50 protein-coding genes and 2 riboswitches (2 of these 52 running past the window's edge) are annotated in these 55911 nt (G+C 66.5%); of the genes, 28 read left to right on the top strand and 22 right to left on the bottom strand.

Annotation, left to right across the window (positions count from 1 at the left end; genetic code table 11):
• Positions 1 to 651 carry the 5' end (the start) of a PKD domain-containing protein gene (locus AC4D6D_RS17640; protein WP_491328363.1) on the bottom strand. 1416 nt of this gene lie to the left of the window's left edge, so only the first 651 of its 2067 coding nucleotides appear in the window; it begins with the start codon at positions 649 to 651; its stop codon lies beyond the left edge, outside the window.
• Between the two features lie 220 nt (positions 652 to 871).
• Positions 872 to 3100 (bottom strand): TonB-dependent receptor, encoded by a 2229-nt coding sequence (locus tag AC4D6D_RS17635; protein ID WP_491328362.1) that lies wholly within the window; start codon positions 3098 to 3100, stop codon positions 872 to 874.
• A gap of 167 nt (positions 3101 to 3267) precedes the next feature.
• Here AC4D6D_RS17635 and AC4D6D_RS17630 point away from each other — a divergent pair, with 167 nt between their 5' ends.
• Positions 3268 to 4269, top strand: coding sequence for an MBL fold metallo-hydrolase (locus AC4D6D_RS17630; protein WP_491328361.1), 1002 nt, complete (start codon positions 3268 to 3270; stop codon positions 4267 to 4269).
• A gap of 194 nt (positions 4270 to 4463) precedes the next feature.
• On the opposite strand, the gene AC4D6D_RS17625 is transcribed toward AC4D6D_RS17630, so the two are convergent.
• The 3 genes from AC4D6D_RS17625 to AC4D6D_RS17615 form a co-directional block, all read right to left on the bottom strand.
• Entirely contained in the window at positions 4464 to 5990 is a 1527-nt protein-coding gene (locus tag AC4D6D_RS17625) for a PepSY domain-containing protein (protein ID WP_491328360.1), read from the bottom strand.
• Positions 5991 to 5994: 4 nt separating this feature from the next.
• Positions 5995 to 8016, bottom strand: coding sequence for a TonB-dependent receptor plug domain-containing protein (locus AC4D6D_RS17620; protein WP_491328359.1), 2022 nt, complete (start codon positions 8014 to 8016; stop codon positions 5995 to 5997).
• Between the two features lie 187 nt (positions 8017 to 8203).
• A riboswitch (cobalamin riboswitch) is annotated at positions 8204 to 8444 on the bottom strand.
• A 99-nt stretch (positions 8445 to 8543) separates the two neighbouring features.
• Entirely contained in the window at positions 8544 to 9206 is a 663-nt protein-coding gene (locus tag AC4D6D_RS17615) for a pentapeptide repeat-containing protein (RefSeq protein WP_491328358.1), read from the bottom strand.
• A 123-nt stretch (positions 9207 to 9329) separates the two neighbouring features.
• Here AC4D6D_RS17615 and AC4D6D_RS17610 point away from each other — a divergent pair, with 123 nt between their 5' ends.
• The 5 genes from AC4D6D_RS17610 to cobJ all read left to right on the top strand — a co-directional run bounded on the left by AC4D6D_RS17610 (position 9330) and on the right by cobJ (position 14456).
• Complete coding sequence (locus tag AC4D6D_RS17610) at positions 9330 to 10718, top strand: MFS transporter (protein ID WP_491328357.1); 1389 nt, start codon at positions 9330 to 9332, stop codon at positions 10716 to 10718.
• Between the two features lie 30 nt (positions 10719 to 10748).
• A riboswitch (cobalamin riboswitch) is annotated at positions 10749 to 10980 on the top strand.
• A gap of 77 nt (positions 10981 to 11057) precedes the next feature.
• Entirely contained in the window at positions 11058 to 12320 is a 1263-nt protein-coding gene (locus AC4D6D_RS17605; protein WP_491328356.1) for a ferredoxin-like domain-containing protein, read from the top strand.
• Positions 12320 to 12949, top strand: coding sequence for a precorrin-8X methylmutase (locus tag AC4D6D_RS17600; RefSeq protein ID WP_491328355.1), 630 nt, complete (start codon positions 12320 to 12322; stop codon positions 12947 to 12949). The genes AC4D6D_RS17605 and AC4D6D_RS17600 overlap by 1 nt, the downstream gene beginning before the upstream one ends.
• The gene (gene cobI / locus AC4D6D_RS17595; protein WP_491328354.1) at positions 12946 to 13683 is read left to right on the top strand and encodes a precorrin-2 C(20)-methyltransferase; all 738 of its coding nucleotides are present in this window, start codon (positions 12946 to 12948) and stop codon (positions 13681 to 13683) included. The genes AC4D6D_RS17600 and cobI overlap by 4 nt, the downstream gene beginning before the upstream one ends.
• The gene (gene cobJ / locus AC4D6D_RS17590; RefSeq protein ID WP_491328353.1) at positions 13680 to 14456 is read left to right on the top strand and encodes a precorrin-3B C(17)-methyltransferase; all 777 of its coding nucleotides are present in this window, start codon (positions 13680 to 13682) and stop codon (positions 14454 to 14456) included. The genes cobI and cobJ overlap by 4 nt, the downstream gene beginning before the upstream one ends.
• Here the strand turns inward: cobJ and AC4D6D_RS17585 are convergent.
• Positions 14432 to 15181: a cobalt-precorrin-6A reductase gene (locus tag AC4D6D_RS17585; RefSeq protein ID WP_491328352.1), complete on the bottom strand. Its 750-nt coding sequence runs from the start codon at positions 15179 to 15181 to the stop codon at positions 14432 to 14434. The genes cobJ and AC4D6D_RS17585 overlap by 25 nt on opposite strands.
• Between AC4D6D_RS17585 and cbiE the strand changes: the two genes are divergently transcribed.
• Genes cbiE through cobF form a run of 4 tightly spaced genes read left to right on the top strand, consistent with a single transcriptional unit; the run spans position 15180 to position 18304 of the window.
• Positions 15180 to 16385: a precorrin-6y C5,15-methyltransferase (decarboxylating) subunit CbiE gene (gene cbiE, locus AC4D6D_RS17580; protein WP_491328351.1), complete on the top strand. Its 1206-nt coding sequence runs from the start codon at positions 15180 to 15182 to the stop codon at positions 16383 to 16385. The genes AC4D6D_RS17585 and cbiE overlap by 2 nt on opposite strands.
• Positions 16367 to 16750 (top strand): cobalamin biosynthesis protein, encoded by a 384-nt coding sequence (locus AC4D6D_RS17575; protein WP_491328350.1) that lies wholly within the window; start codon positions 16367 to 16369, stop codon positions 16748 to 16750. The genes cbiE and AC4D6D_RS17575 overlap by 19 nt, the downstream gene beginning before the upstream one ends.
• A complete protein-coding gene (cobM, locus tag AC4D6D_RS17570) occupies positions 16747 to 17538 on the top strand; it encodes a precorrin-4 C(11)-methyltransferase (protein WP_491328349.1) in 792 nt (263 codons plus the stop codon). The genes AC4D6D_RS17575 and cobM overlap by 4 nt, the downstream gene beginning before the upstream one ends.
• A 10-nt stretch (positions 17539 to 17548) precedes the next feature.
• On the top strand, positions 17549 to 18304 hold the full coding sequence (cobF, locus tag AC4D6D_RS17565; protein ID WP_491328348.1) for a precorrin-6A synthase (deacetylating): 756 nt from the start codon (positions 17549 to 17551) through the stop codon (positions 18302 to 18304).
• 255 nt (positions 18305 to 18559) lie between these two features.
• On the opposite strand, the gene ftsH is transcribed toward cobF, so the two are convergent.
• Positions 18560 to 20491: an ATP-dependent zinc metalloprotease FtsH gene (gene ftsH / locus AC4D6D_RS17560; RefSeq protein WP_491328347.1), complete on the bottom strand. Its 1932-nt coding sequence runs from the start codon at positions 20489 to 20491 to the stop codon at positions 18560 to 18562.
• Positions 20492 to 20728: 237 nt separating this feature from the next.
• Here ftsH and AC4D6D_RS17555 point away from each other — a divergent pair, with 237 nt between their 5' ends.
• Both AC4D6D_RS17555 and AC4D6D_RS17550 read left to right on the top strand, forming a co-directional pair.
• A complete protein-coding gene (locus AC4D6D_RS17555) occupies positions 20729 to 22240 on the top strand; it encodes a replicative DNA helicase (RefSeq protein ID WP_147218001.1) in 1512 nt (503 codons plus the stop codon).
• Between the two features lie 22 nt (positions 22241 to 22262).
• On the top strand, positions 22263 to 23003 hold the full coding sequence (locus tag AC4D6D_RS17550; protein WP_491328346.1) for an SDR family NAD(P)-dependent oxidoreductase: 741 nt from the start codon (positions 22263 to 22265) through the stop codon (positions 23001 to 23003).
• A 178-nt stretch (positions 23004 to 23181) separates the two neighbouring features.
• Here AC4D6D_RS17550 and AC4D6D_RS17545 read toward each other — a convergent pair whose 3' ends face one another.
• Complete coding sequence (locus AC4D6D_RS17545) at positions 23182 to 24414, bottom strand: aminotransferase (protein ID WP_491328345.1); 1233 nt, start codon at positions 24412 to 24414, stop codon at positions 23182 to 23184.
• A gap of 157 nt (positions 24415 to 24571) precedes the next feature.
• Between AC4D6D_RS17545 and AC4D6D_RS17540 the strand changes: the two genes are divergently transcribed.
• The 5 genes from AC4D6D_RS17540 to AC4D6D_RS17520 all read left to right on the top strand — a co-directional run bounded on the left by AC4D6D_RS17540 (position 24572) and on the right by AC4D6D_RS17520 (position 28224).
• A complete protein-coding gene (locus AC4D6D_RS17540; RefSeq protein WP_491328344.1) occupies positions 24572 to 25645 on the top strand; it encodes a sensor histidine kinase in 1074 nt (357 codons plus the stop codon).
• A gap of 96 nt (positions 25646 to 25741) precedes the next feature.
• Positions 25742 to 26224, top strand: coding sequence for a UPF0262 family protein (locus AC4D6D_RS17535; protein WP_491328343.1), 483 nt, complete (start codon positions 25742 to 25744; stop codon positions 26222 to 26224).
• A 13-nt stretch (positions 26225 to 26237) separates the two neighbouring features.
• Positions 26238 to 26966 (top strand): glycoside hydrolase family 25 protein, encoded by a 729-nt coding sequence (locus tag AC4D6D_RS17530; RefSeq protein WP_491328342.1) that lies wholly within the window; start codon positions 26238 to 26240, stop codon positions 26964 to 26966.
• Positions 26963 to 27412 (top strand): cytidine deaminase, encoded by a 450-nt coding sequence (locus AC4D6D_RS17525; RefSeq protein ID WP_491328341.1) that lies wholly within the window; start codon positions 26963 to 26965, stop codon positions 27410 to 27412. The genes AC4D6D_RS17530 and AC4D6D_RS17525 overlap by 4 nt, the downstream gene beginning before the upstream one ends.
• 179 nt (positions 27413 to 27591) lie before the next feature.
• Complete coding sequence (locus tag AC4D6D_RS17520) at positions 27592 to 28224, top strand: RBBP9/YdeN family alpha/beta hydrolase (protein WP_491328340.1); 633 nt, start codon at positions 27592 to 27594, stop codon at positions 28222 to 28224.
• Between the two features lie 193 nt (positions 28225 to 28417).
• On the opposite strand, the gene AC4D6D_RS17515 is transcribed toward AC4D6D_RS17520, so the two are convergent.
• The 3 genes from AC4D6D_RS17515 to AC4D6D_RS17505 form a co-directional block, all read right to left on the bottom strand.
• Positions 28418 to 29575 carry a M14 family metallopeptidase gene (locus AC4D6D_RS17515; RefSeq protein ID WP_491328339.1) on the bottom strand — a complete coding sequence of 386 codons (1158 nt, stop codon included), beginning with the start codon at positions 29573 to 29575 and terminating at the stop codon, positions 28418 to 28420.
• Positions 29572 to 30195, bottom strand: a complete 624-nt coding sequence (locus AC4D6D_RS17510) for a DUF4136 domain-containing protein (protein ID WP_491328338.1) — start codon at positions 30193 to 30195, stop codon at positions 29572 to 29574. The genes AC4D6D_RS17515 and AC4D6D_RS17510 overlap by 4 nt, the downstream gene beginning before the upstream one ends.
• Positions 30196 to 30260: 65 nt before the next feature.
• Positions 30261 to 31013, bottom strand: a complete 753-nt coding sequence (locus AC4D6D_RS17505) for a DUF4136 domain-containing protein (protein ID WP_491328337.1) — start codon at positions 31011 to 31013, stop codon at positions 30261 to 30263.
• A 233-nt stretch (positions 31014 to 31246) separates the two neighbouring features.
• On the opposite strand from AC4D6D_RS17505, the gene ykgO reads away from it, so the two are divergent.
• The 6 genes from ykgO (at position 31247) to AC4D6D_RS17475 (ending at position 36368) form a co-directional block, all read left to right on the top strand.
• Positions 31247 to 31372 (top strand): type B 50S ribosomal protein L36, encoded by a 126-nt coding sequence (ykgO, locus tag AC4D6D_RS17500; RefSeq protein ID WP_004210176.1) that lies wholly within the window; start codon positions 31247 to 31249, stop codon positions 31370 to 31372.
• 97 nt (positions 31373 to 31469) lie between these two features.
• Positions 31470 to 32099, top strand: coding sequence for an HAD family hydrolase (locus tag AC4D6D_RS17495; RefSeq protein WP_491328336.1), 630 nt, complete (start codon positions 31470 to 31472; stop codon positions 32097 to 32099).
• 182 nt (positions 32100 to 32281) lie between these two features.
• Positions 32282 to 33718: a circularly permuted type 2 ATP-grasp protein gene (locus AC4D6D_RS17490; RefSeq protein WP_491328335.1), complete on the top strand. Its 1437-nt coding sequence runs from the start codon at positions 32282 to 32284 to the stop codon at positions 33716 to 33718.
• Between the two features lie 10 nt (positions 33719 to 33728).
• Positions 33729 to 34676: an alpha-E domain-containing protein gene (locus AC4D6D_RS17485; protein WP_491328334.1), complete on the top strand. Its 948-nt coding sequence runs from the start codon at positions 33729 to 33731 to the stop codon at positions 34674 to 34676.
• Positions 34677 to 34690: 14 nt separating this feature from the next.
• Entirely contained in the window at positions 34691 to 35557 is an 867-nt protein-coding gene (locus AC4D6D_RS17480; protein ID WP_491328333.1) for a transglutaminase family protein, read from the top strand.
• 61 nt (positions 35558 to 35618) lie between these two features.
• The gene (locus AC4D6D_RS17475; protein ID WP_491328332.1) at positions 35619 to 36368 is read left to right on the top strand and encodes a proteasome-type protease; all 750 of its coding nucleotides are present in this window, start codon (positions 35619 to 35621) and stop codon (positions 36366 to 36368) included.
• Between the two features lie 173 nt (positions 36369 to 36541).
• On the opposite strand, the gene AC4D6D_RS17470 is transcribed toward AC4D6D_RS17475, so the two are convergent.
• Genes AC4D6D_RS17470 through AC4D6D_RS17460 form a run of 3 tightly spaced genes read right to left on the bottom strand, consistent with a single transcriptional unit; the run spans position 36542 to position 42151 of the window.
• The gene (locus AC4D6D_RS17470; RefSeq protein WP_491328331.1) at positions 36542 to 38185 is read right to left on the bottom strand and encodes a family 43 glycosylhydrolase; all 1644 of its coding nucleotides are present in this window, start codon (positions 38183 to 38185) and stop codon (positions 36542 to 36544) included.
• 32 nt (positions 38186 to 38217) lie between these two features.
• Positions 38218 to 39219 (bottom strand): alpha/beta hydrolase, encoded by a 1002-nt coding sequence (locus AC4D6D_RS17465; RefSeq protein WP_491328330.1) that lies wholly within the window; start codon positions 39217 to 39219, stop codon positions 38218 to 38220.
• A 58-nt stretch (positions 39220 to 39277) separates the two neighbouring features.
• A complete protein-coding gene (locus tag AC4D6D_RS17460) occupies positions 39278 to 42151 on the bottom strand; it encodes a TonB-dependent receptor (protein WP_491328329.1) in 2874 nt (957 codons plus the stop codon).
• A 434-nt stretch (positions 42152 to 42585) separates the two neighbouring features.
• On the opposite strand from AC4D6D_RS17460, the gene AC4D6D_RS17455 reads away from it, so the two are divergent.
• Positions 42586 to 42972 carry a cupin domain-containing protein gene (locus tag AC4D6D_RS17455; protein WP_491328758.1) on the top strand — a complete coding sequence of 129 codons (387 nt, stop codon included), beginning with the start codon at positions 42586 to 42588 and terminating at the stop codon, positions 42970 to 42972.
• A 3-nt stretch (positions 42973 to 42975) separates the two neighbouring features.
• On the opposite strand, the gene AC4D6D_RS17450 is transcribed toward AC4D6D_RS17455, so the two are convergent.
• The 5 genes from AC4D6D_RS17450 to AC4D6D_RS17430 form a co-directional block, all read right to left on the bottom strand.
• Complete coding sequence (locus tag AC4D6D_RS17450; RefSeq protein WP_491328328.1) at positions 42976 to 43839, bottom strand: acyl-CoA thioesterase; 864 nt, start codon at positions 43837 to 43839, stop codon at positions 42976 to 42978.
• Positions 43840 to 43844: 5 nt separating this feature from the next.
• Entirely contained in the window at positions 43845 to 44222 is a 378-nt protein-coding gene (locus tag AC4D6D_RS17445) for a MerR family transcriptional regulator (protein WP_491328757.1), read from the bottom strand.
• Between the two features lie 65 nt (positions 44223 to 44287).
• Positions 44288 to 45997, bottom strand: coding sequence for a long-chain-fatty-acid--CoA ligase (locus AC4D6D_RS17440; protein WP_491328327.1), 1710 nt, complete (start codon positions 45995 to 45997; stop codon positions 44288 to 44290).
• On the bottom strand, positions 45997 to 47295 hold the full coding sequence (locus AC4D6D_RS17435) for an OmpP1/FadL family transporter (protein WP_491328326.1): 1299 nt from the start codon (positions 47293 to 47295) through the stop codon (positions 45997 to 45999). Before AC4D6D_RS17435 ends, AC4D6D_RS17440 begins: the two co-directional genes overlap by 1 nt.
• 58 nt (positions 47296 to 47353) lie before the next feature.
• A complete protein-coding gene (locus tag AC4D6D_RS17430) occupies positions 47354 to 47800 on the bottom strand; it encodes a DUF2147 domain-containing protein (RefSeq protein ID WP_491328325.1) in 447 nt (148 codons plus the stop codon).
• 187 nt (positions 47801 to 47987) lie between these two features.
• Here AC4D6D_RS17430 and AC4D6D_RS17425 point away from each other — a divergent pair, with 187 nt between their 5' ends.
• From AC4D6D_RS17425 to AC4D6D_RS17415, 3 genes are all read left to right on the top strand, one after another.
• On the top strand, positions 47988 to 49124 hold the full coding sequence (locus tag AC4D6D_RS17425) for a thiolase family protein (RefSeq protein WP_491328324.1): 1137 nt from the start codon (positions 47988 to 47990) through the stop codon (positions 49122 to 49124).
• Positions 49121 to 51451: a 3-hydroxyacyl-CoA dehydrogenase/enoyl-CoA hydratase family protein gene (locus AC4D6D_RS17420; protein WP_491328323.1), complete on the top strand. Its 2331-nt coding sequence runs from the start codon at positions 49121 to 49123 to the stop codon at positions 51449 to 51451. The genes AC4D6D_RS17425 and AC4D6D_RS17420 overlap by 4 nt, the downstream gene beginning before the upstream one ends.
• Before the next feature lie 69 nt (positions 51452 to 51520).
• The gene (locus AC4D6D_RS17415; RefSeq protein ID WP_491328322.1) at positions 51521 to 53311 is read left to right on the top strand and encodes an acyl-CoA dehydrogenase C-terminal domain-containing protein; all 1791 of its coding nucleotides are present in this window, start codon (positions 51521 to 51523) and stop codon (positions 53309 to 53311) included.
• Between the two features lie 62 nt (positions 53312 to 53373).
• Here AC4D6D_RS17415 and AC4D6D_RS17410 read toward each other — a convergent pair whose 3' ends face one another.
• The 3 genes from AC4D6D_RS17410 to AC4D6D_RS17400 form a co-directional block, all read right to left on the bottom strand.
• The gene (locus AC4D6D_RS17410; RefSeq protein ID WP_491328321.1) at positions 53374 to 54045 is read right to left on the bottom strand and encodes a cytochrome b/b6 domain-containing protein; all 672 of its coding nucleotides are present in this window, start codon (positions 54043 to 54045) and stop codon (positions 53374 to 53376) included.
• A complete protein-coding gene (locus AC4D6D_RS17405; RefSeq protein ID WP_491328320.1) occupies positions 54042 to 54551 on the bottom strand; it encodes a c-type cytochrome in 510 nt (169 codons plus the stop codon). Before AC4D6D_RS17405 ends, AC4D6D_RS17410 begins: the two co-directional genes overlap by 4 nt.
• Before the next feature lie 116 nt (positions 54552 to 54667).
• A complete protein-coding gene (locus AC4D6D_RS17400; RefSeq protein ID WP_491328319.1) occupies positions 54668 to 55741 on the bottom strand; it encodes a 4-oxalomesaconate tautomerase in 1074 nt (357 codons plus the stop codon).
• Between the two features lie 101 nt (positions 55742 to 55842).
• Here AC4D6D_RS17400 and AC4D6D_RS17395 point away from each other — a divergent pair, with 101 nt between their 5' ends.
• Positions 55843 to 55911: the 5' end (the start) of a LysR substrate-binding domain-containing protein gene (locus AC4D6D_RS17395; RefSeq protein ID WP_491328318.1), read on the top strand. It continues 1086 nt past the right edge of the window; the window shows 69 of its 1155 coding nt (coding positions 1–69); the start codon lies at positions 55843 to 55845; its stop codon lies off the right edge, out of view.

The raw sequence follows: 55911 nt of genomic DNA, 5'->3' as shown, positions 1-55911 counted from the left end.
CGCATCGACCACGCCGTCCAGCCGATCGCCCAGCACGCGCATGGCCTTGAGGCGGACGGTGAACATGTTCGGGATCGCCATGGGCGAGCCAAGCACATAGGGCACCGCGCCGTCCCACACGCCTTGGGTATTCTCCAGCGAACCCAGCGTGCGATAGGCGCCGCCGCTGCCGCCATAGGCATAGCCGTAGATGTGCTTCCTTGCGGGATAGACCTGCGCTGCCACGAAGCGGGAAAACCGCGCGGTGGCCGCATTCGCGCGGAAAGCGCCGATCGTCAGGTCGCCGCCGCCCATCGGGTCTGCCGCCTTGGGGCCACCGCCGTTGGTCTCGATGAAATAGGCGCCGCTCGCGATGGCCGCGCCGATGCGGTCTTCCTCGCCGGTTAACCCCTGGGAGAGGGTCTCGCTGTCCGGCACCGGGGTGATGTACTGGAAGAAGCGCCCCTGCCAGGCCCCGGCGAGCGGGAAATAGTACGAGAACCGCGTGTCCGTGCCCGCGAACCCGCCGTGGACGTAGCGATAGGCGGTGCCGTTATCGGTGCGCTGTTCGTCGCGGTCGATGAAGGGGCGCGCGAAGAGCGTGTCTTCTTCCCGATAGCCTTCTGCGGAGAGCGTGGTGGGGGCCGCCTTCGCGACGGGTTCATCGGCCATGACGGGCGCCCGAGCCGAAAGAATAGCCGCCGCGACTGCCAGGCTTGCTGCCCATTTTCCTGCTCCCGTCACCGTTCCCGTCCCCTGTCGCGATCCGCCTTTTGTGCTGGCGGTCGGGGATCTTTTGGCACGGTCTGGCGCGATATGCAGGGGCCTGCCTATCGCGCCGACGGTTTCTGCCGTCGCGGGCCGCCGAGGGATCGGCGGCCCGCGAACGGGATCAGAAGCGGAAGTTCACGCCCGCGCCGAGTACGCGGGGATCGTTCACGAAGGCCGTCAGGTTGTTGAAGTCGATCGCGCCGATCACGTTCGATTTGTTGGTGATGTTGCGGCCGAACAGGAAGACGTCCACCGCGTCGGAAGGCGAGCGCCAGCCGATGCGCGCGCCGCCTTCGAAGTTGGTGTCGACGTGGAATTCGGTCGCATCGTAGAGGAACAGGTTGAAGTCCTTCTGCGCGACCCAGTCGGTCTGGGCATAGAGCTTGCTGCCGCTCGCCATCTCATACGTGTACGAGGCGTTGAAGTTGAACAGCCAGCGCGGCGCCTGCGGGAACGGGTTGCCATTGATCGAGGCGCGGCGGGTGGTACCCACGTTGACGATCGGATCGCGCACGGTGCAGGCCGCGCCGCAGAAGGCGACCAGCAGGTCCGGATCGTCGATCTTGGTGAAGTTGTAGGAAACGCCACCGTTGAACTGGAGACCGCGCAGCGGGATGGCGGTGGCCTCGAACTCGACGCCGCGACCCTTGCCGCGCTTGGCGTTGATCAGCTGGTTGAAGTTGCCCTGACCGCCGATGGCGGTGAACTGCGGGTCCTTCAGGTCGTAGATGTAGCCGGTCAGGTCGACGCGGAAGCGGTTGTCGGGCGTGGCCGCCTTGATGCCCGCTTCATAGGACGTGATCGTTTCCGAATCCGCCGTCGTCAGGATGTTCGAGGTGGCGATGCGGCCCTGGATCGAGGGACCGCGATAGCCGTGGGCGATGCGGCCGAACAGGCTGACCTGCGGGCTGAAGCGGTAGAGCGCGCTGACATCCCAGCTCGGCTGCTTGTCGCCCACATGGCGCGAATCCGCGAAAGGCGCGCCCAGGGTACGAGCGGCGTCGAGATCGCGCTGGTCGCGGGTCCAGCGGGCGCCGCCGGTCAGGCGCAGGCGGTCGGTGAGGTCGTAGTGGACCTGGCCGAAAACCGACCAGCTGTCGCTTTTCTGGCGCAGCTCGGAGATCACCGTGGGGTCGATGCCGCCGGTGCCGTTCCACGAGGCCGAGATCAGCTCGAACTTCTCGCGCCAGTAGAACGCGCCGACCTGCCAGCCGAAGCGGGTGTCGCCGTTGCTGGCGAGGCGCACTTCGTAGGTCTGCTGGTCGAGGTCGCTGGAGAGCGTGCCGGTTTCCGAGTTGAACGGAATCGTGCCGCTGCCCGCCGTGGTGCCCAGGACGCCGCCGTCGATGTCGCCGCGGCCCGAGCTGCTGCCCTGATAGGCCGAGACGATGGCCGTGAGGGTGGCGCCGCCGAGGTCGTAATCGATATGCAGCGCTTCGGACGTTGTGTCCTGCGCCTGCGGGTTGTTGCGGCCGCCGTCGTAATAGACGGTGTCGCGGTCGTAGCGGTCGTTGAGCTTGTTCGAGCCCTTGGTGAGGACGTTCGCGCGGTTGAGCGTACCGGTGCCGCGATAGGAGCGGGCCTGGAGGGTCAGCAGCACCGAGAGGCGGTCGTCCGGCTTCCACAGGGCGTGGATGCGACCGGCGACGTCGTCGAAGCCGCCAAGGTCCTTGCCGGGCTTGGTGAACGAGGCGTCGTAGGCGTTGTTCACCCAGTTTTCACGATGGTTGGCGAGGCCCGCCACGCGCAGCGACAGCGTGCTGGAGACCGGGATGGTCGCGCCCACTTCGGCGCGGATCGTGCCGAGTTCACCGACGGTGAACTGCGCCTGACCCTCGGCATGGTCGCCGGGGCGGCGGGTGTCCATCTTGACGACACCGGCCGGGGTGTTGCGGCCGAACAGGGTGCCCTGCGGGCCCTTGAGCACTTCCACGCTGTCGAGGTCGAAGAGCGGGAAGCCCTTGAGGTAGACGTTTTCCAGCACCACGTCGTCGAGCACGACCGAGACCGGTTGCGAGGCGTTGAAGTCGAAGTCCACGTTGCCGAGGCCGCGGATGTAGAGGCGCGGGGCATAGCGCCCGTTCGAGCTTTCGACGTAGAGGCTGGGGGTGCGACCGGCCAGCGAAAGAATGTCGGCGCCGCCTTCGGAGATGGCAGCGATCTTGTCGCCGCTGAGGACCGAAACGGCGATCGGCACGTCGCGGATGTTCTCGGGGCGGCGCTGGGCGGTGACGACGATATCGGCGGCGGCGTCTCCGGCATCCGGTGCGGCGCTTTGGGCCAGGGCCGGCGTGGCACCGGCGATAAGCGCCGGCACGCCAGCCAGCAGACAGGTTTTCATCTTCATCATCGCACCCCTTGCGTGCAGCCGATACGTGAAATCCCGCTTCACCCGCGCAAATGGGTGAAGGCGGCGGTGCACCGGCATCTGTTCCGAAAGCCCGGCGCTTAGCCGCCGTTTGTGACATTTCCGATAAACGGCTTTTATCGATCCACAGGAAATCGTAACGCCGCCGCATGTTTACCGAGATGCTGACATTTTTGCGACAGTTCGGCGCCGTGGCGCTGGCCGGGCTTGCCCTGACAGTCCCGCTGGCGGCGACGGCGGCTCCTGCTGCCTTCAATGTGGTGCCGCTGGGTGTGGAAGGCGGCGTGGTCGAGGGATCGACTTCGGCCTGGTACATCGCGCGACAGGGGCGGGAGCAGGGCCTGGCCTGCGATGCCGGAACCCTGGTTCCGGGTATCCGCGCGGCGATCGCCAAGGGCGGCTTTCCGGGCGGAACCCAGGCCAGCGAGGTGCTGCACCGCCGGATCGGGGCCTATCTGATAACCCATCCGCACCTGGATCATGTCGCCGGTCTGGTGATGGTCTCGCCGGACGACAGCGCCAAGCCGATCCTGGCGCTTCCGGAAGTGAACGCCGCGCTGGCGGCGGACTACTTCAACTGGAGCGCCTGGCCCAACATGGGGGACCGCGGCAAGGCTCCGCTGCTGAAGCGCTATCGTTACGAAGACCTCGCGCCGGGGGGAGACGCGGTTCCGATCGCGGAGACGGGCCTGACCGTGACGGCCTATCCGCTCTCGCACGGCGGCGCGCTTTCGACCGCTTTCCTGATCCGCGCCGGGGACGAGGCCATGCTCTGCATGGGCGATACCGGGCCGGACGCGGTGGAGCATTCCACCCGGCTGGAAACGCTATGGCAGGCCGTCGCGCCGCTGGTCCGCGCCGGGCAGTTGCGGGCGATAGTGATCGAGACGTCCTATCCCGATCCCCGCAAGGACAGCGAACTGTTCGGGCACCTGACGCCTAGCTGGCTGCACAAGGAACTGAACCGCCTTGCCGTGCTGGCCGGGGGCAAGGACCGGTTGAAGGGGCTGCCGGTGGTCATCGGCCATATCAAGCCTGCGATCGACGGGGCCGGACCGGTCGTGGCGACGATCGCCCGCCAGCTTGCCGAAGGCGAAGGGCCGCCGGTGCGCTATGTCATCGCCGAGCAGGGCGTGGGGCTGCATTTCTGACCGGCCAACACGTGCCGTTACATTTCGCCGCGCCCCAGTACCAAGTCGTCGAATGCCCCTATTGTGCAAATTTGCACGCAGGCTAAGGGCGCCTTCGCGGCTCCGCTTCGCCCCAAATGAGCGGTGCCGTCCTCGAGGAAAGGACCGTCTCGGCCCCCCGGGCGGTCCTTTTTCCTTGCCTCCTTTCCAGTCCCTCAACGCCGCAGGCGCCGCGCCAGTTTTCGCCGGAACTTGCGCAGATCGCGGCCGGTCTTGTTCCACGCCATCCAGGTTCCCGTGGCGCAGACCAGCGTGACCGCGGCCAACAGCGGCAGGACGAGGAAATCCCACCAGGGTCGCTGGCGCAGCAGTGGAAAATCGAGGCTGTGGAGGCCGTCCTGTAACCAGCGGAATCCGCGTCCATTGCGGTCGAAGGCGCGCAGCAGGCGTCCGCTGGCCGGATCGATGTAGAGCCGCGTCGTCTCCGCATCGGCCAGTCTCGCCCGCCAGACAGGCAGCGGGGCCGGGGCGCGGTGGCTGTAATAGTAGGCGTCCTCGTCCTCCATCAGCTCCAGCGCCGCAAGCGTCGGCTTGCCGGAGAGCGCGGCGCGCAGTTCCCGTTCGGACAGCGGGGCGGGCCGTCCCTGGATGTCGAAGCGCTGCGCTCCGCCGTGGGCATCGGTGGCGAGCAGGAAAGTATGGCCGCCGAGCGGCGCGGTCTCGATGCGCAGGGTCTCGGCGGGGAGGTGGTTCAGGGCTATGAGGGCCTGCCGCACGTCGCTCCAGCGCATCGGTCCGGCCAGTCGTTCGCGTTCGGCAAGACCGGCCTGGGAATCGAGGAAACCCCAGGGGTTCATCGAGAACAGGCCGCTGGCCACCCAGGTCAGGGTCAGCAGGCCGAAGAACAGGCCGAAGACATGATGCCACCACCAGAGACCGCGATAGGGCGATCCCACCTTGCCGTCGCGCTTCCGGCGCAGACGGGCGAGTCCCGCCCAGATGCCGGTCGCGGTGAGGAAGCATCCGGCGAGCGATGTCCAGACGACGACGTCGTTCCACAAGGCGCCGTCCTGCCGCAGGATCGTCGGGTAGAGCCAGTGCGGCACCGCGCCCAACCAGTTCCAGAAGCGCTGGAAGCGGGTGGTCTTTTGCACGACTTCGCCGGACTTGCCAGAGATGTAGATTTCGGTGCCCGCCGCATCGTCGTAGTCGACGCGGTAGAGCGGGGCATTGCGCCGGTAGGTCTGGACGGTCCACTGGTCGATCTCGGTCTCGACCGGGGCGGCAGGGGTGCCCGCGACGGCGTGGCCCCGGGCGAAGTCGGCCGCGATCCGGCGAATCTGTGCCGGGCCGGGCGGGGCGAGCGGCTGCCCGGTCGCAAGGTCGATCGCATCGGGTATCGTGCGCATCTGTGGGATCGGGCGGTCAGGCGCTCTTGCGGGAACCATGCGCAGGACCGGCCTGCCGGCCAGCATCTCGACGCGGGCGGAGGAAATCGGCAGGTCTGGCGGCAAGTCTATCGTGTTCCAGGCCCCGACCGGCGGCAGTTGCAGGGGGGTGAGCCCCTGTACCTGCGCGGTGGGCTCCAGCCTCGGATAGTCCACGTAGATCATCACGAAGCCCGAAAGGCACCAGATCGTCATCAGCAGGCCGACGAAGACGCCGAGCCAGCGATGAAGGACAAGGATCGGGCGCGGCAAAAGGCTGCGAGAGCGGTTTGCCCGAGGCTGGAGCATGGTCATGGCCTCAGAAACTCAGCCCGTAGCTCATCCGCAATGTGCGCGGCACGCCCCGGTTGAAGTAGAGGAATCGGCTGTTGCTGCCGTCGAGCGCGCCCTGGTCGGTCACGGCGGAAGAATAGCCGCGCGTCGCGTATTCCTTGTTGAACAGGTTCTCGACATTGACGCCGAAGCGGTTCCGCCGCGCGGCGCCGTCGAGGTAGAGATAGGCGCCGAAATCGACGAGCGCGTAATTGCCGTAGTTGCTGCGGCCGAAGCCCGATGCGCTCGACCAGACATCGCCGATCCAGTTCAGGTTGAGGCTGGCGCCGAAGGGCCGGTCTTCCGGAGCGTAGGCAAGGCTGGCCTTGGCATACTGCTTCGGATTGCGGTTGAGCTGCGTCGATGTGCCCTTCTCACGCACGCGGGCGTAAGTGTAGCTGGTCGAGAGGTTCCAGCCGCCGGGCAGCTCCGCGCCCAGTTCCAGCTCCGCGCCCTGCGAGCGGACTTTGCCGTTGAGGTTCGCATACGTGCCGTTCGGGAAGGCGGGATCGTCGTACGTCGTATCGATCATGTCGCTGATGCGGCGGTTGAAATAAGTCGCCTTCCAGCGCAGCTGCGCCGCGCCCAGCGGCAGCACGCCGCCGCCGGAGAGGTTCAGGTTGAGGCTCTGTTCGGCCTTGAGGTTCGGATTGCCGGTCTCGCAGCAGGGATCGTTGCCGTAGAGTTGTGAGGCGTCGGGCAGCACGAACGACGTGCCGCCGTTCGCTTCCACATAGAAGGCATCGGCGAAGTCGTAGCGGCCCGAGACGTTCCAGATCGTCTTCTTCGCGCCGTCCGTGCGATTGTAGCGCAGGCCCGCGGCGAGGCGGCCCTTCGACGAAATCTCGTCGGTGGTGCGGACCTGGAAGATCCCGGCATGGACCTGCTCGCTGGTCGGCGCGATCAGCAGTACGTCGTCGCGGCCGCTGAAGTTCTGGAAGTCGTAGCCCAGCAGATATTCGAGGCCGGGATGCAGGTGCAGCTTCGCCACCGCGCTGCCGCCCCAGTCGCGATAGCCCCAGAACGTGCCCGCCGGGTAGATCACCTGGGGATCATGGTCGGGCAGCGAATTGCGGATCTGGACATAGGCGGTCTTCCAGTCGTGGAAATAGCCCTTGAGGAAGAACTGCACGGTGTCGCTGCCGGTATAGTCTAGCCGCAGGCTGGCGATCTCCTCGTTGCGGTCGTTGCGGCTCTCGCGGATGCGGGTGGGAGAGAGGTTGTCGAGCTTCGCCTCTGTATGCTGGTACTGGGCGTTGAGCGCGAGGTCGGGGGCGATCTCGTATTGGTACTTGAGACCCGCCGACCAGAGATTGTAGCCCAGGTGCCGGTCGGTCAGGCTCGGCTGGTAGGCGCTGAAGGGCAGGTAGCCCTCGGAGCGATTGTGCGAGGCATAGGCCACGAAGCGATGGTCGCCCACCGCGCCGCGCAGATAGCCGTCCAGAGTGGTGCCGCCCCAGGTGTCCACCGAGGCATTGAGCTGGCCGTTCAGATCGTCGGTGAAGCCGCGCGTCACCACGTTGATGACGCCCGCCGAAGCCTGGGTGCCGTAGAACAGGCTTTCGCCGCCGCGCAGCACCTCGATCCGCTCGATCATGCTGGCGGGCAGGGTATCGTTGGGCGAGGTGCCGCCGTAGAGGCGGTTGTTGAGGCGGATGCCGTCCATCGTCCAGAGCACGTCCTGCGTGCGCGATCCCTGAAGCGAGACGTCGACATAGGTGAACGGCCCGTTGCGACCCCGCACGTAGAGGCCGGGAACCTGTTCCAGCGCCTTGGTCACGTCCACCGCGCCGCTGTCCTTGACCTGCTTCTCGCTGACGGTGGCCACGTCGTTGCCGTAGCGGGAGAGTTCCTGCGGCAGCGTCTCCTCCAGGCTTTTCCCGGTGACGACGATCGAGGCGGCGTCATCGGCCTCCTCGGCGTGGGCCTGCGCGGTATGGACCTGCACGGTGCAGGCGAGCACCAGCGCCGCGGCAAGCGCCGCGTGCGAAACGGTTGCGATCTTCATTTCATTCCCCTGTCGGGCGCCAAGCGAGCTCTAGGCAGGGGACTGCCGTTCGAACGAACGACCGACGCACCGAACGACCGGGCGCCCGTGACTGGGACGACCGTTCGGCGCACCGTGCGGCCCCTGCCGCGGGTTCGTCGCTCAGACGGAGAAATCACCGTGCCCCGGCCATCCCCTGGACCAAAGCAAGAGCGACCGGACGCCGGCAGGTCTCCTGGCTCACGGGTCATCGCTTGATGCACGGCCTTCCCAGGCCTCGCAGGATTTAGCGTCCGGCCCAGTGGCTGCGGCATGGGCGTCTGGCCCGCCGCGTGATGTGCATCGCGCTCACCGCTTACAGTTGCAGGGACAGCCCCGGATTCGAGGGCAAGCCCTCTCACCGCGTTCCCTTTTAAGTTCCTTTCGGAACACCGGCGCGATCATTGTCCGCTGCGCCCTATCGAGTGCGGCGGACGCGGTTCGTTAGCGCCGGGCGGGACGCGGTGCAAGTCGGTTGAGGCGCTGCCGGGGCGATGCCCTTGCGCCTGTCAGCGCACTTCGAGGCCGAGCTGGGAAAGCAGTTCGGCGGCCTGGAGGCGGGAAATCACCGCGCCCCGGAACAGGCGGGCGTCGCGAAGTTCGATGCCGCCGAGGTCCGCACCGCGCAAGTCCGCCTGTTCGAAGCGGCAGCCCTCCAGCGTGGCGTTCCGCAGCGAGCAATCCTCGAACAGGGCACCGCGAAAGTCGGATTTCCTGAGATCCGCATCGGAGAAGTCGATCCGCACCAGCTTCGCCTTGCGCAGCGACAGGCCGGGCAGGCGGGCGAAGGCGAACAGGACTTCGGCGAACGTGGCGCCGAGCACCCCGGCGTCGGTCAGGTCCGCGCCGGTCAGCTTGGTTCCCTCGATCCGCGCGGAAGTCAGCCGGGCCCGGCGCAGCAACCCGTTGCTGAAATCGCATCCGGTCATGACCGCATCGCTGAGGTCGGTCTGGACGAAGCTCGCTTCCGGCCCCCGGCAGCGGCGGAAGCGGGCGCCGGTGAGATTGGCGCCGTCGAACCGGGCGCGGCGCAGCGAACAGCGCTCGAATGTCGTGTCGCCCAGATCGAGGCCGGAAAAATCGCCTTCGTCGAGCGTGCAGTCGGTCAGGGTGCGGGGACCGTCGGCGGCGGGTTCCAGCAGGGTTTCGCGGGTGACGGTGGCTGCGATCATGCGCGCCTTATGCCGCAAGGAGGCGATGCCGCAAGGGCGGGTCTGCGTTTCGGGTCATTTGATGCCGCCTGACAAGCCGCGACAGTCACGCGAATGTCATCGCGGCGCTCTAGGCGCCCCTGCGTGACCCTCGGCGATTCTCCGCGCGCGCAGCGCAAGTCCGGCAGCATCGGCCTGACCGGGGTGGCCGTGTTCTCGCTCCCGGTCCTGCTGTTCCAGGCCGTCGAACTGGCATGGCGGTCCTACCTGCCGGCTTTCCTGACCCAGACCGTCGGCATGACGCTGGCGCTGGTGGGGGCGCTCATGCTGGGTGTACGGGTGCTCGATGCCCTGGCGGATGTCGTGCTCGGCTGGGTCAGCGACATGGTCCCTACCCGTTTCGGTCGCCGCGCGCCGTGGATGGTCATGGGTGCCGTGCTCGTTCCCCTGGGCGCGCTGCTGCTGTTTCTGTCGCCGCCGGGAGCGGGACTGGGGCGGGTGATCGGCGCCAGTCTGCTGCTGCACATGGGCTATTCCTTCATCGTCACCCCGCACGGCGGCTGGGGTCTCGAACTCTCCAACGACAAGGGCGAGCGTACCCGGATCATGGGTGCCAAGGTCTGGTTCGGCGTGATCGGTGCCATCGGCATGCTCGCGCTGATCGGACTGCTGGAGGGGCGGTTCGGATTCGACATTCGCGCATTGGCGATGGTGCTGGGCACCGTCATTGCCGCAGCGGCGCCGGTGACGGTGCTCGCCGTGGTGGCGATGTTTCGAGAACCGGGCCCGGTCGGGACGGCGCGGCCGCGCGGCTCTCCCATCGCCCTGGCGCGGGATATGATGCGCGATCCGGACTTGCGGCGGATCCTGCTTCTCTATCTGCTGTGCGGCACGGCCGATGCAGCGACGGCGGGCACTTTCCTGTTTCTGGTTGGACCGGTTCTCGGGCTGACAGGTCAGGCAGCGCTGTTCATGCTGATCCAGCCGGTGATGACCCTGTTCATGCTGCCGATCTGGGCGAAAGTAGCGGATCGGATCGGGCGGCGCCGGGTTCTGGGCCTGGGCTTCGGCTGGCAGGCGCTGGTCATGCCGCTCGCCTTGACGGTCCCTTCGGGCAGTGCCGTGCTGTTCGGCCTGTTTCTGGCCTTGCGTGGCCTGACTTGCGGCGTCGACTACATGCTGCTGCGCGCCATGGTGGCGGATGTCGCCGAACGCGGGGGCGCACGAAGAGCCGAATTGGGGGCCAAATTGGGGGCAAGCCAGGGACCAAGGTCTTCCGCCAGCTATTATGCGCTGAGCAGCGTGACGCTCAAGCTCGCGCTCGGACTGGGCGGAGGGCTGGGTCTCTGGCTGATCGGTGCGGCGGGCTTTCAGGTCGGGGGGGCGCCCGATGCGGCGGCCGGTCTGGCCGTAAGGCTGGCCTTCGTGCTGCCTTCGGTTGCGGCGGGGCTGGGCGGACTGGTCCTCCTGGGCGGTGCTCGATTCTCCCCGGCCCGATCCCTCTTGCGGAGGGGCGCGCCAGCGGCTAGCTGAGCCGTTCCTGCGGCCGCTTCTATCGGCGGCCTGCGGGAAGATCGCGCCGGTGCCTCGAGCGAGGCTTAATAGGGAACGCGGTGAGGGAGGTTTCTCCCGAATCCGGGGCTGTCCCTGCAACTGTCAGCGGCGAGCAAGATGCCATGGCCTGCTTCGGCAGGCCGACCACTGGCCCCCGCGCGAAGCTTGCGCGAAAGCCGGGAAGGTTGCGCATCGCGCTTTGACCCGTGAGCCAGGAGACCTGCCGGCGTATCGGTCGCTCTTGCCCTGGTCCAGGGATAGGCCAAGGCTCGGTACTCCGCGTGAGCGACGAAGCCGTGCGGCTGGGGCTGCACCGGCGTGCAGAACGGGCGCTTGCCGCGCTGGCCCGTCGCTGCGCGCGGACCGGCCCTTGGCCGGCAAGCCCCGGTCTTCGTCGCCGTTGCGTGGCAGGATGCCGTGGTGCCCGCTTTCCAGAAGCCTGCCCCTTTCGCCGTGCGCGGCTGGTGCCCCGATGCCTGGCGTCCGATGATGGCGGGCGACGGGCTGATCCTGCGCGTGAAGCCGCGCCACGCGCGGCTCATGCGCGGCGAAGTGGCGCTGCTGTGCGACCTCGCGAACCGCTTCGGCAATGGCGCGATCGATCTCACCAACCGCGCCAATCTCCAGATCCGGGGCCTTCGCGAGGCGGATATGGCCGAGGCGCTGGCGCTGCTGGTGGAGCGGGGTCTGGTCGATGCCACCCCCGATAGCGAAAGGCGCCGCAACGTGCTGGTCGCGCCGGACTGGGCCGAGGGAGGCACGGCATGGCGGCTGGCCGACGAACTCATGGCGCGGCTGCACGAACTGCCGGAGCTGCCGGGCAAGATCGGTTTTGCGATAGACCTCGGCGCGGCACCGGTCCTGACCGAGGTTTCCGCCGATTTCCGGCTGGAGCGGGCGGCGGATGCGGCATTGCTGCTGCGTCTCGACGGTCGGGCGGCAGGCGTGCCCGTCTGCGCGGACGAAGCCGTTGATCGCATTCTGGAACTGGCGCGCTGGTTTGCCGAAAGCGGTGCCATCGCCGCCGGTCGTGCCCGGCGCTATGAAGGGCCGCTGCCGGACTGGGCGGACGGTACTTTGCGTCCCGCCGCTTCGCGTGTACCGCTCTTGCCTGGAACCTGTCTCTCCGGCGCAACCGGAGGACGGGTCTGGGGCCTGCCGTTCGGGCGGACCGATGCGGTGGCCCTGTCCCGGCTGATGGCGAAGACCGGCGCGGAGGCTCTCCGCGTGACGCCGTGGCGCGCCCTCGTGACCGAGGGGGGCAAGGCGGAAGACGTCGAAGGCTTCCTCACCGATCCTGCCGACCCCCGCCTCGCTGCCGATGCCTGTCCCGGCGCTCCCGCTTGCCCGCAATCCACCGTCGAGACCCGCGCGTTGGCCGAACGTCTGGCGCCGCATGCTTCCGGCCGTCTTCACGTCTCGGGCTGCGCCAAGGGCTGCGCGCGGGCGGGCGTCGCCGATGTCGCGATCACCGGGCGCGACGGCGCCTTCGACCTTGCATTCCAGGCGCGGGTCGGGGACCCGCCGGTCTTGTCCGGCCTGACCCCGGAGCGCCTGCTCGCCCATTTCGGAGCTTACTGATGGCCTATCTCTACGAAAAAGACGGCGCGGCGATCTACCGGGAGTCCTTCAGGACGATCCGGGCCGAAGCCGATCTCGCGCGCTTCGCGCCGGTGGAGGAGCGCATCGCCGTGCGCATGATCCATGCGGCGGGGCTGGTCGAACTCGCCGCCCATATCCGTTTCTCGCCGACCTTTGCCGAAGCGGCGGTCGCGGCGCTGGAGCGCGGCGCGCCGATCCTCTGCGACGCGCGCATGGTCAGCGAGGGGGTTACCCGCGCCCGCATGCCTGCCGGAAACGCGGTGATCTGCACGCTGAACGACCCACAAGTGCCGGATCTGGCGCGGGACATGGGCAATACCCGCTCCGCTGCCGCGCTGGAACTCTGGCGGCCGCATCTGGAGGGCGCGCTGGTGGCGATCGGCAATGCCCCGACCGCGCTGTTCCACTTGCTGAACATGCTGGAAGACCCGGCCTGTCCGCGTCCGGCGGCGATCATCGGCTGCCCGGTCGGCTTCGTCGGCGCCGCCGAGTCCAAGGCAGCCCTGTGGGAAGTGCAGCCGGTGCCGTGCTGCGTGGTCGAGGGCCGCCTCGGCGGCAGCGCGATCACCGTGGCGGCGGTCAATGCGATCGGGAGCGGCGCGGAATGAGCGTAGGCACCGCTCACGGCACCGTTCACGGCGTCGGGCTGGGGCCGGGCGCGCAGGACCTGCTCAGCGTGAGGGCGGACCGGCTGGTACGCGGCGCCCGCCACGTCGCCTATTTTCGCAAGGCGGGAAGGCCGGGGCAGGCGCGCCGGATCGTCGAGGGGATGCTGCGCGAGGACGTGGTCGAATTCGCGATGGAATATCCGGTGACGACGGAAATTCCCCTTTCCGATCCGCGCTACAACGACTGTCTGGCCGAATTCTACGCGCGCTGTACCGCCCATCTCGATGCGCTGGCCCGCGCGGGCGAGGACGTGGTGGTGCTCTGCGAGGGCGATCCGTTCTTCTACGGTTCGTTCATGCACCTCTACAGTCGTCTGGCCGGATCGGTGCCGGTCGGCGTCGTGCCGGGGATCACCGGCATGTCGGGCGCCTGGACCGCCTGCGGCACGCCGATGACCTGGGGCGACGACGTGCTCACTGTGCTTACCGCGACGTTGCCGGAGGAAGACCTCGCGCGCCGCATCCGCGATACCGATGCGCTGGTGGTGATGAAGATCGGCCGCAACCTCGCCAAGCTGCGCCGCGCGGTGGCGCTGGCCGGGCGCGAGGGTGAGGCCTGGCTGGTCGAACATGCGGCGATGGCCGAGCAGCGGGTCACGCCGCTTGCCGAAGCGAGCGAGGTGACGCCCTATTTCTCGATCCTGCTGATCCACGGCCAGGGGCGGCGGCCATGAGTGCGGCGGCGAACGGCGGCTGGGTGGCCGTGGTCGGTCTCGGGCCGGGAGGCGAAGCGCAAGTCACGCCCGAAGTCACCGCCCTGCTGGCCGAGGCGACCGATGTGATCGGCTACGCGCCCTATGTCGCCCGCGTGGCCGCGCGCGAGGGACTGGTGCGCCACGCCAGCGACAACCGCGTCGAACTGGAGCGTGCCGCCCATGCGTTGTCGCTCGCGGCGGCGGGGCGGCGGGCGGTCGTCGTGTCCTCGGGCGATCCCGGCGTCTTCGCGATGGCCTCCGCGCTGTTCGAGGCCTGGGAGCAGGGGCCGCCCGCGTGGCGGGACCTCGATATCCGCGTGCTGCCCGGCATCACCGCGATGCTGGCCGCCAGTGCGCGGGCGGGGGCGCCGCTCGGGCACGACTTCTGCGCCATCAACCTCTCGGACAACCTGAAGCCCTGGGCGTTGATCGAGCGGCGGCTGCGGCTGGCGGCGGAGGCGGATTTCGCGATGGCCTTCTACAACCCGCGCTCGAAAGCGCGCCCGGACGGTTTCGCGCGGGTTCTCGACATCCTGCGCGAGGCCTGCGGGCCGGAGCGGCTGATCCTCTTCGCCCGTGCCGTCTGCACGGCGGAAGAGCGCCTGGACGTCGTTACCCTGGCCGAAGCCCGTCCCGAAATGGCCGATATGCGGACGATGGTGATCGTCGGCTCCAGCACCACGCGGCTGGTCGAGCGCGGGTTCGGCAGCGCGCGACCTCCGGTGCTCTACACGCCGAGATGGGCGGGATGAGCGAGCCAGTCCATCACGTCGCCGACCTCATGGACCGTGGCGCGGGCGGGTATGAAGGGGCGGTCGATCATCAGCACCGGCAGGCTCAGCCGCCGCGCCGCGACGATCTTGGCCTCGGCACCCGTGCCGCCCGCGTTCTTGCAGACGATAAGGTCGATGCCGTGCTCCTGCAGAAGGTGTGTGTCGCCCTCCACCGTGAACGGCCCACGATCGACGACGAGCCGGTGGTCCGGCAGTGCGGGCGCCACCTCCGGCCTGTCCACGAAGCGCAGCAAATAGCGGTGCTGGGGCTGGGCGGCGAAGGCCTCGACATGCATCCGCCCGAGCGCGAGCATCACGCGGCGCGCCGGGCCGGAGAGGACGGCCACGGCGGCGGCGATGTCCGGCACAGTGTGCCAGCGGTCGCCGGGAACGGGCTGCCACGCCGGGCGCGTCAGGGCGAGGAGCGGCACCCCGGTCGCTTCGGCGGCGGCCACCGCATGGGCGCTCATCGTCGCGGCGAAAGGATGGGTCGCGTCGATCAGGCGGGTGACGCCCTCCTCGCGGATATGGCGTTCGAGGCCGCTCACCCCGCCGAACCCGCCGATGCGGATCGGGACCGGCTGGGCGCGCGGGTTTGCCGTCCGTCCCGCATAGCTCAGCGTGGCGTTGAGGCCGCGTTCCGCCACGGCGGCGGCCAGCGCGCTGGCTTCGCCGGTGCCGCCAAGGATCAGGATATGCTCCATGTCTGACCTTCTCCAGAAGCCGTGGCTCACGATCGTCGGGCTGGGTGAGGACGGGATTTCCGGCCTGTCCGAGGCTGCCCGCACCGCTCTTGCAGAGGCCGAAATCGTGACCGGGGCCGTGCGGCATCTCGGCCTGCTTTCGGGACTTAGTGCGGAATGCCGACCATGGCCAGTGCCCTTTGCCGAGGGGGTGGCGCCGCTGCTGGCCTTGCGGGGGCGGCGGGTGGTGCTGCTGGCTTCGGGCGATCCCTTCTTGTTCGGTGCGGGAACGGTGGTGACGCGCGAACTCGCCCCCGGCGAATGGAAGGCGCATCCGGGGCCTTCGACTTTCGCGCTCGCCGCTGCGCGGCTAGGCTGGGCGCTGGAGGGGACGCTCTGCATGGGCCTCCATGCCGCACCGCTCGCGCGGCTGCGGCCCCATCTGGCGCCGGGCCTGCGGGCGCTGGTGCTGCTGCGGGACGGCGCGGCGGTTCGCGCGCTGGCGGACTATCTGTGCGAGCAGGGCTTCGGGGAATCCGCGCTCGTCGTGCTGGAAGCGCTGGGCGGCCCGCGTGAACGGGTGCGGCAGGCCACGGCGGCGGGGTTCGATCTTGCCGATATCGCTCACCCCGTGGCGGTGGCGCTGGCTTGCGTCGGAGCGGGCCGTGTGATGCCGTGCGCTTCGGGGATCGACGACGACTGGTTCGCCCATGACGGCCAGATTACCAAGCGCCCGGTGCGCGCGCTGGCGCTCTCCGCCCTCGCGCCCCGGCCTGGCGAGACCTTGTGGGATATCGGCGCGGGATCGGGTTCGATAGCGATCGAATGGCTGCTGTCGGGGCGGGACCTGAAGGCTCTGGCCTTCGAACGCGACCCGCAACGCGCCTTGCGCGCGCGCGCCAATGCCGAGGCGCTCGGTATGGCCCATCTGGAGGTCGTCGAGGGACCGGCGCCCGACGTTCTTGACGGACAGCCGCAGCCCGATGCGGTGTTCATCGGCGGCGGCCTTTCGCTGCCGCTGGTCGAGCGGCTACGACGATTGCGGTCGGGGACCCGGCTGGTTGCCCATGCCGTCACGCTGGAATCGGAGGCGCTGCTGGCGCAGTGCCAGTCCGAAATGGGCGGCAGCCTGCTGCGCATCGAACTGGCGCAATCGGCGCCGCTTGGCAGCAGGCGCGGCTGGAAGGCGCATTATCCGGTGGTGCAGTGGAGCGTCACGCTGTGATCGTGGCGGGCTTTGGTTTTCGGACGGGCGCGGCGCCGTCCTCGCTGCGCGATGCTTTCGAGTTGGCTTGTGCCGATTGCGGCCTTGCAATCACGGCTTTGGCCGCTCCGGCCGACAAAGTGCATCCGCTTGCTCCGCTTGCCGCGGAACTGGGTGTCCCGGTCGTCGCCATACTGCCCGAGGCACTTGAACAGGCGCCTACCACCACCGTTTCGCCCGCCAGCCTCGCCGCCCGCCGCACTGGAAGCGTGGCCGAGGCTGCCGCTCTGGCGGCGGCAGTTCCCGGCGCCCGCTTGCTTACGACCCGCCACGTTTCGTCCGATCGCGTGGCGACTTGCGCCATCGCCCAGGGAATTTCGCCATGACCGTTCACTTCATCGGCGCCGGTCCCGGCGCGCCCGATCTCCTGACCCTGCGCGGGCGAGACCTGATCGCCGCCAGCCCGGTCTGCCTCTATGCCGGATCGCTGGTGCCTGCCGCCGTGCTCGACCATTGCCCGCCGGGTGCGCGCATCCTCAACACCGCGCCGATGGACCTCGACGCGATCATTGCCGCTATCGTCGAGGCCCACGGCGAGGGCCATGACATTGCCCGCCTCCATTCGGGCGACCTCTCGATCTGGTCGGCCATGGGCGAGCAGGTCCGCCGTCTGCGCGCGCTGGGCATTCCCTTCACCGTCACGCCGGGGGTTCCCGCCTTCGCCGCCGCCGCCGCCGCGCTGGAGGCCGAACTGACCGTGCCGACGATCGCCCAGTCGCTGGTGCTCACCCGCACTTCCGGCCGGGCCAGCGCCATGCCCGAAAGCGAGAGCCTGACCCGCTTCGCCGCGACCGGCAGCACGCTGGCGATCCATCTCTCGATTCATAACCTTGCGAAAGTCGTCGAGGACCTCTCGCCCGAATATGGACCGGATTGCCCGGTCGCGGTGATCTGGCGGGCGAGCTGGCCGGACGAGCGGGTCGTCCGCGCGACACTCGCCACGGTCGAGCAGGCGGTGGACGGCAGCATGGAGCGCACCGCGCTGATCCTGGTCGGGCCGGGATTGGCGACCGATGCGGGCGCGGAGGTGCGGAGCAGTCTCTATTCGCAGGACTACGACCGCCGCTTCAGGCCGCAATCGGCGGAATCGCGCTTTGCCGGAGAGCCGGGTTGAGGAACGGGGCATGATCGATCTCGACCTGATCGGTATCGGCACCGGCAATCCGGAGCACCTGACGCTCGCCGCAATCCGGGCGATGAACGAAGCCGACCTGATCCTCTTGCCCCGCAAGGGCGATGCCAAGTCCGACCTGCTCGACCTGCGGCGGACGATCTGCGACGCGGTGCTGACGGGCGCGACGCGGATTGTCGAATTCGATTTGCCCGAGCGCGATGCCGACGCGGCCTATCTGGAGGCCGTGGACGACTGGCACCAGGCGATTGCCGGGGTCTGGGCTAGGGAGATCGAGACGCATCTTCCGCAGGGCGGCAGGCTGGCGCTGCTCGTCTGGGGCGATCCCTCGCTCTACGACAGTTCCCTGCGCATTGCCGAGCGGTTGCTGGCGGCGGGTGTTGCACTGCACGTGCGGGTCGTGCCGGGGATCACCAGCATCCAGGCGCTGACCGCGGCGCATGGCATCACCCTCAACACACTGGCCGCGCCCGTCACTATCACGACCGGCCGCAGGCTGCGCCGGGAAGGGTGGCCCGAGGGCAGCGACACGCTGGTCGTCATGCTCGATGCCGCCTGCGCTTTCGAGACACTGCCCGCCCAGGACATCCATATCTGGTGGGGGGCCTATCTCGGCATGGTGCAGGAGTGTCTCATCGCTGGAGCGCTGGATGAGGTAGCAGGCGAGATCGTGCGGCGGCGGGCCGAGCTTCGCGCCGAAAACGGCTGGATCATGGATGTCTATCTGCTCAGACGGACAGCGAAGTGAGGTGAAACGCAACTATGGTTGCGCGTTTTGCAATTGTGCTGCACCGCAGCATAGCGCATAAGGATCGGGCCTTTCAGGCATCCTCTCCCAAGACTTTTCCAAGCCGGCCCTTGTGGTCGGCTTTCTTTTTGTCTGCCTTCCGCAAGGGGCGGCGCCGCCGGCCTTGGTTTCCCAACGACAAAGGGGCGCAGGACCGTGAAGTCCTGCGCCCCCTCCTGCATTCTCCCGAAGGAGAACTGGTACCGGGTCTAGAGGTCAGGCGCCCTGCGGCGTGACGCTGCCCGAGAAGCGGCGACCGGCCTTGGGGATCGACGAGCCGGTCAGCGGACGCGGGGCGCCGGGGCCGCGCGGTTCGCTGGGACGGTCGATATGGCCGGTTTCGATGAGCTGGTTGATCTCGTCACCCGAAAGCGTCTCGTATTCGAGCAGGGCCTGGGCCAGCGCTTCGAGCTGCTCGTTGTAGTCATTGAGCAACTGCGTGGCGCGGGCATGGGCATTGTCGATCAGGATGCGGATTTCCGCGTCGATCAGCTTGTTGGTCTCGCTCGAACCCATGGTGCGCTGGGTACCGCCCATGCCGAGATAGCCTTCCTGGCTTTCCTCGTACTGGATCGGCCCGAGCTTGTCGGACATGCCCCACTTGGTGACCATGTTGCGGGCGAGGCTGGTGGCGTACTGGATGTCGCCCGAGGCGCCCGAGGACACCTTGTCGTAGCCGAAGACCAGCTCTTCCGCGACGCGGCCGCCCATTGCGACCGAGAGGTTCGCCAGCATCTTGTCGCGGTGGTACGAGTAGCTGTCGCGCTCCGGCAGGCGCATGACCATGCCCAGCGCACGGCCGCGCGGGATGATCGTCGCCTTGTGGATCGGGTCCGAAGCCGCCTCATGCACCGAGACGATGGCATGGCCCGCCTCGTGATAGGCGGTCATCTTCTTCTCGTCGTCGGTCATGACCATGGAGCGGCGTTCCGCGCCCATCATGACCTTGTCCTTCGCGTCCTCGAACTCCTGCATGGCGACGAGGCGCTTGTTGCGGCGCGCGGCGAGCAGGGCAGCCTCGTTCACGAGGTTGGCGAGGTCCGCGCCCGAGAAGCCGGGCGTGCCGCGCGCGATCACGCGGGCATTGACGTCGGGCGCCAGCGGCACCTTCTTCATATGCACGGCGAGAATCTTCTCGCGGCCTTCGATGTCCGGCACCGGCACGACGACCTGACGGTCGAAGCGGCCGGGACGCAGCAGCGCGGGGTCGAGCACGTCGGGACGGTTGGTCGCCGCGATGATGATGATGCCTTCGTTGGCCTCGAAGCCGTCCATCTCGACCAGCAGCTGGTTCAGCGTCTGCTCGCGCTCGTCGTTCGAATTGCCGAGGCCGTGGCCGCGATGGCGACCGACCGCGTCGATTTCGTCGATGAAGACGATGCAGGGGGCGTTCTTCTTGGCCTGCTCGAACATGTCGCGCACGCGCGATGCACCGACACCGACGAACATCTCGACGAAGTCCGAGCCGGAGATCGTGAAGAACGGCACGCCTGCTTCACCGGCGATGGCGCGGGCGAGCAGGGTCTTGCCGGTGCCGGGCGAGCCGACCAGCAGCGCGCCCTTGGGGATCTGGCCGCCCAGCTTGGAGAAGCGGGTGGGATCGCGGAGGAATTCGACGATTTCCTCCAGTTCCTCGCGCGCTTCGTCGATACCGGCGACATCGTCGAAGGTCACGCGGCCCGAGCGTTCGGTCAGCATCTTGGCCTTGGACTTGCCGAAGCCCATCGCACCCGAGCCGCCGCCCTTCTGGACCTGACGCAGCGCGAAGAACGCGATGCCGACGATCAGCAGGAAAGGCAGGGTCTGCGCGAGGATGTAGACCAGCAGGCTGCCTTCCTCAGGCGTCTTGCCCGCATACTGCACGCCGCTCTGCTGGAGCAGCGGGGCCAGCGTGGTGTCGTTCGGTACGGGGACGGTGCGGAACGAATCGCCGTTCTTCAGCTTGCCGTCGATGCTGTCCTGCCCGACTTCGACGCTCTGGACGCTGCCTTCGGCAACTTTGGCGCGGAAATCGGAATAGGCGATCATCGGCCCGCCTTCCGTGCGGGTGTTGAACATCGACACCACGATCAGGAGTGCCAGGAAGATGCCGCCCCATACGAGCAGGCTCTTGACCCAGGGATTGCCGTTGGGCTGGTCGTCGTTCATCTTAGGAATAACCGTCCTTTCGCCCGCCAATGTAGGGTGGGGCGCCTGAATCGCAAGTTGGCATAGCCAGTCAGTGTAATCGTTTCGGCCTTTCGTGTCCGTTCGAAAATGTGAACGGGCCGATTTCCTTCCGCACCGGATGGGCGCCGGGCATTCCGCATCAACAGCCTGTGGATTAATATCGTCGCTCCGCTCGCTTGCTGGCGGGGGGCGAGATGGGGCATGTTGTATCCCCTCATGTCCCAACAAGCCGCCATTGCCCTCGCACCCGAGGCCGAAGCCCGCAGCCTGCCCGCCAACGTCGAGGCAGAGGCCGCATTCCTGGGCGCCGTCCTGATCGACAACCGGGTGATCGAGGAACTGCAGACGCAGCTTTCGCCGACCCATTTTTACGAGCCGGTCCACGCCCGCATCTACGAGCGCATTCTCCAGCTGCTCGACCGCAAGGCGGTGGTGACGCCGGTTACGCTGCGCCCCTATTTCGAATCGGACGAGGCGCTGAAGGCGCTGGGCGGCGTGTCCTACCTCGCCCGCCTCACCGCCGACGGACAGGGCCTGCTTGCCCCGCGCGAACTGGCCGACCAGATCTACGACCTCGCCCTGCTGCGCGAACTGATCTCGGTGGGCCGCAATCTCGTGGCCGAAGCCATGGACACCTCCGAATCGGTGGAGCCGATGGAGCAGGTGGAACGCGCCGAAGCCGCGCTCTACAAGGTGGCCGAAGGCGCCTCCACCGCGAACGAGGCCAAGAGCTTCGCCAGCGCCACCCGCACCGCGATCAGCGCCATCGAAAAGGCGTTCAATTCGGGCGGCCACATCTCCGGCAAGACCACCGGCCTCAACTCGGTCAACGGCAAGATCGGCGGCCTGCACGATTCCGACCTTATCATCCTCGCCGGACGTCCCGGCATGGGCAAGACCTCGCTCGTCACCAACATCGCGTTCAACGCCGCCGACCGGCTCCAGCGCGATCTCGCCGACGGCATCCCGGTCGAGAAATCGGTCGGCGCGGCGACGGCCTTCTTCAGCCTCGAAATGAGCGCCGACCAGCTCGCGACGCGTATTCTGGCCGAGCAGTCGGGCATCAGCTCGGAAGCCCTCCGCATGGGCAAGATCAGCCGCGAGGACTTCCAGCAGCTTTCCTTCGCCAGCCAGCGCCTGGCCGAACTGCCGCTCTATATCGACGATACGCCGGGCCTCACCATCGCCGGTCTGCGCACCCGTGCCCGCCGCCTCAAGCGCCGCCACAACATCGGCCTCGTCATCATCGACTACCTGCAGCTGCTGCAAGGTTCCGGGCGCGCCAACGACAACCGCGTGAACGAAATCTCGGAAATCTCGCGCGGCCTCAAGACGCTCGCCAAGGAACTGCACGTTCCGGTGATCGCGCTCTCCCAGCTCTCCCGTGCGGTGGAATCGCGCGAAGACAAGCGCCCGATGCTCTCAGACCTTCGCGAATCAGGCTCGATCGAGCAGGACGCGGACATGGTCTGGTTCGTGTTCCGCGAAGACTACTACGCCAAGGGCGCCGAGCCGCGCGAACCCGGCGACAACGATCCGCCCGACGTCCACGCCAAGTGGAACGAGTGGCGCGAGCACATGGAGCGCGTCACCGGCCTCTCCGAACTGATCATCGCCAAGCAGCGCCACGGCGCCACCGGCAAAGTGCGCCTGCGCTTCGAGGCACGGATCACCAAGTTCTCCGACCTCGCCGACGACGACATGCGCGCGGCCTTCGAAAGCGACTGATCTTCCCCGAAAAAGGACAAGGATGAGCGACCAGAAAGTCCTGCTCCTCGCCGGTGGCAGCGGTTCCATCGGCAGCGCTGTAGCCCGACAGGCGCTCGCCCATGGCTGGAAGGTCGCTCTGCACGGCCGGACGCCCGAAAAGGTCGCTGCCCTCGTTACCGGGCTGTCCTACCTCGGCACCATTGACGGCTTCATCGCCGATGCCTGGGAAGAGGACGCGGCCGAGACGCTGATCGCCGAAGTGGGCGAGCAGTACGGCCGGATCGACGCGGTGATCGACTGCGTGGCCACCGGGCCGCTCGGCATTACCGGCCTGCTTCCGGAAACCGCGCCCGAGACCTTCGGGGACTTCCTCAATGTCTCCGTCGGCTGGGTGGAACGGCTCGCGCTGGCCAGCTACGGCTTCCTCGCGACACAGGGCGGCACCTTCATCGCGCTGGTTTCGGACGCCGGAATCTACGCGGCGCCGCGCCAGAGCCTGATCGGCGCGGCGCGGGCGGGAACGATCGGCTTCATCCGCAATTTCGCCCTCGAAGCCGCGCGCGACGGTATCCGCGCCCACGCGATCTCCACCAGCTTCGTCGAAGGCAGCGAAAGCGCCGTCCGCATGGGCGCCGAACGCATGGCCCGCGCAGCGCGGAAGGCAGGGCTGGGGCTGCCAAGCACGGACGATATCGCGCCCTTGGCGCTGTTCCTGTGCTCGGACGGGGCGGCGAAGATTACCGGACAGGTTATCAGTGTGAATGGTGGGTTGAATGCCTGAAGGGGGAAGAAGGTTAAGCAGGGGAGCATAGCCTCCCTGCACCCCCGTGACTGTCTAGGTCACACCAAGCCTATCCGTTGTGCGCCCATGGTGGCGTCGGGAGACTTAATGGCTGCGCCGCAAGGAGCGCACTATGGATAGGTGGCGCGCAAGGTCGACATTTTGAGGGTCTGGGGGATCATCCCCCAGGACTTATTCTATTTCTGAATTCTGAAAGCCTCCGAACAGCCTCATCCAGCACGTTATCCGGCTTGGTAAAGCAGAACCGAACGAGATGCTCGGGCACCTGATCTCCCTGATAGAGCGCGGAGACCGGCACGGTCGCAACCCCGGCCTCCAGCACGGCGCGTTCGCTGAAGGCGCTGTCCTTGAGCGCAAGGCCCGAGTCTGCGAGATCGACGGTCAGGAACCATGTGGCCGCATTCGGGAGCACCGTGTAGCCTGCCTCGGTCAAGCCCGTCTTCAGGCGCGCGCGGGAAGCGACCCATTCCGCGCGTTGTTCGTCCAGCACCGTATCCGGCAGCGAGAGGCCTTCGGCGACGGCCCATTGCAGCGGCACGGCGGTCGAGAAGGTCAGGAACTGGTGGGCGCGGGAGAGGGCGGTGGCGAGATGGCCCGCTGCGATCATCCAGCCGATCTTCCAGCCGGTGAGGCCGAAAATCTTGCCCGCCGAACCGATCTTCACCGTCCGCTGCGCCATGCCGGGGAAGCTCATGAGCGAGCGGTGGGACATGCCGTCGAAGCGCACGTCTTCCCATACTTCGTCGCAGATTGCGATCAGGTCGTGCTCCACGCAAGTCCGGGCGATCATCGCCAGTTCCTCGTGGCTGGCAACCGTGCCCGCCGGATTGAGCGGATCGTTCAGCATGAGTACGCGCGGCTTCACCGGATCCGCATTTGGCAGGCCGGAACGGGTGAGCCGGGAGCGGCGCCCGGCCAGCGCCGTCGCCAGGACTTCGGCCGGATAGCGGAAATGCGGTGGCAGGAGCGGGATCGAGACGGGAATGCCGCCCGCGCGGCGGACGAGCGGTGCATAGGCATCGTAGGCTGGCTGGAACAGGATCACCTCGTCGCCCGGCTTCACCAGGGCGAAGACGGCAGCGGCCAGCGCCTCGGTGGCGCCCGAGGTGACGGTTACCTGCTCGGGCGAGAGCGCCACTCCCTGCCGCCGGGCATAGTAGGCACAGATCGCCTCGCGCAGTTCGGGAAGTCCGGCGCCTGGCGGGTATTGGCTGGACCTTTCGTGGAGCGCGCGGCTTGCCGCTTCGATCAGGGCGGGCGGCGGCGGGCCGTCGGGGAAGCCCTGCCCGAGGTTGATCGCGCCGTGCTCGCGGGCGAGCGCCGACATGCGGTCGAACACGGTGCGTTCCATGTCCGCATAGACCGGGTGGATGCGGCCGGCTGTCTTCATTCGATTGCCTTCGTTCTCGATGTCGGAATCCACTTTGGACGAACCGTTCCAGAGGGCAAGATGAGAGCGCCGTGCCGGGAACTGCCGCCCGGATCGCGCGTCTTTGCCTTGACGGGGTCATGCCGACAGTCTCCGCGCAGCGAAAGATTTGCCTTAAGTGAACCGATCCACCCGTTTCCAGACCCGGTTCCTCGAACGGTTTCCGCTGATTCCCGAACGTCCGCTGGTGAGGTACGGCGCTACGGTATTGCTGTGCCTGCTGGCGTTCTGGATACGCTGGGCGCTCGATGACGCCTTTCCGCCGGGCTATCCCTACCTGACGTTCTTTCCGGCGGTGATCCTGTCGTCGTTCCTGTTCGGGCCGCGCCCCGGCATGGTGGCGGCGCTGATCTGCGGGCTTTTCGCATGGTACGTGTTCATCCCGCCGCGCTTCGGCTTTGCATTCGATTACCGGACGCTGGTGTCGCTGGCGTTCTACCTTGGCGTGGTCGTCGTCGATATCGCGCTCGTCCATCTGATGCAGCGCGCCAATGCCCGCCTTCACCTTGCGCGCGAAGAAGTGCGCAAGCTGGCGGAAGAGCGCGGCGTATTGGCCGAGCGTACCGAACTGCTGTTCCAGGAGCTTCAGCACAGGGTCGGCAACAATCTCCAGATGATCGGCGCGGTGCTCTCGCTCCAGATGAGGGGGCTGGAGGAACCCATCGCGCGTCGCGCCATCGCCAATGCCGCCGGGCGGCTTCAGGTCATCGGCCGCATCCAGCGCAGACTCTACAAGTCGGACGGGGAGCTCGTTCCGCTGGGGCGCTTCGTGCAGGATCTGTCGGCGCAGGTCATGGAGTCCGGCGGGCGGGAGAGCATCGCCTGCCATGTCGCCGTCGAATCGGGCATCGTCCTGCGCCCGGACGCGGCGGTGCCGGTGGCGCTGATCCTGTCCGAGGCGATCGCCAATGCGCTGGAGCACGGGCTGGCCGCGCGCGAAAGCGGACTGATCCGCATCGACGTGCGCCGCCACGGCGATGGCATCGCGCTCACCGTGGAGGACGACGGCGTCGGTCTCCCGCAAGGTTTCGAGCCGGAGCGGGCCGAATCGATCGGCCTGCGCATATCCCGCGTGCTCAGTCGCCAGCTGGAGGCGCAGCTCGTGCTGGAGAACGTGCCGGCGGAATCGGGCCGGAGCGGTGCCCGCATGCGTTTGCACCTGCCGCCATGCCGTGTTGCCGGATCGCAATAGCGCGGCAGTGGACACCGAAAATCGGGCTTTTACCGGATTTTCGCGAAGACTCTCCCTTGCGACCCCATGCTGCGAGCGCGTAAAGGGCAAGGGAACATGTCCGATCCGCGCATCTCCCATATCGAACTGGACGACGCGACCATCCTGTGGCGCAACGCCGATATCGAGCAGGAACGGCGCATCGCCATCTTCGACCTTATCGAGGACAATGTCTTCAAGCCGGTTCGCGCCTTCGAGGCCGGGCACGAGGGGCCTTATCGCCTGAAGCTTTCGGTCCGCGACGGTCGTCTCTCGCTCGACCTCGGCGACGAGGAGGGGCAGGCGCTGGAGACGATGGTGCTGGGCCTCGCGCGGTTCCGCAGGCCGGTGCGGGAATATTTCGCCGTCTGCGAGAGCTACTACCAGGCGATTCGCAAGGCCTCCGCGCAGGAGATCGAGACGATCGACATGGCTCGTCGCGGCATTCACGATCAGGCGGCGGAACTCCTCCTCGAACGGCTCGACGGCAAAGTCGAGACAGATCACCCCACCGCACGCAGGCTGTTCACGCTGATCTGCGTCCTGCACATTCGCGGCTGAGGGGGCTTTTCGAATGGCACGCAGTTCCGGGAAAGGCTCGGCAGCAAAGGCGCGCGCGCGCATCCTCTGGCGAATCGCCGCCGTGCTGCTGCTTCTGGCGATGCTGGCAGGCGCCTGGGGCTGGTGGTACTTGCGCCACTGGACGCCCGAGCGCGCGATCTACCCGATGCAGGGCGTGGAGATCGGCGCGGCCGACGGCGAGGTGAACTGGAAGTCGCTCAAGGCCGTGGGCGTCGATTTCGCCTATATCGATGCCAGCGCGAGCGTCAGCGCCTTTGCCCGCGATCCGCGCTTCGTCGCGAACTTCGTGGCGGCGAAGGCGGCAGGCCTGCAAGTGGGCGCCGTCCACCGCTACGATCCCTGCCAGCCTGCGGACATGCAGTCGGCCAACTTCGTCACCACCGTTCCGCGCGACGCGGCCCTGCTGCCGCCTGCGATCGATCTCGACATCCTGGCCGACGGCTGCCCGACAAACGTCTCCGACGCCAAAGTCGAAAGCGAGTTGATGACCTTCATCAACCAGATCGAGACCCACGCCGGAAAGCCGGTGATCCTCAAGGTCGGCCGGGCCTTCGAGCAGCGCTATCGCATCGCCGCCAAGCTGGACCGCAACCTCTGGCTGGTGCGCGACCGCCTGCTGCCCGACTACGGCGGCCGCCCCTGGTCGCTGTGGACGGCCAACCAATCGCTTGCGAGCGAGATTGCGCAAGGGGGCCTGCGCTGGGTAGTGGTGCAGCCATGACTTTCAGCACCCAGCAGCGCGACGCCCTGATCGCCGCCGCCCGCGAGGCCGCCACGCGCGCCTATGCGCCCTATTCGAAGTTCCACGTCGGCGCCGCGCTGCTGCTGGCGGACGGCTCGGTCGTCACCGGCGCCAATGTCGAGAACGCCAGCTACGGCCTCTCGCTCTGCGCCGAGACCGTCGCGGTCTCCGGCATCCTCTCCTCGGGCACTTTCCGCGAGCAGAACGGCAAGCTGGAAGCCGTCGCCGTGACCGGCGGCGCGCCGGGCGCGGCGGGGCAGGGCGATACCGTCACTCCCTGCGGACGCTGCCGTCAGATCCTCAACGAGATCGCGCAGATCGGCGGCTCCGACCCGGTCGTCTGGTGCGACGGCGCCGAGGGCGTGCTGGAAGCGCGCCTGTCGGAGCTGCTGCCCCACGCCTTCGGACCGGCGAACCTCCTGTAAAAAACGAAGGTAATCCGCAGCCTGCCCAAACCCGCGTCGTTTCCGCCGTTCGGAGCGACGCGGCAAGGCATCGGTTCGTCGGAATCATATTGTCAACTTAAACAGTTGAGTTATGGTGCGCATAGTCGGGACGTAGACAGAGTCGACCGGCGGTTCCCCCAACAGCGTTGGAGCACCCCATGACACACTACCGTTATCCCCGTGCACAGGACCATCTGCCGCTGATCCTCCTCGTCCCCGGTGCGCCGCTCACCGAGGGGCATTGGATGAACCGCTGGGCCGGGTGGAGCGAGCATTGCCGCGTGCTGGAACTCGGCCTCTGGGACGAACCGCACCGCAATACCTGGGTCAACAAGCTCAACCTCGCCATCCGCCGCGCCGACCGCCCGGTGGTGATCGTCACCGACGATATCGCTGCGCTGGCGCTGGCCTGGTGGGTCGAGTTCGAAGGCGTGGGGCCGGAAAACCCGGTGCTCGGCGCCATCGTCGTCAACCCGCCGAACATGGACCTCCCCGGCGCCGACCGCCGCCTCTCCCGCTTCGGCGCCTGCCCGCGCCAAACGCTGCCGTTCATGTCGTTCATGGTGGGGGACCTCGACGCGCCCGCGTCGCAGCAGCGCTCGATGATCCGGCTCGCCAAGGACTGGGGCTCGTCCCCGGTCTGCGACGATACGCGCGGAGACTGGGCCGGGGGCTGGATGATGCTCCAGGACCTGCTGGGCGAAGTGCCCGCGGCTTCGGTGGCTCCGGCGTGGAGTTATGATGAGAATTTGGCCGTGCGGCAGGCTTTAAGGCAGTGGGCGGGGATTTAAGAAAAGAGAAGACCCGGGGGATGATCCCCCGGACCCTCGGAATGTCGTCGTTGCGCGCTACCGATCCCTCGTGCGCTCCTTGCGGCGCAGCCATTAATGTCTTCCGACGCAAGGGGCGCGCCAACGGTTCGGTAGCGAACGACGCTGACAGTAACGGGGTGCAGGGGTAATAACCCCTGCATTTTCCCTTAACTTACTTCTTCTCTCGCTCGACAAACCACTCCAGCAAGGCCCCCATGCAATCCTTGCCAAGCTGCGCCGAACGCTCCGGGCTCCAGCCCTGGCGCGGGTCGGCGGCGTCGTCGTGGTCCTTGAAGGGCATTTCCAGCGTCATCGACACCGCGCCGAAGCGTTCGGCCAGCTGGTTGGTGGACATCGACAGGTTGCCCTTGCCCGGCTGCGAGAGGCCGTAGCCGAGTTTGGTCTGGAAGTCCGGCGTGCGGCGGTCGAGGATCGCGGTGTAGCGATCGTAGCCCTGCTTCTGCTCGGCCGTGAGCGAGGGGATGCCTTCGAACCCGGCCATGAACACGGCGGGGATGGCTTCGTCGCCGTGGATGTCCATCGCGAAGTCCACGCCGGTCTCGTCCATGGCCGCGAGGATGGCGAGCACTTCGGGTGACTTTTCGGCGCTGGGCGCGGCCCATTCGCGATTGAGGTTCACGCCTGCCGCATTGGTGCGCAGGTGTCCGCGGGCCGAGCCGTCCGGGTTCAGGTTGGGCACGACGTGGAAGGTGCAGCGCTTGCGCAGTTCGCGGCCGACCGAATCGGCGGGATCGGCCAGCACTTCGAGCGCGCCTTCCATCCACCATTCGGCCATCGATTCGCCGGGGTGCTGGCGGGCGTAGAGCCAGACTTGCGCCTCGCCGTCGCCGATCGACAGGCAATCGAGCGGGCGGCCGTCGAGCGTGATGCCGAGCAGGCGGTATTCCACATCCTCAAGCCCGGCGAGCGAGGAGACGAGGTCGTGGTGCCGCTCCATCGAGTAGGGCGCGAAATAGGCGAACCAGGCCAGTTCGCCTTCGGGGGTGTGGCGGATGGTGAGCGTGCCGCCGTCCTTGCCGCCGTCCCAGGTGGTGTCGGTGCGGCCCCAGAACTGGCGGTCTTCCGAGGCGCAGGCGCGATAGCCGGGCCAGCCCATCGGGTAGGCCGAACCGTTGAGGCCGGTGATCTTCAGGGTCAGTTCCTGCCCGGCGATGGACTGGCCGGGGGCGGCGCTGACGCGGAAGTGGAACCACTGGAAGAAGTCCGACTCGTGGTCGCGCCGGATCGCGAGGCGGGCCGTGGTGCCTTCGGCGGAGAGGACTTCGATGTTGCCGGAATCGAAAGCGGAGGAAATCTGGATGCTGGTCATTTCACGGTGATAGTTTCGCCCGACTTGCCGGGGAAGCCCTTGAACAGCGCTTCGGCCATTTTTGCGGCGCCGAGCGAGGTCTGCGCCATCGGCGATTTCGAGCCGACGGTGAAGGCGGCGCGGCCTTCCCAGATCGTGCGGCCTTCGGGGCGCTCCTTGATCATGACCTGCATGCGGGTCTCGATCTGGTCCTGCGGCTTGCCCGCGAGGTTGATCCCGAGGCCCAGGCCAAGCCCGGAGCCGTAGCTGCCGGTGCTGCCGCCCACGCCGACCGAGACCGGGCTGCGCTCCCGTCCGGGCTGGTAGACCTGGCGGTCGATAGACAGCACCGCGACTTGCGTATCGCGCACGGTCTCACCGGGAAGCGCCTGTCGGTAGCCGACCTTTGCCAGTTCCTGCGCGACGGCGGCGGCGTACGTGCGGAATTCCAGACTGGAGGCGTCCTGCGGCTTGGCGGGATCGATGCGGATCACCCCGCGCCCTAAGGTCGGGGCATCCGGGGCGCTGAAGCGGGTCACTTCGACAGGTCCGACTTGCGCAGCGCAGCCCGCGAGGGCCAGCGCGCCGCCGAGGGCGAGGAAGATCGATCGGGCCGTTCCGGCCATGAAGGGGCGGGTCATTTCAGGCTCTCCGGAAGGCAAGTCTCTGCACGGTAGACCTTATTGCGCCCGCCCGCCAGAACCTCTCAGTTCTGGGCCGCTTCCAGACCGACCGGATCGGCCTTGGGGAAGCCGTCGAACAGCGCCGAGGCCAGCTTTCCGGCGATGCGGTAGTCGGGCCACTTGTCGTCGCCTTCGCGCGTGGCGATCGTGGCGTAACCTTCCCACAGCACCTTGCCGCTGACCTTGTCGACGATCCGCGTGTCGAGGCGGGTGCCGATCAGGGCGGTGCGGGGCTTGGTGAGATCGACGTTCACTGCCAGGCCGTAGGCCGAGCCGCGGTTGCTGACGCCCATAGCGGCGGTGCCGCTGACCGGATTGCGCTTTTCCTCGGCAGGGGTGAGGACCTGGCGGCTGATCTTGAGTTCGGCAACCTGGCCGCCCTTGTCGTCCTTGTGCTGGGTGTCGTAGCCGGCGCCGACCAGCGCCTCGACGATGGCGGCTTCGTAGGCGGCGCGCTCGGCGCCGGGCACCCACTGGCCTTCACCCGAATCGGACTGGACCGCGACGATGCCCTTGCCGAGTTCTGCTGCTTCGGGACCCTGCGCCACGAATCGGCTGACTTCGACTCGGCCCTCGCGCGAATCCTGCGTGCGATTGCGCGAGGAAATCGGCGAACCGATCGGGCCGCCCATCAGCGGATCGTCCCAGGAATTGCCCCAGCCGCCATAACCGCCGCCCCAGGGCGAACCCCAGCCGGGACGGGCTTCGAGAGCGGGTGCGACGAGGAGGGCCCCGGTGATGCCGGTGGCGAGAATCGCAGCTTTGAGCGTTTTCATGGTGTTCCGGGTCCGAAGAATCGATTGTCAGAAGAATCAGTTGGGTCGCACCCGAACCTGCGTTATGAGCCGCTGCGATTGCCCGTGGATGAACGGGAAAAGCACGGGTCAGGCCACGAGAAATGGCCTCTTGTGCTTGACTTTGCAAGCCGTGACCCGTAACGGCGCCACTTCAATTTTCAGGCGGCCAGCCCTTCCGGGCCCACCGCCGGACCACGCAGACGAGACAAGACATGAAGATTCGCAACAGCCTGAAGTCGCTCAAGGGTCGTCACCGGGACAACCGCGTGATCCGCCGTCGCGGCCGTACCTACGTCATCAACAAGACCAACCGTCGCTTCAAGGCCCGCCAGGGCTGATTCGTCTGCCTGTCCCCGCTATCCGGCGGGGATAACAAGGCGGACGGGCGATTACGTCTGATGACATAAGGCCCCCGCCATTCGCGGGGGTCTTGTCATGTCTGCTGTTCACGCAAATCATCCGGTGGATGCTGTCGTCTTCGACGTGGGACGCGTCCTCGTCGAATGGGACATGCGGCTGCTCTTCGCCAAGCTGATTCCGGAAGCGGAGCGGCTCGACTGGTTCTGCTCGACCGTCGTCACCGAAGAGTGGCACTTCCAGCATGACGCCGGCCGCGATCTCGCGGAATTGGTTGCCGAACGGAAGGCCGAGTTTCCCGGCAACGACGCGCTGATCGATGCCTACGCCACGCGCTTCCTCGAAACGATTCCCGGCAATGTGCCCGGCAGTCATGAGATCGTGCGTGCGCTTGCGGCGAGCGGCATGCCGCTCTTCGCGATAACCAACTTCGCCAGCCCGTTCTGGCGGGAATATCGCGCCACCGAACCGCTGTTCGACCTGTTCGGCGACATCGTCGTCTCCGGCGACGAGAAGCTGGCCAAGCCCGATGCCCGCATCTTCGACCTTGCCGCGCGTCGCTTCGGCCATGCCCCGCAGGCAATGCTGTTCATCGACGACAATGCGGCGAACATCGCCTCCGCCCGCGGTCTCGGCTGGCAGGTGCATCACTTCCACGGCGCGGATGCCCTGCGAGCCGATCTGAGCGCTCGGGGGCTGCTCGATTAGCCAACCGCACTTAGCATTCGCAGCAAGCGCCTGCTTGCAAGTGATTGCTTGAATCGCGCGACACTCGACCAAATCGGTCCGATTTCCGCCGATCCGCGCAGGAATTTTTCTTTCGCAGTTGCAGCGTAGCCGCTTGGCAAGTCCGATTCCATGTTGCATCACATGGACAAACGGGAGTCACAATGACGGCTGCGGGCAGAACCAGTTACGACGAAATGCTCCACGAGGACGGGTCGGTGAGGCCTGCCTATGCAGATTTCAGGAATTGGTACGACTCGCAGGACAAGGGCTGGCTGAAACGGCAGGACGCCGAGGCCGAGCGTTTCTTCCGCCGCATCGGCATCACCTTCAACGTCTATGGGGACGATGCCGCCGAAGAGCGTCTGATCCCCTTCGACATGATCCCCCGGATCATCACAGCGCGCGAATGGCGCAAGCTGACGCGGGGCATCGAACAGCGGGTGCGGGCGCTGAACGCCTTCCTCCAGGATCTCTATCACCGGCAGGAGATCATCCGTTCGGGCCGCCTGCCGATCAGCGCGCTGCGCGATAACCAGGCCTTTCTCAGCCAGATGATCGGCATGACCCCGCCCGGCGGCGTCTATACCCATATCGTCGGCATCGACCTCGTCCGCACCGGGCCGGAGGAATTCATGGTGCTGGAGGACAATGCCCGCACCCCGTCCGGCGTCTCGTACATGCTCGAGAACCGCGAGACGATGATGGCGATGTTCCCGGAGCTGTTCACCCGGATTCCGGTGCGTCCGGTCTCCGACTATCCGCGCCGTCTCGCCCGCTCGCTGCGGGCCTGCGCGCCGCCCGCGTTCAAGGGATCGGGACGCCCTACCGTGGCGGTGCTGACGCCGGGCATCTACAATTCGGCCTATTTCGAACATGCCTTCCTGGCCGACCAGATGGGCGCGGAACTGGTGGAAGGCAGCGATCTGCGCGTGGTCGACGGCCGCGTCGCCATGCGCACGACCACCGGCTTCAAGGCCATCGACGTGATCTATCGCCGGGTCGACGACGACTATCTCGATCCGCTCAGCTTCCAGCCCGATTCGGTGCTGGGGGTGGCGGGGATCATGGACGTCTACCGGTCGGGCGGCGTGACCATCGCCAATGCGCCGGGCACCGGCATCGCCGACGACAAGGCGATCTACAGCTACATGCCCGAGATCGTCGAGTTCTACACGGGCGAGAAGCCGATCCTCTCCAACGTGCCGACCTGGCGCTGCTCGGAGCCGGACGCGCTGGCCTATGTGCTCGACAACCTGTCGGAACTGGTAGTGAAGGAAGTCCACGGCTCGGGCGGCTACGGCATGCTGATCGGGCCGACGTCCTCGAAGAGGGAACTGGCCGATTTCGAGGCCAAGCTGCGGGCGCGGCCGGACAACTACATCGCCCAGCCCACGCTCTCGCTCTCCACGGTGCCGATCTTCACCAAGGAAGGCCTCGCGCCGCGCCATGTGGACTTGCGGCCTTTCGTGCTGGTCTCGCCCGAAGGCATCGACATCACGCCCGGCGGGCTGACCCGCGTGGCGCTCAAGAAAGGATCGCTGGTGGTGAATTCGTCGCAGGGGGGCGGCACCAAGGATTCCTGGGTGTTGGACGAATGAGGGCGCGCTGATGCTGGGACGGGCCGCCAACGGCGTATACTGGATGAGCCGCTACCTCGAACGCGCGGAGAATACCGCGCGGCTGATCGACGTGGGGTTCCACCTCGCCCTGACGCGGGGGAACAAGCATTCGCAGGACGAGGAATGGAAGTCGGTCCTGACCACCACCGGCCAGGTGGGCGATTATTGCCGTACGCATGGCGAGTTCACCGGGCCGCAGGTGTTCAATTTCCTCCTGCGCGACAGGGACAATCCCGGTTCCGTCCTGTCCATGGTGGAGAATGCGCGGACCAATGCCCGCATGGTGCGCAACAGCCTGACCAATGCGGTCTGGGAAACCACCAACGAAGGCTGGATGCACTTGCGCGACCTGCTCGCGCGTCCGGTGCGGGAAACCAGTCTGGGTGAGGTGCTCACCACGATCCGCCGCACCGGAACGCTGGTGCGCGGCGCGCTGGAAGGCACGATGCTGCGCAACGAAGTGTTCAACTTCGCCCGCATCGGCACCTTCATCGAGCGGGCCGACAGCACGGCGCGCATCCTCGACGTGAAGTACTACGTGTTGCTGCCCTCGGCCGCCTGGGTCGGGTCCAGCCTCGACAATGTGCAATGGGATACGCTGCTGCGTTCGGTCGCGGGAAACCGGGCCTATTCCTGGCTCAATGCCGGGGCGCTGGAGTCGCGCGGGATCGCGAAGTTCCTGATCCTCGACGGGCAGTTTCCGCGCAGCCTGGTATTCTGCTACGACAAGCTCCGCAGCAACATGGCCGGTCTCGCCAAGCAATATGGCGGCGAGACACCCGCGCACGACCTCCTGCGCGCCACCGGCAAGGCCCTGCACGAAACCTCGATCGAGGCGATCTTCGACATGGGCCTGCATGAATTCCTGCAGGACTTCCTCGGCAAGACCAGCAGCCTCGGCAATGCCATCGCCGCCGATTACCGCTTCATCGAATAGAGGACGGCTTTTCCATGCTGCTAACCGTCACCCATACCACCCGCTACGCCTTCGCCGCGCCGGTCGCGCACGGTTTGCAGCGGCTGCGGCTGCGGCCAAAGACCACCCATGGGCAGAACGTGCTGGACTGGCGCATGGACCTGACCGGCGCCCGTCACGAAGCGGAATACGACGACCAGCACCATAACCACACGGCGCTCGTCTCGATCGAGCCGGGCACCAGCGAAGTCACCGTCACCTGCACAGGCACGGTGCGCACGATGGACAACAACGGCATAACCGGCGCGCATTCCGGGCACACCCCGCTGTGGTGCTTCCTGCGCCAGACCCCGCTGACCCGCGCGGAGCACCGCGTGCGCGCGCTGTTGGCTTCGGTCGATGCCGATCGTTCGGACACGCTGGGCTTCCTCCATGCCTTGTCCGACGCAGTGGCCGCCCATGTCGCATATGCCCCCGGCACGACCCATGTGGGCACCACGGCGGAGCAGGCGCTGGAGGCGGGGCAGGGCGTCTGCCAGGACCATGCCCATATCTTCATCAGCGCCGGGCGCCTGCTCGATATCCCGATGCGCTATGTCGGCGGCTACCTGCGCATGAACGACCGGGTGGAGCAGGAAGCCGGGCACGGCTGGGCGGAGGCGCATGTCGCGGGCCTCGGCTGGGTCGGTTTCGACGTCTCCAACGCGATCTGCCCCGACGAGCGCTACATCCGGGTCGCCAGCGGCTGCGACTATGCGGAAGCCGCACCGATAACCGGCATTTCGACAGGCGCGGGGGAAACCCGGCTGGACGTGCATTTGTCCGTGGACGAGAACCTGCTAGGACAGCAGCAACAGCAGCAGTCCGCAGGCGGCGGACAGCAACAGATGCAAGGCGGCTGAACAGGCCGCAGCCCCGCAGAAGGTCGCGCGGGGTGTAAGGATTTCAGGGGTTACAGGTTCCATGACCTATTGCGTGGGCATGATGCTGGATCGCGGGCTCGTGCTGATGAGCGACACCCGCACCAATTCGGGCGTCGACAATATCTCGACCTTCCGGAAGATGTACCACTGGGAAATCCCCGGAGAACGCATCATCACCCTGATGACGGCAGGCAACCTCGCCACCACCCAGGCGGTCGTCAGCCAGCTCGAGGAACGCAACAAGGCCCCCGCCGACCGGCACAACACCCTGCTGGAAGCGCCGACGATGTTCCAGGTGGCCACACTGGTCGGCAACCTGCTCCAGGACATCATCAGCGAACGTGCGAGCGACAACGGCCAGAGCGCCGCCTCCGGCACCTTCAGCGCCTCGATGATCGTCGCCGGCCAGATCAAGGGCATGGAACCGCGCCTGTTCCTGATCTACCCCGAAGGCAACTTCATCGAAGCCAGCTTCGACACGCCCTTCTTCCAGATCGGGGAGACCAAATACGGCCGCCCGATCCTGATCCGCGGCTACGACCCGGACATGACCTTCGAGGAAGCGGTGAAACTGCTCTGCGTCTCGTTCGATTCGACGGTGAAGGCGAACCTCTCTGTCGGCCTGCCGCTCGATCTGCTGGTGCTGGAGCAGGATCGCTTCACACCGCTCCACGAACGGCGGATCGAGGCGGGAGATCCCTACTTCCAGTCGGTTTCGGAAGGCTGGGGTGAGGCTTTGCGGAAGGCTCTGGATGCCTTGCCGGATTATAAGATGAAGAGTTCGAAGTAAGGGGAAGTTCCGGGGGATGATCCCCCGGACCCTCGGAATGTCCGCGTCGCGGGCCGCCTATCCGTAGTGCGCTCCCTGCGGCGCAGCCATTCAGTCTCCCGACGCAAGGGGCGCGACATCGACAGTAATGGGGTGCAGGGGCGATGGCCCCTGCTTATTCCTTGTTCTTCAAATCAATCTTCCAACGCCGTGAACCGAAAATCGCGGAACGTCGCCTCACCCGGCCCGGCGGCGTAGAGGCCGGGGCGCAGCATCAGGAAGCCGCCGCGCACGTTGTGGTGGTAGCCGGAGACTTCCATGCCCCGGTCGAAGCGTTTCCACGTCTTCCCGCCGTCTCCCGAGGTATGGAAAGCGACGATGTGGCGGCGGTTGGTCAGGCGCATCTTCATGCGGCGGCCGTGCGGATTGGCGGGGCGGCCGCGTTCGATGCCGTATTGGTGGGTGACGAAGCGGGTCTCGTCGAAGCCGAGGCCTGCGTAGAGTTTGTCGTCGTAGAACAGCACGAGGCCGGCGGTGCCGCCCGGCGCCAGCTCGATGTCGCATTCGAACTGGTAGCTGGTGTCCCCCGCGATCAGCAGCAGCGGCGATCCGCTCGACGGGGCGAGGCCTTTACCTGCGAAGTGAAGCGCGCCGTCGGCCACGCGCAGGCGGGCGGCTTCGTCCGGGGCGGGGCGGAAGAACGACCACTTGGAGCCCAGCGCCAGCGGTGCGGCGAAGTCGTCCGACAGCGGCATGCCGTGCGGCACGGGTTTGGGCACTTTCGGCACGGGCAGCGGCTGCGAGAGGTCGCCGCCGGTCATGTGGAACCAGCCGTCGTCGGTCCACTCGATGGTATCGAGCAGGCATTGGCGGCCGAGCGTCCAGTAGCCGTTCTCGAAGCCGTGGTAGAGCGTGTACCAGCGCTTGTCCGGCCCCTCGACCAGCGAGGCGTGGCCGCGCGACCACCAGGCTTCGGACTGGTCTTCGGTGCGCACCAGCGGGTTGCCGGGGTGCTGTTCCCACGGCCCGTGGATCGAGCGGGCGCGGGCGGCAATCACCATGTGGCCGGTCGGCGGACCGGCAGTGCCGCCGACGGCGGTGAGCATGTAGAACCACTGGCCGTGGCGGTGGATCTTGGGGCCCTCGGGCGAGAAGCCCTCGACATCCCAGTCGTCCGGATAGCGCCACGGGTCGTAGACGTGCTCGACCTTGCCCGCCAGCGAGAGGCCGTCGTCGGAGAGGCGCACGCGGTCTCCGCCCGAGAGGAACAGCCAGCGCGAGCCGTCTTCGCCCACCGCGTGGCAGGGGTCGATATGGTCGTGGAGGCCGAGCGGCTTCGGATCGCTCCACGGGCCGTCGATGTGATCGGCCCAGATCACGTAGATCTCGTTGGGCTCGGCCTTGACCGGGATATAGAGGAAGTAGCGGCCCTTGTGCTTTTCGAGGCTGACCGCCCAGACCGAACCGATATTGCGGGTGAGCGCCGGTTTGCGCGGCTGCCAGTTCACCAGGTCGCGGCTGTGCCAGATGGTGAGGCCGGGATAGGAATCGAAGCTGGAGAAGGTGAGGTAATAGTCCTCGCCGTCCTTGAGGATCGCGGGATCGGGCCGGTCACCGGAGAGCACCGGATTGAGCATCGTCCCGTTCCCGAGATCGGAAATGCGCTGCCCGTCGAAACCGCGCCGCCAGTGGCGGGCGGGAGCCGGGGCGGGGGGTGGAGGAGGGTTCCCCGTCCCCGGCTCCCTTGCGGCAGCTTCTCCCCCTGCGAGAGCAGGTGCCGCAAGGCCGATGCCGCCCAGCAGGGCGGTCCTGAGTGCATCGCGTCTGTCGAAAGTCATCCTGTCTCTCGTGTCCTTTCAGCCCAGTTCGATCAGCCAAGCCCGACCGAGCGCGCCCAGGCGCGCCAGAGTTCGGGCCATGCCTCCACGGGTTTGCCGATCGTGCCGCGCAGGCCGAAGCCGTGGCCGCCTTGCGCGAAAAGGTGGGTTTCCACCGGCACGCCCTGTGCTTTCAGCGCGGCGCGCAGGCGCAGGGTGTTGTCTACCGGGACGACGGGATCGTCCTCGGCGTGGAGCAGGAAATACGGCGGTGCGTCCTTGGGGACGGTGCGGTCGGGCGAATGGGCCTCTTCCTGTTCCGCCGTGGGCGCGGGGCCGAGCAGCAGGTCGCGAGATCCGGCGTGGGCGATGGCGGGGTCCATCGAGACCACCGGATAGATCGGTGCCGCGCAGAACGGGCGGGCGGAGAGCTTGTCCGCCGCGTCGATGGGTTCGTAGACTTTTGCTGAGAAGCGGGTGGAGAGGCTGGCGCAGACATGGCCGCCCGCCGAAAAGCCCATGGCGGCGACGCGCTCGGGCTGGATGCCATAGTCCTTCGCGCGGTGGCGGATCAGGCGCATGGCGCGCTGGGCGTCGGCCAGCGGCACGTCTTGTCGATTTGCCCAGCCCTCGCCGGGCAGGCGGTAGAACAGCACTAAGGCGGTGAAGCCGCGTGTGGTCAGCCAGCGGGCCATCTCGTAGCCCTCCTTGTCGATCACGACGAGGCGGTAGCCGCCGCCCGGCGTGATGAGCACGGCGGCGCCGTTGGGCCGGTCGGGCCGGAACACGACCAGGCGCGGGCGGGTGGTGCCGGTGACGGAGCGGTCGTTGACCTGTGCGGTGGTGGAGCGTTCGGTGACGGTCTCGACCGGGGGCTTGGCGGGCAGGCCCGGCGCGCCTTTCGGCCAGAGGTCGATTGTCTCCGTCGGTTCCGGCAGGCCTGCGGGCGATGCCTTTTCCGCATCGAAAGGCGGAGCGGTCTGGGCAAGCGCTTCGCTGGATAGCAGCCCGGAAACAAGGGAAGCCGCCATGAACGATCTGCGGTCGATGGTCATGGCGGCTTCCTCTTCGTTATTTCAGTTCCGGCTATTCGGCCGATTTATCGGCGCCGCGTCAATACTTTGCGCGTGCCCCGAACAGAATGGTGCGCCCGAAGTGGTTGTTCTCGTAGTTGCGCTGCGCGTAGATGTCGTTGGTGCGGTAGCGATAGGCGTCGGTCAGGTTGTTGCCGTCGATCGAGAGTTCCAGCCACTCCGTCGCCTTGTAGCGGATCGCCGCATCGACGCTGGTGTAGGAGCCGTAACCCTCGAAGATATTGCCGGTGGCGCTGGTGGCATCGCTGAACGGGCCGCGATAGCTGACCGAGCCGCGAATGCTGAACTTGCCGTCGTCATAATAGAGCGTGGCGTTCCAGGCCTTCTCCGACACGCCGAGCAGGGTGTTGTTGTAGATCGCCGAGACGCCGGTGAGGCCGCAGGCATTGGTCGTCGGGTTGCGGGTGCAGGCCGAGACCGCCGGGCCGGTGATCTGGTAGTCCGCGCTGCTGTCGATGAAGGTGGCGTTGCCCTGGAAGCCGGTGTGGCTGAGCGGGCCGGGCAGGAAAGTGAAGGGCAGTTGCAGCGCCAGTTCCACGCCCTTGAGGGTCGCGCCCTTGCCGTTGACCTGCGAGGAAACGACGTATTCCTGGTTGGGGTCGTAGTTTAGGTAGGCAGGGGTGCTGGTGCCCAGCACGTCGCGGCCGAGGCCGAGCTGCGGCAGGGTGGCGACGTAAGTACCGGCGACCGGGAAACTCTCGATCTTCTTGATGAAGCCCGCCACCGAAAGCAGCGCCTGCGGGGCGAAGTACCATTCGACCGAGGCGTCGAAATTGGTCGCGCGGTAGGGATCGAGGAACGGGTTGCCGAAGGTCACGCGGTAGTTGAAGCCGTCGACCGAGCCGCCGGGGTTGAGGTTGCCCAGCGAGGGGCGGGTGATCACCTTGGCGATCGCACCGCGCACGATCACGTCATGGCGCGGATAGAAGGCGATGTTCATCGCCGGGAGCCAGTCGTCGTAGCTGCGCTCCACCGTCGCGGCGACGCCTGCGGTGTAGCCGGTCGAGGTCTGCTTGGTGTGGGCGTAGCGAACGCCCGCGTTGCCCGCGAATTCGAGGCCGAGGATCTCGCCCTTGACGTCGAACTGGAGGTAGCCGCCGGAGGTTTCCTCGCGCACGCGGCGGTTGTTGCCAAGATCCTCGACGGCGGTGCGGGCGTAGAGGTTGGTGTATTTCGCCGCCTTGTCGATATCCGCCACGAGCCACGAACTGGTGGTGCCGCTGGGCTGTCCGGCGTCGCCCAGGTCGATCAGGCTGGAGATGTCCGACGTCACCGGCAGGCCGTAGACGTTGGCCGAGCAGGTCACCTGGCCCAGGATCAGGTCGCGCTGGCCGTTGGTCGCGCAGGCGGCGGTGTCGCGCTGGAACAGTTGGGTGCGGAAGTCGTAGCGACGCCAGACCGCGCCTGCCTTGACGGTGAAGCCTTCCGCCATGTCCCATTCGGTGCGCAGCTGCGCGGTCTTGAACCGGTTCTTCACGTAGGAGGGACGGTCGCGGATTTCGGCGAGCTGGAAGTTCGCCGGGTTGGTCACGTCCAGCCCGTAGTTCAGGATCGGCGATTTCATGTCCGAATAGTCGAAGCTGAAGTCGTTGGCGTTGCGGTTGTCGTAGGCGAAGGTCGTTTCCACCGGGATGTCGGCGTTCGACTGCGAGAAGCCGCCCAGCGCGGTGAAGCGGAAGGTGTCGGTGACGTCCTGGTCCCAGGTCGCGCCGAACTGGTAGAATTCGGTCTCGGACTTGCGCAAGTAGCTTTCGGTGCGGACCCAGGCATTGTCGTAAGTGCCCGCGATCATCGTGCCCTTGTCGTCGTAGACCGGGTTCGTGAGGTTGAAGCGGCGCTCGTTCGAGCGGGCGAGCACTTCCAGCCACTGTTCGGCGCGGTCTTCCTTGAACGAGGAATAGAGGCCGTCGATCGAGAGCTTGGTGCGGTCGCTCGGTTCGAACTGGATCGATCCGGTCAGGCCGAGGCGGCGGCGGTCGTGCTTGACCACGCCGTAGCGCGGGATGCGCGCGTGGAACGAGAGCGCGGCCGCGTCGCAGGCTGCCGAGGGGCGGTAGCCGCCGCCGGAATTGACCGGGGTGCCGCCGGTCGGGCCGACGTTCGAATAGAAGCAGGGCGTGCCGTTCACCGAATTGAAGTAGGCCTGCGCCCAGCGGACGGTGTTGTTGCCGGTCTCCAGCGTATCGGTGTGCGAATAGGCGGCGGAGAGATTGACGCCGAACGTACCGGCATCGTTGCGCCAGGACAGCAGCCCGGCCACGCGCGGGCCGACGTTCTTCGACAGGTCGTTGTAGGAACCCTGCACGTTGAGCACGGCGGAAAGACCCGCCTTGCCCGTCAGCGGATTGCCGGTGTTGAGATCGACCACGGCGCCCAGCGAGCCTTCGTCGAGGCTGGCTTCGGCGGTCTTGTGGACGACGAGGCTGCTGAACAGCTCAGAAGCGAAGACGTTGAAGTCGAAGGCGCGGTCGCGGTTGGCGCTGGCGCCGTCGGAGCTGGTGGCGATGGTTTCGAGGCCGTTCACGCGGACGCGGGTGAACTGGGCGCCCAGACCGCGCACGGTGATCGCGCGGCCTTCGCCGCCGTCACGCTGGATCGAGATGCCGGGAATGCGCTGGAGCGATTCCGCCAGGTTCTGGTCGGGGAACTTGGCCATGTCCTCGGCAACGACGGCATCGACCGCGCTGATCGATTCGCGCTTCACGTTGAGCGCGGCTTCCAGCGACTTGCGGAAGCCGGTGACGATGATTTCCTCGGCCGCCGGGCCTTCTGAAACGGTGGCCTGCTGCGCGTCCGTCGCATCCTGTGCGAAGGCGGCGTGCGGCAGCGCCAGCGCGCTGCCCGCGACCAGAGCGGCCTTCAGTATCGAAATCCTGGAAACATGCCCTTGCATGATCACTCCCCCTTGAGCCTTTTGGCCCTCATGGCCTTTTTAGCCAATTGATACCGGTGTCATGAGTGGTTGCACATGTAGTGCTCCCTTTCTTCGACACCTGCTCCCGACGCCTTCAGGGCGCCTTTCTTCGCGCCTTGTGGCGCTTGTCGCTAGACCGGCGCCATTGAGGTCGCACAATCGTCAGTTCTTTGTTGTCGGTTTTGGTAACCGGTGTCATCATGTTTGCCGCAGGGATGCCACCCTGTCAAGAACCAGTACGAAGGGGAGAGCGCAATGACCATCGAGGGCCTGAATCCTCGCCCGACCTTGGCCGTTCCTGCCGATTTTCCGCCTGTTCGCGCCGCAAGGGAAATCCCCCGCGCAAAGGCAGCGTGGGCACGGTGCCAGCGAATCATACGGAGGGAACAGCCGTGATCGCGGCGATCCTGCTGATGGCAACCGCTTCCGCCCCGGCCCCAGCAATGGCCGTGATCGACGAGAAGGATACCGTGCGCGAGGAAGCGCCGCCGCACGGCGCCATCGGCATGAGCACGGCCTATCGCATTTCCGATGCGGCCCCGGCGCCGCGCGCGATGGAGTTCCGCCGCCGCGTGCTCCACAAGGGCGCGGCGATCGGCGAGCATCCGATCGCGCACGACGAAGTCTACTACGTGCTCTCGGGAGAGGGCGAAGTGGTGTCGGACGGCAAGCGCGCGGCATTGCGGCCGGGCATGACGGCCTATCTTTACAACGGGGCGGTGGTCGGCATCTGGCAGCGAGGCGAGGAACCGCTTTCGCTGATCATTTCCTACCCAAACCCTCCGGGAGCGGGGCGATAGGCGTCATTCCCGGCCTTGCGGCTTGACCCGCAGCAGGCCTTCCTGTGCCACGCTCGCCACCAGTTCGCCGCCGCGCGTGTAGATCGCGCCGCGCGCGAAGCCGCGGGCGTGCCCCGCCCAGGGGCTGTCCATCGAATAGAGCAGCCAGTCGTCGATCGGGGGAGTTTGGTGGAACCAGAGCGCATGGTCGAGGCTGGCCCCGGAGACGCCCGGCGAAAAGAAGCCGAGGCCGTGCGGCATCAGCGCGGTGGAAACGAGCGCGAAGTCGCTGGCATAGGCGAGGATCACGCGCTGCATCACCGGATCGTCGCTGAACGGCTGGGCGAGGCGGAACCACTGGTGGCGCTGGGGCAAGTCGCCGCCGCGTACCGGTGGGCAGGGCCGGATGTCGAACGAGGCGAGGCGGTCCAACAGGAACGGCGGCAACCTCTGACCAGCGGCGGCAAGCGCCTCGCGGAAATCCGGGCATTGTTCCGGCGCGGGCACCGGCGGCATCGCCACGGCGTGGGACAGGCCCTCCTCCTGCCGGTGGAACGAGGCGGCGAGGTTCAGGATCGGCTGGCCGCCCTGCATGGCGACGACGCGGCGGTTGGAGAAGCTGCCGCCGTCGAAATCGGGCAGGACGCGGTAGATGATCGGGCGTCCGGAATCGCCCGCACGCAGGAAGTAGGCATGGAGCGAGTGGGCCTGGCGCGCAGGATCGATCCCGCGCGCGGCGGCGTCGAGCGCCTGGGCCACGACTTGCCCGCCATAGACGCGGCCGGGCTGTTCGGCCGAAGCCGCGCCGCGGAATATCCCGGTGTCGATCTCCTCGACGGTGAGAAGCTTGCGGAGTTCTTCCACGGCGAGTTGGGCGGGTTCGGTCATCGGCATCATTTTCCGTCGGGGGAGCCTTGAAGCCAGTCGAGCGACTGGCGTTCGATGGAGAGCAGTTCCTCGAGGGTCTGCTCGATCGCGGCCTTCTGCTGGCGCAGTTCGTCGATGCGGTCGGTGACTTTGACCAGCAGCGCGCGGACCTGTCCGTGGTGCTCGGGATCGACGTCGTAGAGGTCGAGGAATTCCTTGATCTCGCGGATCGAGAAACCAAGCCGCTTGCCGCGCAGGATCAGCTGCATCCGGCCCATTTCGCGCTTCGAATAGATGCGCGTGGTGCCTACCCGCTGCGGTGCGATCAGGCCCTTGTCCTCGTAGAAGCGCAAGGTGCGCATCGTCACGCCAAGCTCGGTGGCGGCTTCCTGAATGCCGAGCATGTCGCCGCCGGGAGGGGGTGATGCCGCACCCGTCTCGTTGGGAGTCAGAGCTGCGCCCGTGCCGCTCACTCGGCCTGTCCCTGAGGCTGCGGCGCAGCGCGGCGCGCGGCTTCTTCCTCGACCAGCTCCTTCTTGGAGAGCTTGCCGACCAGCGTCTTGGGCAGGCTGTCGCGGAATTCGATCTTGCTCGGCATTTCGATCTTGTTGAGCCGCTCCTTGAGGAAGGCCATCAATGTATCTTCGTCCAGAACGTCCCCCGGATGCAGCGCCACGAAGGCCTTGGGGGCCTGCCCGCGATAGGCGTCAGGCACACCGATCACGATCGCTTCGTGGACCATCGGATGCTCATAGAGCGCATCCTCGATCGTGCGCGGATAGACGTTGTACCCCCCGCACAGGATCATGTCCTTGATCCTGTCCACCAGGAACAGATAGCCGTCCTCGTCGAGATAGCCAACGTCTCCGGTGCGCAAGGCGCCGTAGATGAAGGTCTTTTCGGATTCCTCCGGGCGGTTCCAGTAGCCGGACATGACTTGGGGGCCGCGCGCGCAGACTTCGCCGCGCTCGCCCTGGGCCATGACCTTGTGGGGATTGTCGGGGTCGCGGATCTCCAGCACCGTGCCGGGGAAGGCGGGGCCGCAGGAATTGCTCTTCACTTCGCCTTCCAGCGGATTGCAGGCGATGATCGGCGAGGCTTCGGACAGGCCGTAGCCCTCGACCACCTTGACGCCGGTGCGTTGCTCGAACTTCTGGCGCACTTCCAGCGGCAGCGGCGCGCCTCCCGAGATGCAGACGCGCACGTGGTCGAACTCTCCGTGCAGGTCCTTGTTGTTGAGCGCGGTATAAAGCGTCGGCACGCCGAAGAACTGCGTCGGCTTCGTGCGCTTGGCGGTGGCCAGGAACGACTTCATCTCGAAGCGCGGCAGCAGGATCATCTCGGCGGCAGTATCCACCGAATAGTTCAGCACGGTGGTCAGCGCGAAGACATGGAACAGCGGCAGCACGCCGAGGGTGCGCTCCTGCTGTTCGGGCATGTGGCCGACATGGGCGATCATCTGCGCCGAATTCGCGGCGAGGTTGGCATGGCTGAGCATCGCGCCTTTGGGCACGCCGGTGGTGCCGCCGGTATATTGCAGCACCGCGAGGTCCGACGGCGAGCGCTCGACCGGATCGGGATCGGCGTCGCGGGCGATCAGGTCGGCATAGCGCAGGAAGCGCAAGTCGTGCGGCTCGTGCGCGATGTCCTTGCGCTTGAGCAGGCGATAGGCGCGGCCCTTGAGTTTGGGCAGGGCGTCGGCGATCGGGCAGACCACCACGCGGCGCAGCGAGCCCTTCCCAACCAGCGGCTCGATCTTGGGCAGCGAGAGCGCCAGATCGGAAGCGACCATGAATTCGGCGCCCGAATCGTCGACCAGATGCGCCATCTCACGCTCGGTGTAGAGCGGATTGAAATTCACCACGATTCCGCCGATGCGCAGGATCGCGAAGTAGCAGATCACGTAATAGGGCGTGTTGGGGAGGCACAGGCCCACCCGCGTCCCCCGCTTGACGCCGAGGTCCTGGAACCCCCGCGCCGCACGGCGGGACAGCTCGCCGATCTCCCTGTAGGTCCACTTGCGGCCCATGAAGTCGATCGCCGGCCAGACGCCGTGGGCTTCCACGGCATGGTCGAGCAGGTCGGTGAGCAACCGCGGCGCGATCGGCGGCATCTCTTCCGGGTGTTGGGAGGAGGTTTCCGGGGCGGAGTGACCGCCGATCGTCGCCGCGGCGCCCATCAGAAGGCTACCCGCGCGCCGAGCGAGAACACCAGCGCCGAAGCGTCGGTCAGACGGCCGTCGGTGAGGATCGGCGTTTGTGCGGCGGTGCCTGCGTAGGCGGCGGTCACGCGGTCGATCGTGGTGTCCTTGAAGGTGATGTACGAGGCGGCCGCGTCGATCGCGATCTTCTCGCTCATGTTGTAGGTGGTGCCGGCCGAGAAGTTCCAGCGGTTGCTGTCCGGCACGCGGGCGTCGCGGTCGCCGTTCTGGGTCGGGGTCTCGCCGTATTGGATACCGCTGCGTACCGTCCACTTCGGGTTGACGTCGTAGTCGATACCGAAGGCGTAGGAGAAGCCGTCCTTGTAGTTCTCGGGGATCGACTGGTTGATCGGGGCGCCGAGGTCGATCGTGTCGAACTTGCTCCAGCCATAGGCCACGACCTGGGCGTTCAGCGTCAGCTGCTTGGTCGCCTTGATGCGGCCCGACATGATCGCCTGCCACGGCGTGGTGAATTCGGCGGTGGCGTCGAGCGTGCGGTTCTGCGCGGCGAGCGGGCCGAGCAGGCCGTCGACGGTCAGCGTGCCCTTGAGCTTGTGCTTCACGGCCGACTTGTAGGCAACGCCGATCGAGGCCGGGCCGTTGTGATACTGGGCACCGACCGACCAGCCCACATCCCAGCCGTTACCCTTGAGGTTCTGATGGCCGTCGGCCAGCAGCGGCGAGAGGTTTGGCAGGTAATTGCCGAGAGCGGCATCGACGTATTCCACATTGGCGGCGGCGCCGACATAGAAGCCCTCGAAGGGCTGGAAAGCGACGCTCGGTTGGATGTCGATGGTGCGCAGCTTGGTCTTGTCGGCCGAATAGCGCGCCCAGCTGTCGGAACTGTAGTTGGTGGTGAAGGAATAGGGCGAGGTGACGGTCAGGCCGAATGCGAACTTGCCGGTACCGTAGGCGATCGAGCCGGAGGGCAGGACGCCCTTGTTGATCGGATTCCTGGCAACGCCGTTGCCGCCGACCGGAGCCGGAGCCTGGCCAGGGCGGAGGATCACGGTGCCGTCGTCGACGACTTTGCCGCGCGGGATGATGACGCTGGCGTGGATCGAGGCCTGTCCGCCTTCGAGGCCGCCGATCGCAGCCGGGTTCCACCAGAGCGAATCGACGCCGGTATCGGCGGCTTCGCCCGAGAAAGCGCGTCCTTGCGCGCGTACAGACTGTTCCTGAAGATAGAAGGCCTGGGCATGAGCCGAACCGGCGAAGCCGAGCACGATGGCCGATGCGGTGCCCGCGAGAAGAATGCGGCCCGAATTGCGTTTCATATCCTTGAACTCCCTAAGTCTCTTATGCCCTGAACCTTTGTCGTCTTCCCGGTGCGCCTCAGGGGATGCGCGTCCAGGTCTGGGTCTTGCACAAGGGCCAGACGATGCACCCCTTGAGTTTGAGGCTGTCGGCCCCGGCAGGCGTTATCGTCGCCTTGTAGGTGCCGCCGTCCTCAGGGTTGTAGATCTGTCCTTCGACCCATTCGTTCCCTTTGGCCTTGAAACCGCCGACAATTTGCAAACCTTTAATCTTGCGGGTGCGCTTGGTGGTGTCCTTGTTGTTCGCATCGCGCAGGTCGGGATTGGCCTTGAGACCGTCCGAATCGACGAGCCGTCCGCACAGCGATTCGCCGCAGCGGCTGAGTTCGACGACACCGTGCTTCGAAGGCGTGCGCCATTTGCCGACGACTGCGTCATTGCCCGCCGCAAAGGCCGGATTCAGGCCAAGGAACAAGGGTGCTGCACCGGCAACCATTGCCAACCCCATGCGTTTCCAATTTTTCATGAGCGACCTCTCCATCGTCTCTCCAATCGGACATCTTCTCACCGGCGGGACGGGGCCCTTAGGTGGGATGCTGAATTCTCGTAACCCAAAAATTGCTTGACGTATAGGGAAAGAATTGCACCCTTAGGGAAGACGACGACGCAGCTTCGGGAAAAGCCCAAGGCGCGTCCGCCCACGGAGAGAGTGCATGCAAAGTGTCGTGATCGCGGGTTATGCCCGCTCGCCCTTCCATCTGGCGAACAAGGGTGCTCTTGCCCGCGTCCGTCCCGACGATCTTGCCGCGCAAGTGATTCGCGGCCTCATCACCAAGACCGGCGTCGAAGCGGCCGATATCGAAGACGTCGTCGTCGGCTGTGCGTTCCCGGAAGGCGAGCAGGGCTTCAATATCGCGCGCCTCGTCGGCCTGCTGGCGGACCTGCCGATCTCGGTTGGCGGCATGACCGTGAACCGTTTCTGCGGCTCCTCGATGAGTTCGATCCACTACGCCATGGGCCAGATCGCCATCGGCGCGGGGGAAGTCTTCGTCTGCGCGGGCGTCGAATCGATGAGCCGCGTGCCGATGATGGGCTTCAACCCGCTGCCGAACCCGGAATTGGCCAAGCGCAGCGCCGCCTACATGTCGATGGGCGAAACCGCCGAGAACGTCGCCACCAATTACCAGATTTCGCGCGCCGACCAGGAAGCGCTTGCCGTCTCCAGCCAGCAGAAAGCCTCGGCCGCCCGTGACGCCGGCAAGCTGACCGACGAGATCGTGCCGATCCAGACCAAGGCCGGCCTCGTGAGCGAAGACGGCACCATCCGCGGCGAAACCACCGCGGAGGGCCTTGCCGGCCTGAAGCCCGCGTTCGACGCGGCCGGTTCGGTTACCGCCGGCACCTCCTCGCCGCTGACCGATGGCGCCAGCGCCGTACTCGTCACCACCGAGGAATATGCCCGCGCCCACGGGTTGCCGATCCTCGCCCGCATCAAGTCGGTGGCGATTTCGGGCTGCGCGCCGGAAACCATGGGCCTTGGCCCGATCCTTTCCAGCCAGAAGGCGCTTGAGCGCGCAGGCATCGCTGCCGGCGATCTCGACGTGGTGGAACTGAACGAAGCCTTCGCTTCGCAGGCGCTGGCCTGCATCAAGGACCTCGGCCTCGATGTGGCCAAGGTGAATATCGACGGCGGCGCGATCGCCATCGGTCACCCGCTGGGCGCCACCGGCGCGCGCATCGTCGGCAAGGCGGCCTCGCTGCTGAAGCGCGAAGGCGGCAAGTATGCGCTCGCCAGCCAGTGCATCGGCGGCGGTCAGGGCATCGCGACGATCCTGGAGTCGGTGGAATGAGCGACAACACCATTAAAAAGGTCTGCGTGATCGGCGCCGGTACCATGGGTGCCGGGATCGCCGCTCAGGTCGCCAATGCCGGCGTGCCGGTGCTGCTGCTCGACATCGTGCCCAAGGACGCCACCAATCGTAACGTGGTGGCCGAAGGCGCAGTGGCGAAGATGCTCAAGACTGAGCCTGCGCCGTTCATGAGCAAGTCGGCCGCCAAGCTGGTCGAGACCGGCAACATCGAAGACCACCTCGACAAGGTCGCCGAGTGCGACTGGGTGATCGAGGCGGTGATAGAGCGTCTGGACATCAAGCAGGGCCTCTACGCCAAGCTGGAAGCGGTGAAGCGCGACGGCACCGCCGTTTCGTCGAACACTTCGACGATCCCGCTCGCCAATCTGGTCGAGGGGCGTTCGGACGCGTTCAAGCGCGACTTCCTGATCACGCACTTCTTCAACCCGCCGCGCTATATGCGCCTGCTGGAGATCGTCACCGGTCCGGCGACCGACGGGGCCGTTGCCGCCAAGGTCGAGCAGTTCGCCGACATTTCGCTGGGCAAGACGGTGGTCACCGCCAAGGATACGCCGGGCTTCATCGCCAACCGTATCGGCACCTACTGGATCCAGCTTGGCCTAAACGCCGCGTTCGACATGGGGATCACCGTCGAACTGGCCGACGCCATTGCCGGTAAGCCGATGGGCGTGCCCAAGACCGGCATCTTCGGCCTTGTCGATCTGGTCGGCATCGATCTGATGCCGCACTTGCAGGCCAGCCTCACCTCGACGCTGCCGGCTGGCGACCTCTATCACGGCATCGCCCGCGACATTCCGCTGATCAACAAGATGATCGGTGAGGGCTACACCGGCCGCAAGGGCAAGGGCGGTTTCTACCGCCTCAACAAGGAAGCTGGTCGCCGCAAGGAAACCATCGACCTCCAGACCGGCGAATACCGTCCGACCCTCACCGCACAGGGCCCGCGCGGCGCCGCTGCCAAGGGCGACCTCAAGGCACTGGTCGAAAGCAAGGGCGACATTGGCGCCTACGCTTGGGCCGTGCTTGGTGCCACGCTGGCCTATGCCGCCAGCCTCGTGCCGTCGGCTGCCGATGACGTGGTTGCCGTCGATGATGCGATGAAGCTGGGCTACAACTGGAAGGCCGGCCCGTTCGAGATGATCGACAAGCTGGGCGCCAAGTACCTTGCCGAACGCCTGGCCGCCGAAGGCAAGGCCGTGCCGGAAATCCTGACCGTGGCGGGAGACCGCACGTTCTACCGGATCGAGAACGGCAAGCGCCAGTTCCTCGGCCTTGATGGCGAATATCGCGACATCGTCCGCCCCGAAGGCGTGATGCGCCTTGCCGACGTGAAGCTTTCGTCCAAGCCGATCCTCAAGAACGCCTCGGCGGCGCTCTGGGACATTGGCGACGGCGTCGTCTGCCTCGAATTCACCGGCAAGATGAACGCGCTCGACGGCGAAGTCATGAAGCTGATCGGGCAGGCCATCCCGCTGGTGGCGGCGCAGTACAAGGCGCTCGTCGTCTACAATGATGCCGATACCTTCTCGGCCGGTGCCAACCTTGGCCTCGCACTCTTCGCGGTGAACATCGCAGCTTGGGGTGAGATCGAGAAGCTCGTTGCCGGTGGCCAGCTCGCCTACAAGGGCCTGAAGTACGCTCCGTTCCCCGTCGTCGGCGCGCCCGCCGGCATGGCGCTGGGCGGCGGCTGTGAGATCCTGCTCCACTGCGACGCGATTCAGGCCCATGCCGAACTCTACTGCGGCCTTGTGGAATGCGGCGTCGGCCTCGTTCCGGGCTGGGGCGGCAATGGCGAGATGATCGACCGCTGGCGCAATGCTCCGGGTATGCCCAAGGGGCCGATGCCGGCGGTAGCCAAGGTGTTCGAGATGGTCTCGACCGCGCAAGTCTCCAAGTCTGCCCAGCAGGCGCGCGAGATGATGATCCTGCGCAAGGATGACGGCATCTCGATGAACCGTGATCGCCTGCTCTACGACGCCAAGCAGAAGGCGCTGTCGCTGGTCGAAGGCTACACCCCGCCCGAAGCGCCCGAGTTCAAGCTGCCGGGTGCCGGTGGCCGCACCGCGCTTGGCCTTGCGGTGGAAGGCTTCCACAAGCGCGGCATGGCGACCGACTACGACGTGGTCGTCTCCGGCGTGCTGGCCGATGTGCTGACAGGCGGCGACGAGTTCGATCTCGTCGACACGGTGAGCGAGGGCGAACTGCTCAAGCTGGAACGCGATGCCTTCATGGGCCGTCTGCGCGACGACCGCTCGGTCGCCCGCGTCGAGCACATGCTCGAAACCGGCAAGCCCCTGCGGAACTGATGTTACGTAACTGATAAGGTATGAATGCGCGCCCGTCGGTGATCCGGCGCGGCGCGCGAGGAGAGTGACATGCAAGTCTACGAAGCGCCCCTGCGCGACATGAAGTTCGTGCTCCACGAACTCCACACCGATGACGGCTTCGGCAATCTCGAAGCCCTGGCCGAATTCACCCCCGACCTTGTCGACGCGGTGCTGGAAGAGGCTGCCAAGGTGGCGCAGGAAGTCCTGCTGCCGCTGAACCGCAGCGGCGACATCGAGGGGTGCACGCTGGAAAACGGCGTGGTCCGCACCCCAAAGGGCTTCAAGGAAGCCTACGACATGTTCCGCGAAGGCGGCTGGTGCGCGCTGGCGTCCGATCCCGAATGGGGCGGTCAGGGCCTGCCCGAAGCGCTGAACAAGCTGACCGAGGAGATGATCTGCTCCTCGAACCTGTCCTTCAGCCTCTATCCCGGCCTCACCCACGGCGCGACCACCGCGATCGAGGGCTATGCCAGCGACGCGCTGAAGCAGGCCTACCTGCCCAAGATGGTCGAGGGCACCTGGTCCGGCACGATGTGCCTTACCGAACCGCATTGCGGCACCGACCTCGGCATGCTGCGCACCAAGGCGGTGCCTCAAGGCGATGACAGCTACAAGATCTCCGGCGCCAAGATCTTCATTTCGGCGGGCGAGCACGACCTGACCGAGAACATCATCCACCTCGTCCTCGCGCGGCTTCCCGATGCGCCGGAAGGTGTGAAGGGCATCAGCCTGTTCCTGGTGCCGAAGTACCTGCCCAAGGAAGACGGCACGCCCGGCCCGTCCAACGGCGTTTCGGTGGCTGCGATCGAGCACAAGATGGGCCTCAAGGCCTCCGCCACCTGCCAGCTCAATTTCGACGATTCGGTCGGCTGGCTGGTCGGCACCGCGAACAAGGGCATGGAAGCCATGTTCAAGATGATGAACACCGAACGCGTTTCGGTGGGCATCCAGGGCCTTGGCGTGGGTGAAGCCGCCTATCAGTCCGCCGTGTGGTACGCCAAGGAGCGCGTGCAGGGCCGCTCGCTTTCGGGCGTGAAGAACCCCAAGGGGCCGGCCGATCCGATCATCGTCCACCCCGACGTGCGCCGCATGCTCATGACCGCGCGTGCTTATAACGAAGGCAGCCGCGCTGTCGGCGCCTGGGTCAGCCGCGCGCTCGATGCCGAAAAGCATGCGACCGATCCGGCCGTGAAGGCCCGCGCGGAAGACTTCATCGCGCTGATGACCCCGGTGGTGAAGGCGCTCTTCACCGACTGCGGTTATGAAAGCGCGAACCTGGCCGTGCAGGTCTACGGTGGCCACGGCTACATCGCCGAAAGCGGCGTGGAACAGTTCGTGCGCGATGCCCGCATCGCCATGATCTACGAAGGCACCAACGGCATTCAGGCGCTCGACCTTGTCGGCCGCAAGATGCCCGCGCATGCCGGTCGTTACCTGCGCTCGTTCTTCCACCCCGTCTCGGACTTCATCGAGGCGAACAAGGCGGACGAGACTTTCGGCAAGATGATCGAGGGGCTGGAAAAGGCCTTCGGCGCGCTCCAGCTTTCGACCGGCACGATTGCCCAGAAGGGCATGAAGGATCCAGAAGAAGCTGGCGCAGCCGCGACCGACTATCTGCGCCTGCTGGGTCTTGTCGCCATGGGCTACACCTTTGCCAAGGCGGCGCTGATCGCCAAGGCCAAGCTGGACGAAGGCGCCGAGGACGCGGCGTTCTACACCGCCAAGATCGGCACCGCGCGGTTCTTCTTCGACCGTCTGCTGCCGCAGGCGACTGCTGCGTTCCTGGCGATCAAGTCGGGCAAGGCCTCGATGATGGCGCTGGACGTCGACATGTTCTGAAGCCCTGCTTCAGACGCTTGATGGACGGGGGCGGGTGCCGGGCGCCTGCCCCCGTTCTCGTATCAGGCTGCCCCGGCCCATACCGCCCAGCCCACCAGCCATGCCACGACGACGCAGGCGATCAGCCGCCAGACCGGCGCCTTTACCAAACCGTCTGCGCTGACCGGAAGCGGCTTCGATCCGGTAATCATCGGTGCGATCAGGTTCTCTCGCTTGATGACACGGTAGTAGACGATCGCCGCAAGGTGCAGCGCGATCATCGCAAGGATCAGGTAGAACACCACGCCGTGCAGGTCCGTCGCGCGACCGGCCGTCGTCGAGGAGACGAGGTGGTTGAGCGGCCCGGTGGTGCCGTCGTCCGGATCGCCCGCGACAAGCCCGAGGGCGATTTGCAGCGCCATCAGGCCGAGTAGCGCGACTACGCTCCAGCCGCCTGCCGGATTGTGGCCGACCGAGGGTTCCTCGCCAGGCGACCGCAAATGCGCGAAGACTGCGCCCGGTCCCCGCACGAAGGACGAGAACCGCGCGGTCGAACCGCCCACGAAACCCCAGAGCACGCGGATCACCAGCAATTGCATCAGCACCGTGCCGATGCTGGTGTGCCAGCCCATCTCGCCGTTTTCGGCCGTCCACCAGAGCGCCGGGATCAGCGCCGCGAAGCTCCAGTGGATCACGCGGACCGGCCAGTCCCACAACGGGGTGCGGACGATTTCCGCACCCGGCCGGGAATTCACTGCTTCTTCTCGCGGAAAGTGTCGTGGCAACCCTTGCAGGCGCCGCCGATCTCGCCCATCGCTGCGGTCGCGGCTTTGGCGTCCTTGGCATCGGCGGCCGTCTTCAGCGCACCGGCGGCGGTGGCGAGCTTGTCGGCGGCGGTCTTGAACTCGGCGGGCTTTTCCCAGATCGCGGGGAGCGCCTCGGTCTTCTCGCCCGATTCCTTGCCGCTGCCCTTGGGGAAGAGGCCGGGGATCTTCCCGGCGTCGGTCTGGATCGAGGTTGCCGCCGCAGCAACGGCGGCGAAGTCGGGCGTTCCCGCTTCCAGCGCCGATTTGGCGGCCTTGTTCGCCTTGCCGATCGCCTTGAAATTGGCCTTGCGTGCTTCGATCGTCCCGGCAACGTCCACTGTCTCGCCAGAGGCGTTCGTGGCCGTTGCGGCGGGTTCGGAGCCCTTGCAGCCGCTCATGGCGGCGGCGAGGGCGATGGCGGTCAGGGTGGTCGTCAGGATGGTCTTCAATGCCATGTCGCTGCTCCTGGCAGTTATCTTGCGAGCGGGAGGCCGTCCATTTTGCCCGTCGGCCTTGTTCCCAAGCGCTTGATAACCGCTGTTGTTGCCATGCAGCGAATGGTTTTTGATGCTTACCCGAAAACCAACCCGTCCATCAGCTTGCGCGCGGTGCGAAGGAGGGCGGCGCTCTTGACGGCGCCGCCCTCGTCCGTGTCGAGGACACAAGACATCTCGCCGGTCGGATGTTCGACCGACAGCGTCTTGCGGCGACCCTCGGGGATTTGGGCGACTTCGGCGGCGGGCGAGCCTTCGATCAGGCAGGCCGTTGCCACCGAGACCGCGCCGAGCACGCCGATCGTGGCATGGGCGCGGTGGGGAATGAAGCTGCGCACGGTCACCGCGCCGCCGTTACGGGGCGGGGCGACGAGCATCATCTTGGGAACCGACTTGTCCTTGACGTCGCCCAGGTTCATCCGCTCGCCCACAGCGAGGCGGATGGCCTCGATCTTCGCCTTGAGTTCGGTGTTGGCATCCAGGCTTTCGCGGTCCTCGTAGCCGGTGACGCCGACGTCCTCGGCCTTCATGACGACGCAGGGCATGCCGTTGTCGATCAGGGTCACGCGCACGCCGTTCACTTCGTCAACCGGGTTGCCGCTGGGCAGCAGCGAACCGCAGGAGGAACCGGCGGTGTCGCGGAATTCCAGCGGGATCGGGGCATGGGTGCCGGGGACGCCGTCGATCGCGGCCTCGCCCTTGTAGGAGACCGTTCCGCCCGGCGTCTGTACGGTGGCGACGGCGACCTGGCCGGTGTTTTCCATGAAGATGGCCACCGGGGTTTCGTCGCCCTTGGCCGCGATCAGCCCGCGCTCGATGGCGAAGGGGCCGATCCCGGCCAGGATATTGCCGCAGTTCTGCTGGTCGCTGACGAGCGCCTGGTCGACGAAGACCTGAAGGAACAGGTAGTCGACATCGATGCCCTCACGCTCGGACTTGGCTACGACCGCGACCTTGCTGGTCAGCGGGTCGGCGCCGCCCATGCCGTCGATCTGGCGCGGATCGGGAGAGCCCATGATGGAAAGCAGGAAGGCATCGCGCGCGGCGGTATCGGCTGGAAGGTCGTCTTTGAGGAAATAGCCGCCCTTGGAAGTGCCGCCGCGCATCCACATGCAGCGTACGCCGTTCTGGTTCGCGTCGGTGGCACTCATTGCAATTCTCCTTTTCCCGCACCGTTCGTCCTGGCGCAGCGCCTGCAAAGGGGGAAAGAGAAACTTTGGAACTGCCATAGGATTTGGCTAAGAGTGATTCCATGGACATCTGGAATTTCAACCTCCGGCACTTGCGCGCGGTCGCCAAGATCGCCGAACTGGGGACGGTG

This window comes from Novosphingobium sp. BF6 (genome assembly GCF_058273105.1).
Note: the sequence above shows the minus strand (reverse complement) of the source record. Positions and strands in the feature narration are given on the sequence as shown.

Bases quoted from the DNA above. Each gene is read 5' to 3' on its own strand.
- cbiE (WP_491328351.1), top strand. From the start codon at position 15,180: ATGTCTGACCTTCTCCAGAAGCCGTGGCTCACGATCGTCGGGCTGGGT.
- AC4D6D_RS17525 (WP_491328341.1), top strand. From the start codon at position 26,963: ATGACTTTCAGCACCCAGCAGCGCGACGCCCTGATCGCCGCCGCCCGC.
- cobI (WP_491328354.1), top strand. From the start codon at position 12,946: ATGAGCGTAGGCACCGCTCACGGCACCGTTCACGGCGTCGGGCTGGGG.
- AC4D6D_RS17495 (WP_491328336.1), top strand. From the start codon at position 31,470: ATGTCTGCTGTTCACGCAAATCATCCGGTGGATGCTGTCGTCTTCGAC.
- AC4D6D_RS17545 (WP_491328345.1), bottom strand. From the start codon at position 24,414: ATGAAGACAGCCGGCCGCATCCACCCGGTCTATGCGGACATGGAACGC.
- AC4D6D_RS17470 (WP_491328331.1), bottom strand. From the start codon at position 38,185: ATGACTTTCGACAGACGCGATGCACTCAGGACCGCCCTGCTGGGCGGC.
- AC4D6D_RS17505 (WP_491328337.1), bottom strand. From the start codon at position 31,013: ATGAAAACGCTCAAAGCTGCGATTCTCGCCACCGGCATCACCGGGGCC.
- AC4D6D_RS17585 (WP_491328352.1), bottom strand. From the start codon at position 15,181: ATGGAGCATATCCTGATCCTTGGCGGCACCGGCGAAGCCAGCGCGCTG.
- AC4D6D_RS17425 (WP_491328324.1), top strand. From the start codon at position 47,988: ATGCAAAGTGTCGTGATCGCGGGTTATGCCCGCTCGCCCTTCCATCTG.
- AC4D6D_RS17440 (WP_491328327.1), bottom strand. From the start codon at position 45,997: ATGGGCGCCGCGGCGACGATCGGCGGTCACTCCGCCCCGGAAACCTCC.
- AC4D6D_RS17475 (WP_491328332.1), top strand. From the start codon at position 35,619: ATGACCTATTGCGTGGGCATGATGCTGGATCGCGGGCTCGTGCTGATG.
- AC4D6D_RS17465 (WP_491328330.1), bottom strand. From the start codon at position 39,219: ATGACCATCGACCGCAGATCGTTCATGGCGGCTTCCCTTGTTTCCGGG.
- AC4D6D_RS17530 (WP_491328342.1), top strand. From the start codon at position 26,238: ATGGCACGCAGTTCCGGGAAAGGCTCGGCAGCAAAGGCGCGCGCGCGC.
- AC4D6D_RS17420 (WP_491328323.1), top strand. From the start codon at position 49,121: ATGAGCGACAACACCATTAAAAAGGTCTGCGTGATCGGCGCCGGTACC.
- ftsH (WP_491328347.1), bottom strand. From the start codon at position 20,491: ATGAACGACGACCAGCCCAACGGCAATCCCTGGGTCAAGAGCCTGCTC.
- AC4D6D_RS17485 (WP_491328334.1), top strand. From the start codon at position 33,729: ATGCTGGGACGGGCCGCCAACGGCGTATACTGGATGAGCCGCTACCTC.
- AC4D6D_RS17435 (WP_491328326.1), bottom strand. From the start codon at position 47,295: ATGAAACGCAATTCGGGCCGCATTCTTCTCGCGGGCACCGCATCGGCC.
- AC4D6D_RS17510 (WP_491328338.1), bottom strand. From the start codon at position 30,195: ATGACCCGCCCCTTCATGGCCGGAACGGCCCGATCGATCTTCCTCGCC.
- AC4D6D_RS17620 (WP_491328359.1), bottom strand. From the start codon at position 8,016: ATGAAGATCGCAACCGTTTCGCACGCGGCGCTTGCCGCGGCGCTGGTG.
- AC4D6D_RS17600 (WP_491328355.1), top strand. From the start codon at position 12,320: ATGGCCTATCTCTACGAAAAAGACGGCGCGGCGATCTACCGGGAGTCC.
- cobF (WP_491328348.1), top strand. From the start codon at position 17,549: ATGATCGATCTCGACCTGATCGGTATCGGCACCGGCAATCCGGAGCAC.
- cobM (WP_491328349.1), top strand. From the start codon at position 16,747: ATGACCGTTCACTTCATCGGCGCCGGTCCCGGCGCGCCCGATCTCCTG.
- AC4D6D_RS17405 (WP_491328320.1), bottom strand. From the start codon at position 54,551: ATGGCATTGAAGACCATCCTGACGACCACCCTGACCGCCATCGCCCTC.
- AC4D6D_RS17625 (WP_491328360.1), bottom strand. From the start codon at position 5,990: ATGACCATGCTCCAGCCTCGGGCAAACCGCTCTCGCAGCCTTTTGCCG.
- AC4D6D_RS17535 (WP_491328343.1), top strand. From the start codon at position 25,742: ATGTCCGATCCGCGCATCTCCCATATCGAACTGGACGACGCGACCATC.
- AC4D6D_RS17400 (WP_491328319.1), bottom strand. From the start codon at position 55,741: ATGAGTGCCACCGACGCGAACCAGAACGGCGTACGCTGCATGTGGATG.
- AC4D6D_RS17520 (WP_491328340.1), top strand. From the start codon at position 27,592: ATGACACACTACCGTTATCCCCGTGCACAGGACCATCTGCCGCTGATC.
- AC4D6D_RS17515 (WP_491328339.1), bottom strand. From the start codon at position 29,575: ATGACCAGCATCCAGATTTCCTCCGCTTTCGATTCCGGCAACATCGAA.
- AC4D6D_RS17630 (WP_491328361.1), top strand. From the start codon at position 3,268: ATGTTTACCGAGATGCTGACATTTTTGCGACAGTTCGGCGCCGTGGCG.
- AC4D6D_RS17550 (WP_491328346.1), top strand. From the start codon at position 22,263: ATGAGCGACCAGAAAGTCCTGCTCCTCGCCGGTGGCAGCGGTTCCATC.
- AC4D6D_RS17415 (WP_491328322.1), top strand. From the start codon at position 51,521: ATGCAAGTCTACGAAGCGCCCCTGCGCGACATGAAGTTCGTGCTCCAC.
- AC4D6D_RS17480 (WP_491328333.1), top strand. From the start codon at position 34,691: ATGCTGCTAACCGTCACCCATACCACCCGCTACGCCTTCGCCGCGCCG.
- AC4D6D_RS17450 (WP_491328328.1), bottom strand. From the start codon at position 43,839: ATGACCGAACCCGCCCAACTCGCCGTGGAAGAACTCCGCAAGCTTCTC.
- AC4D6D_RS17455 (WP_491328758.1), top strand. From the start codon at position 42,586: ATGGCAACCGCTTCCGCCCCGGCCCCAGCAATGGCCGTGATCGACGAG.
- AC4D6D_RS17460 (WP_491328329.1), bottom strand. From the start codon at position 42,151: ATGCAAGGGCATGTTTCCAGGATTTCGATACTGAAGGCCGCTCTGGTC.
- AC4D6D_RS17635 (WP_491328362.1), bottom strand. From the start codon at position 3,100: ATGATGAAGATGAAAACCTGTCTGCTGGCTGGCGTGCCGGCGCTTATC.
- AC4D6D_RS17445 (WP_491328757.1), bottom strand. From the start codon at position 44,222: ATGCTCGGCATTCAGGAAGCCGCCACCGAGCTTGGCGTGACGATGCGC.
- AC4D6D_RS17430 (WP_491328325.1), bottom strand. From the start codon at position 47,800: ATGAAAAATTGGAAACGCATGGGGTTGGCAATGGTTGCCGGTGCAGCA.
- AC4D6D_RS17555 (WP_147218001.1), top strand. From the start codon at position 20,729: ATGTCCCAACAAGCCGCCATTGCCCTCGCACCCGAGGCCGAAGCCCGC.
- ykgO (WP_004210176.1), top strand. From the start codon at position 31,247: ATGAAGATTCGCAACAGCCTGAAGTCGCTCAAGGGTCGTCACCGGGAC.
- cobJ (WP_491328353.1), top strand. From the start codon at position 13,680: ATGAGTGCGGCGGCGAACGGCGGCTGGGTGGCCGTGGTCGGTCTCGGG.
- AC4D6D_RS17615 (WP_491328358.1), bottom strand. From the start codon at position 9,206: ATGATCGCAGCCACCGTCACCCGCGAAACCCTGCTGGAACCCGCCGCC.
- AC4D6D_RS17490 (WP_491328335.1), top strand. From the start codon at position 32,282: ATGACGGCTGCGGGCAGAACCAGTTACGACGAAATGCTCCACGAGGAC.